The sequence below is a fragment of the Kitasatospora sp. NPDC001660 genome (assembly GCF_053596725.1).
In genome coordinates, this window is record NZ_JBSFGU010000009.1 from 111003 (window position 1) to 168283 (window position 57281).

The window sequence follows — 57281 nt, forward strand, 5'->3', positions numbered from 1 at the left end:
CCGCCCGGTGCGTCTCCTCGCCCACCTGCACACCAGTGACCCGGCCTGGGCCGCCCCGCGCAAAGGCGAGGGCGTGCACCCGGCAGCCCCGCCGTACCTCGACGGTGGGTTCCCGCCGCACGGCCGCGGTCAGGGCGGCTTCCAGCACGATGCGGCGGGTGCGCAGGGTCACCAGGTCGTCGTCGCCGGTCCGGTGCGGCGGATGCTCGCCGAACCAGTCGAAGTCGTGGTACTCCCGGGCTCCGCGTGCCAGCAGGTCCGCGTAGACGTCGGGGGCCTCGGTGCGCAACACGGTGCGCACGGGCGCGAGGAAGGAGTGGGGCTGGACGGCCTGCGGGACCCGGGGCCTGTCCCAGTGGAAGAAGTCCCGGTGCAGGTCCTCGCCGGCCTCCCGCGCGTCCTGCTCGAACAACGTGACCGGGTGGCCCCGCCGACCGAGCATGAGCGCTGTCCCCAGCCCGCTGATACCCCCACCGATCACCGCAACCCGCGCCACAGAAAGCTCCCCTTCGCGTCGTGTTGCGGAACGATTTTACTGCCCGGCGATCTTGGAACGGCAACCGGGGTCGTCCGCCGTCGCGGAGCTGTGGACCGCAGGTGTCCGTTCTCAATGGACATGGCGATCTGGCGAACCTGTGAGCTGTGGTTCGCCAGATCGGATGGGGCGGGCTGGACGGTGATGGTGCAGAGGCGCTTGGTGGCCCGGGTCAGGGCTACGTACAAGTCCCTTTTCCCCACCGGGGCGGGCCGTGGCGACGCCTCATCGGGGCCGCGAGAAAAACAAGCATGCATGATTGCTTTTTTCTCCGCCCGGTGCCACGCTGCTGCCCGGCGGTGACCGTCGGGTGGCCGTCAACTCACCGGCAGGGGAGGCGCATTGGTGCGCGCGCGTGCGGGTTTGCGGATCGGGAACGCCTCGGGGTTCTACGGCGACCGGTTCGCGGCGGTCCGGGAGATGCTCACCGGCGGGCCGCTGGACGTGCTGACCGGGGACTACCTGGCAGAGCTGACGATGCTCATCCTGGCCAGGGACCGGCTGAAGGAGCCGTCGCTGGGGTACGCGAGGACGTTCCTGCGGCAGATGGAGGAGTGCCTGGGCCTCGCCCGTGAACGCGGGGTGCGGATCGTGGTGAACGCGGGCGGGCTCAACCCGGCCAGGCTCGCCGCCGAACTGCGGAAGCTGGCCCAGCGGTACGGCATCGCCGCCGCCGTGGCCCACGTCGAGGGCGACGACCTGCTCCCGCGCGCACAGGAACTCGGTTTTCCCGACGGCCTGTTGGCGGCCAACGCCTACCTCGGCGCGTTCGGCGTCGCCGCCTGCCTGGCCGAGGGCGCCGACATCGTCGTGACCGGCCGGATCACCGACGCCGCCCTGGTGGCCGGCCCGGCGATCGCCCACTTCGGCTGGACCCCGGCCGACCTCGACGCCCTCGCCGGGGCCGTCGTCGCCGGCCACGTCCTGGAGTGCGGCGCGCAGGCCACCGGTGGGAACTACGCGTTCTTCCGGGAGCACGACGTGACCAGGCCCGGCTTTCCGATCGCCGAGCTGCACGCCGACGGCTCCAGCGTGATCACCAAGCACCCGGGCACCGGCGGCGCCGTCACCACCGGTACCGTCACGGCCCAACTGCTCTACGAGACGACGGGATCGCGCTACCTCGGCCCGGACGTCACGGCCCGCCTCGACACCGTCCGCCTCACCCAGGACGGCCCGGACCGGGTCCGCATCGACGGCGTGCGCGGCGAGGCGCCGCCCGCCGCGCTCAAGGTGGGCCTGAACCGCCTCGGCGGCCACCGCAACGAGGTCGTCTTCGTCCTCACCGGGCTCGACATCGAGGCCAAAGCCGCCCTCGTGCAACGGCAGTTGGAGGACGCCCTCCCGCCCGGTCGGCGCCCGGCCGAGCTCGCCTGGACCCTCGCCCGCACCGACCACCCCGACGCGTTCACCGAGGAGAGCGCCTCCGCCCTGCTGCGGCTGACCGCCCGCGACCCCGACCCGGCCAAGGTCGGGCGCGAACTCGGCAAGGCGGCCGTGGAGTTGGGCCTGGCCGGCTACCCGGGCTTCCACCTCACCGCGCCCCCCGGCCCGGGGGCTCCGTACGGGGTGTTCACCGCCGCGTACGTCGACGCGAAGGTTGTCGAACACACCGCCGTCCTCCCCGACGGCCGCCACCTGAGCATTCCCCCCGTGCCGGACACCGCCCAACCACCCCACGCGGACGAGCCGTTGGAGCTCCCCGTCCCCCTGCCCGCCGGCTCCACCCGCCGTGCCCCGCTCGGCCTGGTGGCGGGCGCCCGCAGCGGCGACAAGGGCGGCGATGCCAACCTCGGGGTCTGGGCCCGCGACGACGAGGGCTGGCGCTGGCTCGCGCACACCCTCACCGTCGACCTCCTGCGTGAACTCCTGCCCGAAACACGGGACCTGCCAATCACCCGGCACGTGCTCCCGAACCTCCGCGCGGTCAACTTCGTCATCACCGGCCTGCTCGGCGAGGGCGTCGCCGCCCAGCACCGCTTCGACCCGCAGGCCAAGGCCCTGGGGGAGTGGCTGCGCTCCCGCCACCTCGACATCCCCGAAACCCTCCTCGCCGGATCGGAGCCACCGCTGTGACCGTCCTGCCCACCCGCGTCGACCCGGCTGCGCCCGACCACGCCGAGCACCGCGCCGCGATGCTCGACAAGCTCGCCGCCCTCGACGCCGAGCACGCCAAGGCGCTGGCCGGCGGCGGCCCCAAGTACGTCGAACGCCACCGCGCCCGCGGCAAGTTGCTCCCGCGTGAGCGGATCGAGCTGCTGATCGACGAGGACGCTCCCTTCCTGGAGCTCTCTCCGCTCGCCGCCTGGGGCAGCGACTACCCGGTGGGCGCCGCGCTCGTCACCGGCATCGGCGTGATCGAGGGCGTCGAGTGCGTGATCACCGCCAACGACCCGACGGTGCGCGGCGGCGCCAGCAACCCGTGGACGCTCCGCAAGGCCCTGCGCGCCAACGAGATCGCGCTCGGCAACCGCCTCCCGCTGGTCAACCTGGTCGAGTCCGGCGGCGCCGACCTCCCCAGCCAGAAGGAGATATTCATCCCCGGCGGCGCCCTCTTCCGCGACCTCACGCGCCTGTCCGCCGCCGGGATCCCCACCGTCGCCGTGGTGTTCGGCAACTCGACGGCCGGCGGCGCCTACGTGCCGGGCATGTCCGACCACACCGTGCTGGTCAAGGAACGCGCCAAGGTGTTCCTCGGCGGCCCGCCGCTCGTGAAGATGGCCACCGGCGAGGAGGCCGACGACGAGTCGCTGGGCGGCGCCGAGATGCACGCCCGCGTCTCCGGCCTGGCCGACCACTTCGCCGCCGACGAAACGGACGCGCTGCGCCTCGCCCGCCGGATCGTCGCCCGGCTCGACCACCGCAAGCCGGGCCCGGATCCGGACGTGCTCGCCGAGCCGCCGAGGTACGACGAGGAGGAGCTGCTCGGCATCGTCCCGGGCGACCTCAAGGTGCCGTTCGACCCGCGCGAGGTGATCGCCCGGATCGTCGACGGCTCCGACTTCGACGAGTTCAAGCCGCTGTACGGCACGAGCCTCGCCACCGGCTGGGCCCGCCTGCACGGCTACCCGGTCGGCATCCTGGCGAACGCACAGGGCGTGCTGTTCAGCGCGGAGTCCCAGAAGGCCGCCCAGTTCATCCAGTTGGCGAACCAGCGCAACACCCCGCTGCTGTTCCTGCACAACACCACCGGCTACATGGTGGGCAGGGACTACGAACAGGGCGGCATCATCAAGCACGGCGCGATGATGATCAACGCGGTCTCGAACTCCACCGTCCCGCACATCTCGGTGCTGATGGGCGCCTCCTACGGCGCGGGCCACTACGGCATGTGCGGGCGGGCGTACGAGCCGCGGTTCCTGTTCGCCTGGCCGAGCGCCAAGTCCGCGGTGATGGGCCCGCAGCAGCTCGCCGGGGTGCTGTCCATCGTCGCCCGCCAGTCGGCCGCCGCGAAGGGGCAGCCGTACGACGAGGACGCGGACGCGGCGATCCGCGCGATGGTCGAGCAGCAGGTCGAGGCGGAGTCCCTGCCGGTGTTCCTGTCCGGCCGGCTCTACGACGACGGCGTGATCGACCCGCGCGACACCCGGACGGTGCTCGGCCTCTGCCTGTCCGCGATCCACAACGCGCCGGTCGAGGGCGCGCGCGGCTACGGCGTCTTCCGGATGTGAAGGGGACTGGAATGATCACCAACCTGCTGGTCGCCAACCGCGGCGAGATCGCCCGTCGGGTCTTCCGCACCTGCCGCGCGCTCGGCATCGCGACCACCGCCGTCCACTCCGACCCGGACGCGCACGCCCCGCACGTCCGCGAGGCCGACGCCGCCGTCCGGCTGCCCGGCGCCGCGCCCGCCGACACCTACCTGCGCGGAGACCTGGTCGTCCGGGCCGCGCTCGACGCGGGCGCCGACGCCGTCCACCCCGGGTACGGATTCCTGTCCGAGAACGCCGAGTTCGCACAGGCGGTGCTCGACGCGGGCCTCACGTGGATCGGGCCGCCGCCGGCCGCGATCGCCGCGATGGGCTCCAAGACGGCCGCCAAGCGGCTGATGGCGCAGGCCGGCGTGCCCGTCCTCGACGCCCTGGCCGATCCCACCGAGGCCGACCTGCCGCTCCTGGTCAAGGCGGCGGCGGGCGGCGGCGGGCGCGGCATGCGGGTCGTCCGCTCGCTCAAGGACCTCCCGGACGAACTGGCCGCAGCCCGTGCCGAGGCCGCCAAGGCCTTCGGCTCCGCCGAGGTGTTCTGCGAGCGCTACCTGCCCACCGGCCGCCACGTCGAGGTCCAGTTGCTGGCCGACGCGCACGGCACGGTCTGGGCGGTCGGCGACCGCGACTGCTCGCTGCAACGGCGGCACCAGAAGGTGATCGAGGAGGCTCCGGCACCCGGGATCCCCGATGACGTGCGCGCCGCGCTGCACGAGGCGGCCGTCACCGCCGCCCGCACGATCGGCTACGTCGGCGCGGGCACCGCCGAGTTCCTCCTCGCCGGGGACGGCCGTTTCCACTTCCTGGAGATGAACACCCGCCTCCAGGTCGAGCACCCGGTCACCGAGGCCGTCACCGGACTCGACCTGGTCGCGCTCCAACTCGCCGTCGCCGAAGGCGAGAAGCTGCCCGCGACGCCCCCGCCGGCCAACGGCTGCGCGATCGAGGCCCGCCTCTACGCCGAGGACCCGGCGCACGACCACCGGCCCGCCACCGGCACCCTGCACCACTTCGAACTCACCGTCCCGCACGAGGAGTTCAGCGGCACCCTGCGCCTCGACTCCGGCGTCGAGGGCGGCAGCACCATCACCCCGCACTACGACGCGATGCTCGCCAAGGTGATCGCCTGGGCCCCGACCCGCCCGGCCGCCGCCCGCCGCCTGGCCGACGCGCTCGCCCGCGCCCGCCTCCACGGGCCCACCACCAACCGGGAGCTGCTCGTCCGCGCGCTGCGCCACCCGGCGTTCCGAACCGGCCTCCTGCACACCGGCTTCCTCGCCGAACACGCGGCCGACCTCACCGCCCCGGACGACAAGGGCGCCGCCCGCGCGGCCCTGGCCGCCGCCCTCGCGGACACCGCCGCGCGCCGCACCCCGCTGCCGTCCGGCTGGCGCAACCTGCCGTCCCAGCCGCAGGTCAAGCGCTACAGCACCGCGGACGGAGGCGAGTTGGAGGTCCGCTACCGCCTCACCAGGGACGGCCTGCGGGCCGACGACCACCCGGACACGTCCCTCGTCGAGCACGAGCCGGACGCCGTCACCCTGCGCCACGGCACCATCCGCCGCACCTACCGCGTCGCCCGCTACGGCGACGACATCTTCGTCGAGACCTCCGGCGGCTCGACCACCCTCACCGCCGTCCCCCGCTTCCCCGACCCCACCGCACACATCGACGTGGGCGCCCTGCTCGCCCCGATGCCCGGCACCGTCATCCGCACTGTCGCCGCCGTCGGCGACACCGTCACCGCCGGACAGCCGCTGCTGTTCCTGGAGGCGATGAAGATGGAGCACCGCGTCACCGCCCCCGTCGACGGCACGCTCGTCGAACTCCGCGCCACCCCCGGCCGGCAGGTCGAACTCGGCACCCTGCTCGCCGTCGTCAAATCCGCCCGAGAGGCCTGAGGAAGGACCCCGCATGTCCGCCATCGGCAGTCAGCTCCTCGAAACCCCCGAACGCCGGGCCCTGCGCCGGGCCGTCGGCGACCTCGGCCGCCGCTACGGCTCCGCGTACTACCTCGCCAAGGCCCGCGCCGGCGAACCCGCCGACGAACTGTGGGCCGAGGCCGGCAAGGCCGGCTACCTGGGCGTCAACCTGCCCGCCGAGTACGGCGGCGGGGGCGGCGGCATCACCGACCTCGCCATCGTCCTGGAGGAACTCGGCACCGCCGGTTGCCCGTTGCTGCTGCTCATCGTCTCCCCGGCGATCTGCGGCACGGTCATAGCCCGCTACGGCACCGACGAGCAGAAGAGCCGCTGGCTGCCCGGGCTGGCCGACGGCACCCGCAGGATGGCCTTCGGCATCACCGAGCCGGACGCCGGCTCCAACTCCCACCGGATCTCCACCGTCGCCCGCCGCGACGGCGAGGACTGGCTGCTCACCGGCCGCAAGGTGTTCGTCTCCGGCATCGACCACTCGGACGACGTGCTGTTCGTCGCCCGCACGGAAGACGCGCGCACCGGCCGGCTCAAGCCCTGCCTGTTCGTCGTCCCGCGCGACACCCCCGGCTTCGAGTACCGGGCGATCCCGATGGAACTCGTCGCTCCCGAGAAGCAGTTCCAGGTCTTCCTGGACGACGTCCGGCTGCCCGCCGACGCGCTGGTCGGCGACGAGGACGCGGGTCTGCTCCAGCTCTTCGCCGGCCTCAACCCCGAGCGCATCCTCACCGCCGCGTTCTCGCTCGGCCTCGCCCGCCAGGCCCTCGGCAAGGCCGTCGAGTACGCGAGGACGAGGACGGTCTGGTCGACCCCGATCGGCGCCCACCAGGGCCTGGCCCACCCGCTGGCCCAGTGCGCGGTGGAGATCGAGCTGGCCCGGCTGATGACCCAGAAGGCCGGGCTGCTCTACGACGCGGGCGAGGACCTCGCCGCCGGCGAGGCCGCCAACATGGCCAAGTACGCGGCCGGCGAGGCCGCCGCCCGCACGGTCGACCAGGCGGTGCAGACGCTCGGCGGCAACGGCCTCACCCAGGAGTACGGGCTGGGCGCGCTGCTCGCCGCCACCCGGGTCGGCCGGGTCGCGCCGGTCAGCCGCGAGATGGTGCTCAACTTCGTCGCCCAGCACACCCTCGGCCTGCCGAAGTCGTACTGACGCGGGCTCACCTGACACCGGTCAGGTGGGCGAAGACCACCGTGTTGGACTCGTACCCGGTCTTGTGGTCGAACCTCCCGCCGCACGTGATCACCCGCAGCTCGGCCCGGTCGGTGGCGCCGTACACCAGGGCGTCCGGGAAGTCCTTCTTCGGGAACACCCGGACGGAGTCGATCGTGAACACCGCCGTGCGCCGGTCCTTGCGGGCCACCTCGACCGTGTCGCCCGGGTGCAGCAGCCCGAGCCGGTAGAACACGGCCGGCCCGGTGCGGCTGTCCGCGTGCCCGACGGTGATCGCGTTGCCGGCCGCCCCCGGAGTGGTGCCGTCCCGGTACCAGCCGGCCAGGTTGCGCTGCTCCATCGGCGGGGTGTTCAGCTGCTGGGAGGCGTCGAGCCCGAGGCCGACGACCGGGGCGTCGACCTTGATCGCGGGGATCCGGATCCTGGTCGGCACCGAGGCGGGCAGCGGCGGGTGGGCGGGCACCGGCGAGGGCGCGGCGTGCGGCGACCGGCCGGGACCGGTCGCCGGCCCGGCCGCGGACGGCGCCGGGGCCGGCAGCGGCGGCCCGTCCCGGCCGTCGGTGCCGTCGTGGACGAGCCAGATGCCGCCCGCCGTGAGCGCCAGGGCGACGACCCCGGCCGTGAGCGGGCCGGGGCCGCCGCGCGGCGCGCGGAAGGGGCGGTCAGGACTCGGCATTGGTCCCGGGGCGGCGGCGCATCGCGCGGATGGTGATGCCGCCGGCGCCGACGAGCAGTGCGACGCCGCCGATCACCTCGGCGGTGTCGGCCCCGGAGGTGCCGCCGCCACCGGTGTTGACGCCGCCGTGCGGCGGGCCGCTGGGGGAGTGGCTGTGCGACGGGCTGTGGGATGTGTCGGACGACGGGGAGTGGCTGTGCGACGGGCGGTGGGATTCGTCGGACGACAGGGACGGACGGTGGGATTCGTCGGACGACACGGACGGACGGTGGGAATCGTCGGACGACAGGGTGGGACCGGGTGACGGGCTGTGGGAGCCACTGGGCGAGGGCGATGAGGTCGCGCACGACACGTCGAAGACCTTCTGCCTCGCCGCCCCGTTCTCACCCGCGAACGTCCATTCGAGCTTGTAGTGCCCGTCCGGCAGGGTGAAGTTGCCCGTGGTCCCGGTGCCGTTGGTGAGTGTGATCGACCCGGCGCGCACCTGGGCGGTGCCGGCCGGCAGCTGCCGCTCGATCGTCCAGCTCACCTGCGGGACGGTGCCGAAGTTGGAGGCGTCCAGATGGAACACGCAGACTTTGGACTCGTCCCGCTGCTCGCTGACCGCGGCCGAGCTGTCGTGGATCTTGATGTCGCCGCTGTCGCCGGGCGCGGCCAGCGCGAGCGGGGCGAGCGTCGCGCTGCCGAGGGTGAGTGCGGCGGCAGCGGTGGTGACGGCGAGCAGGCGGCGGGCGGTCGGCAGGGGAAGGGAGGTGCTTCTCACGGTAGGGGTGCTCCAGGATCCGGGGCCGCTCCCGGGGGCGGGCGGCCGTGGTGCACACCGTCCGACCGGGCGCCCCCCGGCGGCAACTGTGCCACGCGCGCTCCGCCCTTCGTTCCCCACAATGGCCCAGCTTCCCTCTGCTGTCCGTATGCTCCTGAACGCGCCCCGGGCCGGCCCCGCCCCGAGACCCTTCGCCGGCCCCCCGGATCCACCTCAACTTCCTTAGCGGAGGCTTACCTTGGTGTACCTCAGTGACTTCCCCGACGTGCCGGTGGTCGACCTCCCGATCCACGACGCGGTGCTCGGCGGCGCGGCGCGGTACGGCGACCGGCCGGCCCTGATCGACGGCGTCAGCGGACGGACCGTCAGCCACGCCGAACTCGCCGCGTCCGTGCTCAGGGTCGCCGCCGGGCTGGCCGACGCGGGCGTGCGCAAGGGCGACGTGGTGGCGCTGTTCAGCCCCAACACGATCGCCTACCCGACGGCCTTCTACGGCGCGACCCGGGCAGGGGCCACCGTCACCACCGTCTCCTCCCTCGCGACCCCGAACGAACTCGCCGGCCAGCTGCGCGACAGCGGCGCCCGCTGGCTCGTCACCGTCTCCCCCTTCCTGCCCACCGCTGGGAAGGCCGCCGAGCTGCTCGCCGCCGAGGGCCGCCCGCTGGCCGAGATCGTCGTGCTGGACGGCGCCGAGGGCCACCGCTCGCTCGCCGACCTGCTCGGCTCCACCGCCCCGGTGCCCGAGGTGGCGATCGACCCCGGCGAGGACGTCGCCGTACTGCCGTACTCCAGCGGCACCACCGGCCTGCCCAAGGGCGTCATGCTCACCCACCGCTCGATCGCCACCAACCTCGCCCAGGTCGACGCCCTCTACCGCCCCTCGCCGGGCGAACGCGTGCTCGCCGTCCTGCCGTTCTTCCACATCTACGGCCTGGCCGCGCTGCTCAACCAGCCGCTGCGCTGCGGCGCCACGGTCGTCGTGCTGCCCCGCTTCGACCTGGAGCAGTTCTGTCGCGCGATCGAGGAGCACAAGGTCCAGGCGCTCATCGTGGCCCCGCCGATCGCGCTCGCCCTCGCCAAACACCCGCTGGTGGAACGCTTCGACCTGTCCTCCGTCGCGTACATGCTCTGCGCCGCCGCCCCGCTCGACACCGAGCTCGCCACCGCCTGCGCCCGCCGCCTCGGCCTGCCGCACCTCCTCCAGGGCTACGGCATGACCGAGCTGTCCCCGGTCACCCACGTCGTCTCGCCGCACGACACCGACCCCTCGCCCGGGGCGGTCGGCCGGATGGTCCCCTCCACCGAGCTGCGGGTCACCGCCCTGGACGGCACCCGGACGGACCTCGGGCCCGGCGAGTCCGGCGAACTGCTCATCCGCGGCCCGCAGGTGATGAAGGGCTACTTCGGCCGCCCCTCCGACACCGCCGCCGTGATCGACGACGAGGGCTGGCTGCACACCGGCGACATCGGCTACGTCGACCACCGCGGCTACCTGCACATCGTCGACCGGGTCAAGGAGCTGATCAAGTACAAGGGCTACCAGGTCGCCCCCGCCGAGCTGGAGGCCGTCCTGCTCAGCCACCCGCAGATCGCCGACGCCGCCGTCATCGGCGTGCCGGACGCCGACGGCACCGAGTGCCCCAAGGCCTTCGTCGTCCGCGTCCCCGGCAGCGGGCTCGGCGCCGACGACGTCACCTCCTTCGTCGCCGCCCGGGTCGCCCCCTACAAGAAGGTCCGCGCGGTCGAGTTCGTCGAGGCCGTCCCCAAGTCGGCCGCCGGCAAGATCCTCCGCCGCGAACTGCGCGCCCGCGAGGCGGCCCGCTGAGCGAGCCCGTCGACGGGAGCCCGGCGACGGGCCCGCCAGGGCGCATCTGTGAGGATCGACCCGCCGAGCCCCCACCGGAACAGGAACCGTCAGCACCCATGACCAGCCACCCCGCCGCCCGCACCCCCCAGCAGGACCGCAGCCGCGCCACCCGCGCAAGGCTGCTCGCGGCGGCCGTGGACTGCCTGGCCGAACGCGGCTGGCACGGCTCCACCGTCGCCGTGGTCGCCGAGCGCGCCGGGGTCTCCCGGGGCGCCGCCCAGCACCACTTCCCGACCCGCGAGGACCTGTTCACCGCGGCCGTCGAGCACGTCACCGCCGAGCGGCTGGCGGCCGTCCGCGCCAACGCGGACGAGCTGCCGGCCGCCGGCCCCGACCGCACCGGGGCAGTCGTCGACATGATCGTCCGCCTCTACACCGGCCCGCTGTTCCGCGCCGCCCTCCACCTGTGGACGGCCGCCGCCACCGAGGAGCCGCTGCGCGAGCGGATCATCGCCCTGGAGGGCCACGTCGGCCGCGAGGCCCACCGGGCCGCCGTCGAGTTCCTGGACGCCGACGAGAGCCACCCCGGCGTGCGCGAATCCGTGCAGGCCACCCTGGACCTCGCCCGCGGCCTCGGCCTCGCCAATCTGCTCACGGACGACAGCGTCCGACGAACCGGAGTGATCCGGCAGTGGGCGGGCCTCCTGGAGAGTACGCTGCGCCCGGTACGCCCATGACGCCCGTACGACCGGAGCGACCGGAACGGCCCCCTCCAAGGGGTCGCCGGGCGGCCGATGTCCGTGCAGTCTGGAGAAGAATCCCGGCCGGCACGGACCGCGAGGCCCACCCGGCCGGGCACGAGCCGAACCGGGGTGCTGCCTGATCATGCACGGACACGAGTGGGACGCGACCGACGCCGCCGGCCCCGTACCGGACGCCACCCCCGCACGTCCCGAGGGCCACCGGCTGGTCCCGCTCGCCACGGTCCTGCTCCAGGGCGACGGCCTGATCCTGCACTGGAGCGACGACGCCGAGGCCCTGCTCGGCTACACCGCCGACGAGGCCATCGGCAGCTACGCCGCCCGGCTGCTCACCAACGAGACCGACCGCGCCGACGTGCTCGCGATCTTCCGGCGGATCATGGCCGGCACCGACACCTCCTTCGTCTTCCCGGTCCTCCACCGCGACGGCCACCGGGTCGAGCTGGAGTTCCGCACCTACCCCATCGCCGGCCCGGCCGGCACCCTCCTGCTGCTCGCCACCGCCTCCGACACCGGGGCCATCCACGAGATCGAGGCCGACCTCGCCGTCCTCGACGGCATCTTCGGCCGCTCGCCGATCGGCATGGCCGTGTACGACTCCCAGCTGCGCTTCGTCCGGATCAACGAGGCACTCGCCCGGATGAACGGCGTCTCCGCCGCCGGCCACCTCGGCCGCCGGATATCCGCCGTGCTGCCCGGCATCAACACCGCCGAGATCGAGCAGATCATGAGACAGGTGCTCAGGACCGGCAAGCCCGTCGTGGACGCCCGCTCGCACGGCCGCGTCCCGGGGGACCCGCGGCGCGACCACGCGTGGTCCGCCTCCTACTTCCGGCTGGAGGACTCCACCGGCAAGGTCTTCGGCGTCGCCTCCTCGATCATCGACGTCACCGAGCGCTTCCAGGCCGAGGCCCGCGCCGCCCGCGCGCAGGAACGTCTCGCCACCATCGCCGAGGCCACCGCCCGCATCGGCACCACACTCGACCTCCAGCGCACCGCCGAGGAGCTGATCGAGGCCGTCGTCCCCCGCTTCGCCGACTTCGCCACCGTCGACCTCCTGGAGCCGGTGCTGCGCGGCGCCGAGCCCACCGCCATCCCCGCCGACCGCCCCATCATCCTGCGGGCCGTCGCCGTCGGAGAGTCCTACGAATCCGGCCTCGCGCACGCCGTGGACGCCGTCGGCGAGACCTCCGAGTACGCCCCCCACCGCAGCTACACCCAGTGCCTGCGCAGCGGGAGGCCGCTGCTGCGCGCCCACGTGGACGACGAGGTGCTGCGCGGCCTGGTCGCGAGCGAGGAGCGCGTGGCCCCCGGCATCGCGGCGGGCATCCACTCGTACCTGATGGTGCCGATCTCGGCCCGCGGCATGGTCCTCGGCGGCTCCGAGTTCATCCGGATGCGCAACCCCGAGCCGTTCACCGACGCCGACGTCGCCCTCGCCGAGGAGCTCGTCGCCCGCACCGCGCTGGCGCTCGACAACGCCCGGCTCTACCGGCGCGAGCGCGAGACCGCGCTCACCCTCCAGCGCAGCCTCCTGCCGCAGGAGATCCACCGCACGCTCGGCCTGGAGATCGCCTACCGCTACCTGCCCAGCAGCGTCGTCAGCGAGGTCGGCGGCGACTGGTTCGACGTCGTGCCGCTGTCCTGCGGCCGGGTGGCCCTGGTGGTCGGCGACGTGATGGGCCACGGCATCCGGGCCGCCGCCACGATGGGCCAGCTGCGCACCGTCGCCCGCACCCTCGCCACCCTCGACATGCCGCCCGAGCAGGTCCTCACCCGGCTGGACGAGACCGCCCACGGAATCGGCGAGGGCCAGTTCGCCACCTGCATCTGCGCGGTCTACGACCCGCTGGAGCACACCGTCCAGGTCGCCTCGGCCGGCCACCTGCCGCCCGTGTGGGTCGGCCCCGACGGCCTCGCCCGCCGGGTCGACCTCCCGCCCGGCGTGCCGCTCGGCGTCGGCGGGGTGGCCTTCGAGTCGATCGAGTTCACCATCCCCGAGGGCGGTCTGGTCGCCCTCTACACCGACGGCCTGGTCGAGCGCCGCGGTCAGGACATCGACAAGGGCATCGACCTGCTCGCCCGCACCCTCGCCGAGCCCGGCCGCACCCTGGAGCAGACCTGCGACGCCGTGCTCGGCGCCCTCGTCACCGACGGCACCGACGACGACATCGCGATGATCATCGCCCGGGTGCTGCCGCTGCCCGCCGACCGGATCGCCGTCCTCCCGCTCACCGGCGGCGGCCGCCTGCCCGGCCGGGCCCGCCGCTTCACCCGCTCGACCCTGGAACGCTGGGGTCTGACCGCGCTCGCCGACTACGCCGAGCTGCTCGTCAGCGAGCTCGTCACGAACGCCCTCCTGCACGCCGAGGCCCCGCGCCGGCTGCGGCTGTTCCGCGACCGCGTGCTCACCGTCGAGGTCTCCGACGCCGGCGGCCAGACCCCGCAGCTGCGCCCCTTCGCCGAGCAGGACGAGGGCGGGCGCGGCATGTTCCTGGTCAGCGAGCTCGCCCAGCGCTGGGGCAGCAGGCTGACCCGGGACGGCAAGGTGGTCTGGGCCGAGCTGGAGCTGCCGTTCGGTACGGGCCACTGACGGCCGCGGCCCCGCACCCTCCTCGGTGCGGGGCCGCGGACGGCTTACGCGTCCACCTTTTCGGGCGTCTGCCGGACCTCCGGCGGCTCGGACGGTTTCGACGACTCCGACGGCTCCGTCGGTTCGGCGGCCGGGGCGGAGAGCCCGCGCAGCAGGCGCCAGGCCATCACCGCGGCGCCGACCAGCAGCACGCCCGCGAGCACGCCGGCGACGTTCACGCCGTGGACGAAGGCGTGCTTCGCGCCGGCCAGCAGCGGCTCGCCGATCGCCTGCGGCAGTCCGTGCGCCGTCTCGACGGCACCGCCCAGCGACTCGCCCGCGCGGGCGGCGGCGGCAGGGTCCGTGCCCTGCGGGACGGACAGCCCGCTCGCGTAGAGCGAGCCGACCACCGAGCCGACCAGCGCTATGCCGAGCGCGGTGCCCAGCTCGTACGCGGTCTCCGACACGGCGGAGGCGGCCCCCGCCTTCTCGGCCGGCGCGGCGCTCAGCACCAGGTCGGCGCCGAGCGTGTAGGCCACACCCTCGGCCGTGCCGATCAGCAGGAACGAGGCGGCCGGCAGCAGGTAGGCGGAGTCCTGCCGGAGCCAGCCGAGCAGACCGACGCCGATGCCCATCGCCAGCAGGCAGCAGGTCAGCGCCGCCCGGGCGCCGGTGCGCCGGACCAGCTGCGCGGTCAGCAGGCCGCCGACCACCGCGCCGACGAAGGCCGGCAGTTCCGCCAGACCCGCCCGGAGCGGCTCGTAACCGCGGACCAGCTGGAGGTACTGCGAGGTCACGAAGACCACGCCGGACAGGCCGACCAGCGCGATCAGCGAGGACAGCACGGCCGCGGTGAACCGGCGGTCGCGGAACAGCCGGACGTCCAGCAGCGGGGTGTCCAGCCGCAGCTGGCGGCGGACGAAGACGGTCAGCGCGGTGGCGCCCACGAGGGCCGCGACCGGCACGTCCCAGCGCGCCACGCCGTGCGCGGCGGCCTCCTTGATCGCGTACACGACGCCGATCACACCGGCCATCGACAGGGCGACGCCCAGCACGTCCCAGCGGCCCGGCTCCGGGTCCCTGGACTCGGGCAGCAGCCAGGTGCCGAGGCCCAGCAGCAGGAGCAGCACCGGGATGTTGAGCAGGAACACCGAGCCCCACCAGAAGTGCTCCAGCAGCACGCCGCCGACCACCGGTCCGAGCGCGGCGCCCGCGGTCGCGGCGGCGCCCCAGATGCCGATCGCGGTGGCCCGCTCCCGGTCGTCCGGGAAGAGGCCGCGGATCAGCGAGAGGGTGGACGGCATGATGGTCGCCCCGGCCACGCCGAGCAGCGCGCGGGCCAGGATCAGCCAGCCGGGCCCGGGCGCGTACGCGGCGAGCAGCGAGGCGGCGCCGAACGCGGTGGAGCCGGCCAGCAGCAGCTTCTTGCGGCCGATCCGGTCGCTCAGCGAGCCCATGCTGACCAGCAGGCCGGCCAGGACGAAGGAGTAGGCGTCGCCGATCCAGAGCAGCTGCGTGCCGTCGGGCCGCAGCGTCTCGCTGATGGAGGGGATGGCGAGGGAGAGGACGGTCGCGTCAACGGCGACCAGGGTGACGGCGAGGACGAGGACGGCGAGGCCGCTCCAGCGGCGGTTCGGGTTCGTCGGGCTCGGGGCGGTACTGCTCATGGTTTATCGGTTTTCGTGCTGCGGCCCGAGGGAGGGGTGGGGGACGGGGGTCGGCGCAGGGCGCCGCCGAGGAAGAGCTCGGTGATCGAGAACGCGGCGTCGCGCGGGGCGAGCCGGCCGTCCTGGATGGCCCAGCCGACGCCGGCGACGAGGTCGAAGAAGGCCTCGCTGAGCCAGGCGGCGGACAGCTCGATGCGGAAGACGCCCTGCTGCTGGCCGAGCAGGAACAGCGCGTGCAGCCGTTCGGTCTGGCTCTCCCAGAGCTCGTTGATGTGCTCGTCGTCGTAGAGCTGGTTCTCGCCGGCCAGGAAGGCGCAGAGCATCGCGTCGGGGACGGCGACCTCGACCAGGCGGCGTACCGCGGCCTCGGCGTCGCCCTCTCCGGCGGTGGCGGTGTCCAGGGCGGCGGCGAAGCGCTGCAGGCCGAGCAGGCCGACCTCGCGGATCAGGGCCTCGCGGCCGGGGAACAGCCGGTGCAGGGTGGCACGGCTGATGCCGGCGGCGCGCGCGATCTCGTCCAGGTGGGCGGTCGGGCGGCGGGAGAGCACGCTGACGGCGGCTTCGAGGACGGTGTCGCGATCGGTGGCCATTCCCCGAGTGTAGCTCAGATGAGACGTGGATGTCTCAGAATGAGGTTAGATGCCTCAGGCGAGTCTCGTGGGTCCGGTGGGACGGCAGCAAAAAACCGGGGACGGCGGTTGCCGTCCCCGGTCGGGGCCGCTGGGCCCGGTGTTCCGGGCCGGTCGGTCAGAGCTTCCGGTCCGAACTCCGGTCGGAGCTCGGCGTCGGTCGTGTCTCAGCTCTGGTTGTAGAAGCCGGTGTCGTCGAGCGGGCGGTCGATCACCATGACCTCGACGTCGGCCGGGGTCAGCAGGAAGACCCGGCGGGCGATCCGTTCGATGCCGCCCTGGGTGCCGAAGATCAGCCCGGAGGCGAAGTCGACCATCCGCTTGGCCTCGGCCTCCTCCATCTCGGTGAGGTCCATGACCACCGGGGTGCTGGCCCGGATGTGCTCGCCGACGGTGCGGGCGGCCTCGAAGCCGGTCGGCCGCAGCGAGACGATCTTGGCCGGCGACGGCATGGCCGGCACGGTGTCCCGTTCGCTCCACTCGTCGTCGTACACGGCGGCCGGGTAGTTGCCCGTGGGCATCAGCCACCCGTTGTGGTGCTCGTCGCGAAGTGCTCCCATTGCCGCGCCTCCCTGCCTCGTCCCGGCCGCTCCCCCGGGTGCGCGTGTCGTTTTTGACACGTCATCCACTCGTCGGAACCGTCCGAGTATCGCACTGTTCGCCGGTCCCGTGCCCGCTCGCGCTCTCCGTACGAGTCGTGCCGTGCCGGAAACCCGGGCGGACCCGGGCAACATCATCGACGCGGGGGGCTGGCGTACGGTTGCGCGCGTAGACCTTATCGGTCGCGGCCGCTGAGCAATTGACCTTCTGTCAACAATGCGGAAACGATTTCACTCGCCGGTGCTGCCGTCCACCAGTTCGCGCAGAAAATCCGCGTGCCCGTTGTGCCGCGCGTACTCCTCGATCATGTGGACGAGGATCCAGCGGAGCGTCACGTCCTCGCCGCGGCGCTGCCGTTTGCCGACCGTGTCGAGCGGCAGGCCGACGCACGCGCGGCGGGCGGCGTCGATCTCGGCGTGCCAGGTGGCGAAGTCGGCCGCGACGTCGGCGGTGCCGACGTGGTCGAAGTCGCCGTCCGGATCCTCCTCGGTCCAGTAGTGGCCGGCGGTGATCTCCGCGCCGAGCAGGACGCCCTGGAACCAGTACTGCTCGACCTCGGCCATGTGCCGCACGAGACCGAGCAGCGAGAGCGCGGACGGCGGGACGGAGCGCGTGCGCAGCTGGTCGTCGGTGAGGCCCTCGCACTTGAGGGCGAGGGTGCTGCGGTGGTAGTCGAGCCAGGCCGTCAGCATCGCGGTCTCGTCGGCGGACATGGGCGGGTCGGCCCGCGGGGTGAGGTTCGTCATGGCCGACATGGTGGTGCCGGGCGGGGGTGGATCGCGAGCGAATTCCCGAGTGGTGCCGTCGAGCGACCCGCTCAGGCAGCGGCGGCGCGGCGGCGGGCGACGGCGGCCCGCCAGAGCGAGACCAGGGTCACCAGGCCGAACGCCGCGATCACGCCCGCCGAGAGCAGGAAGGACGCCGAGCCGGGTTCGCGCGCGCTGGCCGCGGCCGTCACGTACACGGCGGTCGTCGGCACCACGCCGATGGCGGTGGCCAGGACGTACGGCACGAAGCGCGTGCCGGAGAAGGCCGCGCCGTAGTTCCCGGCCTGGAACGGCAGGCCGGGCAGCAGGCGCAGCAGCAGCACGCTGCGGAAGCTCTGCTCGGTGAAGCGGCGGTCCAGGGCGGTCAGCATCTTCCCGCGCAGGAAGGGGCGCAGCGCGTCCCGCCCGAGGGCCCGGCCGAGGCCGAACGCCGCCGCCGCGCCGAGAGTGGTGCCGAGGACGGCGAGCAGGGTGCCCTGCTGGATGCCGAGCAGCAGCCCGGCGGCGGCGTTGAGGGCCGGGCGGGGCAGGAACGCGAGCGTGCCGAGGGCGTACACCGTGACGAACGCGGGTGCGAGCCAGTACCCGGGCACCCCGGCGGGCAGCCCTCCGCGCAGGAACGCCGTCGGGCTCCACAGCAGCAGCGACCCGGCGGCGGCGCCGAGGATCAGGACGAACAGCGCGAACCGCCACCACGGCGAACGCGGTGCGGGCTCGGGCGGTGCGGGGGCTGCTTCGGGTGCGGGCACCGCCCGAGCCTAACCGGACTAGCTGTACGGGTCCTTTGCGGGGTTGTAGTGCCAGAACTGGTTGGTCCCGGAGTGGAAGCTCCACTGGATCACCGGGGTGCCGTTCGCGATCGCGCCGCCGGCGACGTCGAGGACGAGTCGGCTGTAGCCGTTGATGATGCGGCGGGGGGTGCCGGCGTGGCTGACGGGCGGGTCCGTCCAGGCCTGGTTGGCGCCGCCGTTGCAGGTCCACTGGCTCGCCCGGGTGCCGGGGGTGGTGCTGAAGGCGGCGATCTCCAGGCACTTGCCGCTGTGCAGGTTGATCCAGCCCTTGGCCGTCTGGGTCCACTTCTGGTTGTCGCCGCCGGTGCAGGTCCAGATCCGGACCGGGGCGCCGTTGTCGGTGCGCCAGTCGGCGACCTCCAGGCACAGGTCGGACGGCCCCGGGTACCCCCCGGTGCGGATCTCCGCGGGCCCGAAGTCGGCGGTCGTCGTGGCGGTGGCGGCCCCGGCGGACGGTGCGGCGAGCACCGATCCGGTAGCGAGGGCGAGGACGGCGGTGGCCGTCGCGAGTCTTGTGCGATGCGTCATGAGGTCGCTTTCCGTGTGTGGGTTCAGTGCGGCCCGGCGAGGAAGCCGAGCAGACGGTGCCAGGCGTCCCGGGCCGCGTCGGAGTGTTCGACCGCGCCGAGTTCGAAAAAGTTGTGCGGTGCCCGCGGGTATGTGACGAATTCGTGTGGGCACCCGGCGGCGGTGAGGGCGGCGTCGAGGCCCTCCGGGGTCAGGGCGAGCAGGTGCGGGAGGAGGTTCGGGAACTCGCCGAATTCCGCCGGGTGGCCGTCCGGGTCGGAGCCGGCGGTGCGGCCGTAGTAGTCGAGGACGAGCCCGGATGTCCCTGTTCGGCGAGCCGGGCGGCGGTGTGCGGTAGAAGCCGGAAAGGCCCTTGTTGTCCGGCAGCAGCAGGACGGCGGGTCCGGTGGCGAATTCCGGGCGGGCCGGGAACGCGGCGAACTCGGTGCCGTCCGCCGAGGTCGGGGTGAGCGGCGCGACCTCGGCCAGGGCCCGGAGGGCCGGCGTGAAGGCGGGTGGGGCGGCGTCGGCGTCGTAGCACACGGGGAATTTCCCTTCACGGTCGCGAAACTGCCGGGCGCGGGGTGCGCCCGGCAGTCGGTGATATCAGCGAAGAATTTCCCGAATTTTTCCCGTCATGGCGTAGTGAGATTGTTTTCGGAAGAATTTGTCGGTGACATTGTGGTTGCATTTTCCGGCGCGTCGTCTGCGGAATTCCGTTCGCCCCGGCGCAGCGCGGCGGCGCTCGGCACGAGGGCGAAGGCGAGCGCGGTGACGAGGGCGAAGGAGACGGTCAGCGAGGTGGCCTGGGCGAGCCCGCCGACGACGGCCGGGGCGATCAGGCCCGAGGTGTACGTGACGGTGGCGACGCCCGCGATGGCCTGGCTGGGGTTGGGGCCGCTGCGCCCGGCCGCCGCGAACGCCAGCGGGACGATGACCGCGATGCCGACGCCGATCAGCGCGAAGCCCGGGATCGCCAGCGCCGGCTCGTCGGCCAGCACCACGAGCACGCCGCCCGCGGTCGCGGTCGCGCCGCCGAGGCGGGTCGCCCGGACGGCGCCGAGGCGGCGGATCGCCGCGTCCCCGGCCAGCCGGCTGAGCGCCATGGTGAGCGCGAACGCGGTGTAGGACGCGGCGGCGACGGTGGCCGACGCGCCGGTGACGTCCCGCAGGTAGACGCCGCTCCAGTCCATCGAGGCGCCCTCGGCGAACACGGCGCAGAACCCGACCAGCCCGATCGCCAGCGAACTGCGCGGCGGCAGCGCGAACCGCGGCGGCGCCTGCGCCTCCTCCGGCGCCCGCAGGTCGGGCAGGCCCCGGCAGACCGGCTGCGCGAGGGCGAGCAGCGCCAGGGCGGTGGCGGCCAGCTGGAGCCGGGCGTCGAGGTCGAGGTGGGCGGCGAGGATGCCGAAGCCGGAGGCCAGCAGCCCGCCCGCGCTCCACATCCCGTGCAGGCCGGACATGATCGAGCGGCCGACGCGCTCCTCGATCTCCACGCCCTGCGCGTTCATCGCGACGTCCGACATTCCGGACGTCGCACCGTAGGCGAGCAGGGCCAGGCACAGGACGGGCGGCGACGGCGCGAGTGCCGGCAGGGCCAGCGCCAGGCACCAGAGCGAGAGGAGCCCGCGCACCGCGGCCCGTCCGCCGTGGCGGTGGACGAACCGGCCGGCCAGCGGCATGGCGAAGAACGAGCCGATGGCCGGCATCACCAGGGCGAGCCCGAGCTGGCCGGGGGAGAGGTCGAGGCGGTGCTGGATCCACGGGATCCGGCTCACGAAGCTGCCCGTGACGGCGCCGTGCACGGCGAACACCAGCGCGATGCTCGCCCTGGCCCGCCGGGGCGCGGGCAGCGGGTCCAGTGGTGCGGTCGTGGTCATGTGGGGTTCCCTCCCGGTCGCACGCGGCGGATCGGTCGTCCGGCGACGGGCGATAAATTATCAGGAAGGGACCCTGATAGAAACACTCTGGAAGGATGAGCGTCCATGACCACCGCGCGTACGGCCACGCCGAGCACCGCCCGGGCGATCAACGACCGGTTGGCGCTCAACCTGCTGCTCGAACAGGGCCCCCTCACGGCCACCGAGCTGCGCGACCTCACCGGCCTCTCCCGGCCCACCGTCGCCGACCTGCTGGACCGCCTCCAGCGCACCGGTCTGGTCGCCGTCGTCGGCGAGCGCGGCGAGCAGCGCCGCGGCCCCAACGCCCGGCTCTACGCGCTGGTCGCCTCGCGCGCCCACCTCGCCGCGTTCGACGTCCGCTCCGGCGGCGTCAGCCTCGTCGTCGCCGACCTGTCCGGCCGCGTCCTCGCCGCCGCCGAGGTGCCGGTCGAGGACGGCGGCGCCCCCGACACCGCCGACCGGATCGTCCGCACCCTGCTCGACCTCGCGCGCGGGGTCGGCGTCGAGCGGCTGCACACCGTCGCCGTCGGCGCGCCCGGCCTGGTCGACCCGGCCACCGGACGCCTCCAGAGCACCGGGGCGCTGCCCGCCTGGCACGGCGAACTCCTCGCCGCCCTGAGACAGTTGCCCGGCACCGAGGTGATCCTGGAGAACGAGGTCAACCTGGCCGGCCGGGCCGAGTACCGGGTCGGCGCCGCCCGCGACCGGGACACCTTCGTGCTGATGTGGCTCGGCCACAGCGTCGGCGCGGCCGTCATCCTGGACGGGCGGCTGCACCGCGGCCACTCCGGCGGCACGGGCGAGATCTGCTTCCTGCCGGTCCCCGGAACCGCCGGCCTGCCCAGCGCCGCCAGCTGCGAGGGCGGCTTCCACGGACTGGTCGGAAGCGCCGCGGTCTGCGAGCTCGCCCGCGGCCACGGCCTGCCCGCCGACCCGGCCGACGACGCGGCGGCCGCCGAGGCCGCCGTCCGTGCGGCGCTCGACACGCTGGACGGCCCGGGCAGGGCGTTCCTGGACGAGCTGGCCGAGCGGATCGCGCTCGGCGCGGCCGGCGTCTGCGTCGTCCTCGACCCGGGCTGCCTCGTCCTCGGCGGCGAGGTCGGCCGGGCCGGCGGCGCCGAACTCGCCAAGCGGGTCGAACACCGGCTCGCCGAGCTGTCCCCGCTGCGCACCGAGGTGCGGGCCGGGACGGCGGGGGGCGGCGCGGTGCTGGCCGGCGCCGTCCTCACGGCCGGGGACGCGGCCCGGCGGGACCTCTTCGGCGAGCCCTGACGCCGCCACCGCCGTGCCGCCGGACCCGCGCCGCTTCGCGGGCCGGGTCCCCGGTACGGCAGGATGACGGCGACGGCGCCCCGCGCGCCCGACCGTTCCCGAACCACCATCAGGAGTCGCACATGGGCCAGCCCGACGTGCCGGTCAACCCGTACCGCATCGGCGAGGCCGCGGCGCTGCTCGGCGTCAGCGCCGACACCATGCGGCGCTGGGTGGACGCCGGGCGGGTCGCCGCCGAGCGGGACGAGCACGGCCACCGGATCATCCCCGGCGCCGAACTGGCCGCCTTCGCCCGCGAGTTGGCCCGGCCGGAGAACGCCGAGGCGGAGGGCCGGCCGTCCTCCGCCCGCAACCGCTTCCCCGGGATCGTCACCGGCGTCGTGCTCGGCGACGTGGCCGCCCAGGTGGAGGTGCAGGCCGGGCCGTTCCGGGTGGTGTCGCTGATCAGCCGGGAGTCGGCGGAGGAACTGAACCTGGTACCCGGAGCGCCCGCCACGGCCGTCATCAAGTCGACCAACGTGATGATCGAACGCCGCTGAACCGTTTGCCGCAGAGCCGCAGTACGACTCGAATCGAACGAGAGGCCCCGCCCGGGATGTCCCACCCGCACCTGCCGCCCGCCGACCGCACGCCCGCCGACCACCGGCCGGTCCTCGCCGTCGCCCACCGCGGCGACCCGTACCGCTTCCGCGAGAACACCCTCCCCTCCGTCGAGTCCGCGCTCGCCCGCGGCGCCGACGCCGTCGAGGTGGACGTCCAGCTCACCCGGGACAAGGTGCCCGTCCTCCTCCACGACCGCACCCTGGAACGCCTCTGGGGCGACCCCAGGGACATCGGGCGCGTCACCGTCGAGCAGCTCGACGAGCTGCGCCAAGGCGCCCTCGCGGTGCCGACGCTCGCCGAGGCGATCAAGGCCGTCGCCGCCGCGCCCGAGGGCCGCCGGCTGCTCGTCGACCTCGACGAGCCCGGGCCGGCCGCCGCCACCTGGTCCGTCGTCACCGGCCTCGGCGCCGAACGGCTCGTCGCCTTCTGCGGCCCCGCCACCGCGATGCTCGCCGTGCGCGCCATCGCCCCCGACGCCGAGCTCGCACTCACCTGGAAGCAGCCCCGGCTGCCCGTCCGCGCCCTGCTCGACGACCTGCGCCCGCGCTACCTCAACCCTCCGTTCGGCCTGGTCACCCCCGAGTTCACCGCCGCCGCGCGGGACGCCGGACTGGCCGTCTCCACCTGGACCGCCGACCTGCGCCGCACCATGCGCCGACTGCGCGACGCGGGCGTCGACTCGATCACCACCAACCGGATCGACGTCCTGCGCTCGGTGCTGGACGGCCGCCGGTGACGGTCCTCGGACGCGGAGTGCTCGGCCGCGCGCTGCTGGCCCGACAGCACCTGCTCGACCGCACCGGCCCGGCGCCCGCCGCGATGGTCCACCACCTCGGCGGGCTCCAGGCCCAGGCCGCTCCGCAGCCGCCCTACCTCGGGCTCCTCTCGCGGATCGACGGCTTCGCGACCGAGCAGCTCACCGCGCTGATCGAGGACCGTGCGGTGGTGCGGATCGCGCTCCAGCGCGGCACGATCCACCTCGTCACCGCCGACGACTGCCTGACGCTGCGCCCGCTCCTGCAGCCGGTGCTCGACCAGGCCCTGCGCGCCACCTACGGCAAGCGGCTGGCCGGAGTGGACCTCGCCGCGCTCGGCGCCGAGGCCAGGGACCTGGTCGAGGAGCGGCCGCGCACCTTCCAGGAGCTCGGCCGGCTGCTCGCCGCCACCCGCCCGGACCGCGACCCGGCCGCGCTCGCCCAGGCCGCCCGCTGCGTGCTGCCGCTCGTCCAGGTGCCGCCGCGCGGGGTCTGGGGCCGGAGCGGCGCCGCCGCCCACACCACCGCGGAGGCCTGGCTCGGGCGCCCGCTCGACCCCGCGCCCTCGCTCGACCGCCTCGCCCTGCGCTACCTCGCCGCCTTCGGCCCCGCCACCGCCGCCGACCTGCAGAAGTGGTGCGGGCTGAGCCGGCTCGGGCCGGTGCTCAAGCGGCTCGCGCCGCAGCTGTGGACCGCCCGGGACGAGCAGGGCCGCGTGCTTTACGACCTGCCCGACGCGCCCCGGCCGGACCCGGCCACGCCGGCGCCCGTCCGCCTGCTCGCGCCCTTCGACAACCTGCTGCTCTCCCACGCCGACCGCACCCGGGTGCTGCCCGAGGAACACCGGGGCCGGGTCATGACGCAGAACGGGCTCGTGCACCCCACCCTCCTGGTGGACGGCGCGGTCGCCGGGACGTGGCAGCTGATGACGGACCGGCAGGACGTCGTCGTCCGCCCGTTCGCGCCGCTTCGCCGTGCCGACCGGCTGGCCGCGGAGGCCGAGGCCGAGCGGGTGGTGGCCTTCGCGGGCGGCGCCGGGTCCGTCCGCTTCGAGGAGACCGAGTAGCGGATGGCGGGCACAAAACGGGCGAATTTCCTGACCGTCTGATGGGATGGGTCGGTTCGCGCCCATGTGACGATCCGGAGGTCCCGTGTCCGTGGAGCCCCCGTCCGGCGGTGCGCCGGACCGCCGCAGGCCGTACCTGATGCTGCCGCCGCCGGTGCGGCGGGCGGCGGCGTGGGCGGCAGCGGTCATCCTGCTGATCGCCGTCGCCTCGCTGGTGGTCTTCGCGCTGGTCGAGCTGCGGGCGGCCACCGTGCCGTTCGTGCTGGCGCTGCTCGGGGCCTCGCTGCTGTACCCGGCCGTGCCGTGGATGGTCCGGCACGGCGTCGGGCGCAGCCTGGCGGCCGGGCTGACCTGCGTCGTGCTGGTCGCCGCCGTGGGCGGGGTGATCGCGCTGCTGGTCAACTCGCTGGTGCACAGCGCTCCGCAGATCGCGTCGTCGCTCGAACATGCCGGACAGCGGATCGCGGACTGGCTCGGGCCGTTCGGCGAGAAGATCCGGCACGCGCTCAACAACGCGAAGGGCGAGACGAATTCGTTCGTGTCCACCCTCACCAGCGGGGTGCTCTCCGGGCTCGGGCTGCTCACCCAGCTGCTCACCGGCGGAGTGCTGGCGCTGGCCCTGGTGTTCTTCTTCCTCCGCGACGGCCACCGCACCGGTGACGCGATCCGCTCCTACCTGCCGGGGCGGGGCGGCGAGACCCTGATCGCCTGTGCGGAGCGGGCGTTCGACGCGATGGCGGGCTTCATGCGCGGCACGACGCTGATCGCGCTGATCGACGCGGGCTTCATCACGATCGGCCTGGTGGCCCTGGGGGTGCCCGGGGCGCCGGGGCTGGGTGCGCTGGTGTTCATGGGCGCCTACATCCCGTTCGTCGGGGCGTTCCTGTCCGGGACGGTGGCGGTGCTGGTCGCGCTCGCGGACGGTGGGCTCGGGACGGCGGTGTGGGCGCTCGGGGTGGTGCTCGCGGTGCAGATGATCGAGGGCAACATCCTCCAACCCGTCATCCAGAGCCGGACGGTGGAGCTGCACCCGGCCACCATCATGGTCGCGGTGGTGGCCGGCTCCGGGGTCGCCGGCATCCTCGGCGCGCTGCTCGCCGTCCCGCTCTGCGCGGCGGGCGCGGGCGTCGTCTCCGTCCTGCGCGGCGTTCCCGGCCCACGTGCGGCCCGTCGCGAGGGGGTCGGGGACGCCGCGCAGCAGTAGGCGGTGGGCCGTCCGGTGCGCAGGACGTGCTCGGCGGCACGGAGGAAGGCGGCGGTGCGGAAGGCGGTGTCGAGGTCATCCACCCCACCGTGTACCAACCGCGCATGCGGCGGCCGAACGTTCAAGGCTGACGGCGCAGCAGGTCCTCCAGGTCGGCGAGCAGGCCGAGGGCGGCGGTGCGGTCCGGGGCGGGCACCGGGGCCGGGGCGCGTTCGGTGAGCACGCGCAGGGCGGCGGCGGCCTGGCGGGCGAACAGGGCGAGGAGGTCCAGCTCGGGCAGGCTCGCGCGGGCCTGCGGGGCCGGGTCGAGCACCTCCAGGACGCCGAGCACCCGGCTGCCGTGCGTGAGCGGGGCCGCCATCAGCGCGTTCGGGACGTAGGCGGTGGACTCGGCGAAGGCCCGGTCGAAGGTCCGGTCGGCGGCCAGGTCGTCGACCACCATCGGCTCGCCGGAGGCGGCCACCCAGCCCGCGATCCCCGCGCCGGCCGGGAAGCGGCGGCCCACCAGGGACTCCTCGCCGCGGCCGGAGACGGCCTGGAACACCAGCTCGCCGGCCGCCTCGTCGAGCAGGCAGACCGAGCCGGCCTCGGCGCCGAAGATCGCGCGGGCCACGTCCACCACGGACTGCAGCAGCTCGCGGGCGAGCGGGTCGACGGCGGGGTCAGTGCTGAGTGTCATCGGGCGCCTCCGTGGTGGGGGTGGACGGGACGGGCCGGACGTTGGCCGCGGTGAGGTAGAGCGCGTTCTTCAGCTGGAAGGTGGTCAGCCGCGGGTGCCGGGACAGCAGCCGGGCGCACAGCCCGGCGACGTACGGGGTGGCGAAGCTGTTGCCGGTGGTGCGGATGGTCGCGCCGCCGAGCCACGGCACCCGGACGTTCTGGCCGGGGGCGAAGAACTCGACCGGCGGCGCCGGGTTGTACAGGTGCCGGGCCGGCTCGTCCTCCTGGTGGCTGCCGACCGAGATGACCGAGGAGAACCGCCAGGGGAAGCTCTCCACGGGGGTGTTGTGGGCTGAGGCGACGATCGCGGTGCGGGCGAAGTAGGCGTCGTCGGCGAGGGAGTGCAGCTCCTCCAGGAAGCGGGTCCGGGTGGTGGAGAGGCTGAGGTTGATGACGTCGAAGCCCTGTTCGACGGCCCAGCGCAGGCCGGTGAGCAGCATGTCGCCGGTGCCGGTGAAGCGTTCGCCGAGCACGCGGACGCTGTAGAGCTCGCAGTCCGGGGCGGTGCGGCGGATGATGCCGGCGCACGCGGTGCCGTGGCCGCAGGTGTCCCCGGTGCGGTCGGGGCGGACGGCGAGCTCGCGGGTGGCCGGGTCCCTGACGACCATCCAGGAGCCGTTCAGCGGGCCGACCAGGGGGTGGTCGGGCTCGACACCGGAGTCGACGACGCACACGCGCACGCCCTTGCCGGTGCCGCCGTACCCGTCGGGACCGGACTCGGCCTCGGTGGCGGCGGGGGTGCCCGGGTCGGCGAGGACCGGGAGGTCGGCGGCGCCCCGGCCGCGCAGGCTCCAGGTGAGGCCCGCGGCGCTCACCGCGCACCGCCGAGGCGCTCGGCCCGCCGGACGCCCGGCTGGTGGCCCTTGGCGGCGAAACGGTCCCGCGCGGTGGCCGCGGCGACGGCGGCCTCGGCGGGCCGGTCGAGCAGCAGCAGGGCGTGGGCGCGGTCGAGTGCGGTGTCGGCCTGGAGGAGCGGGGAGTCGGTGGTCTCGGCGGCGCGGACGGCGGCCGCGGTCAGGTCGAGCGCGGGGCCGCGTTCGCCGCGGATGGCGGCGAGCCGGCCGCGCAGCGCGTCCCGCTCGATCGCGAGGACGGGCGGCAGCGGGACCGTGTCGTCGAGGCCGTCGAGGTGGCGGGCGGCCGGCACCGGGCGCTCGGTGTCCAGGAGGAGGCGCGCGGTGTCGAGCGCCAGGCGCGGCAGTGCGCCGGGAGTGCCGAGGCGGCGGGCCGCCTCGGCGGCATCGGCGAGCAGGTCGAGGGCCTGGGCGCGCTGGCCGGTGGCCGCGGCGGCCCGGGCCGTCAGGGCGGGCAGCGAGACCGTCGCGTCGGCCAGCGAGAGCTCGCCCGCCAGGCCGTTGGCCTCGGCCAGCAGGAGCTCGGCCTCGCCGGGCCGGTCGCGCATGGCCAGCAGGACGGCGAGCGGGCCGCCCAGCGCGACCCGGACGCTCCGGCGGCCGGTGCCGTGCTCGAAGAGCAGGGCGCGCAGCCGGAAGACGCCGTTCGGGGCGGGCTCCGGGCCGGCCAGCAGGGCGGCCGCCAGGGCGCCGAGGACGGCGGCGCGGTCCAGCTCGGCGCCGGTGCGGGAGACGTGGCCGAGGGCCTCGTCGAGCAGCTGCTCGGCGGAGCCGGCCCGGCCGGCCAGCAGGCGCTCCTCGGCGAGCCGCAGCAGGGCGCGGGCTTGGCCGAGGTGGTCGCCCGCCTCGGTGAAGGCGGGCAGGACGGCGCGGGCGGTGGCGGCCGGCTGGTCCGGGCCGGACGGCAGGCCGCGGGCGGCCAGGGTGAGTCGGGCGTGGGCGGCGTCCAGCGGATCGGCGGCGCAGTCGCGGACCTGGGCCAGGACGGGCAGCGCCTCGTCGGCGCGGCCGGTGGCGAGGCGGGCCTCGCCGAGGCGGCGCAGCACCGGGCCCGCGGTGCGCTCGTTCGGGTAGTGCAGCCGGACGGAGCGCTCCAGCAGGTCGGTGGCGGCGGCGAGGTCGGCCCGGTCGAGGGCGCGGGCGCCCGCGGCGCCGAGCGTGGCGGCGGCCCGGGTGCGCAGGGTGTCGGTGCGGGCGTCGAGCAGGCCGAGTTCGAGCCGGAAGCGGTGGGCGCACTCCAGGTGGCCGCCGACGGCGGCGTCGCCCGCGGCGCGGACGCCGGGCAGGTCGGCGGCGCGCTCGTGGCGCTCGGCGCGGGCCCGCTTGGACATCGACTGGTAGACCGACTCCTGGACGAGGCCGCTGCCGAAGCGGTAGCCGCCGTCGGCCGGTTCGACCAGGCGGCGCTCGGCGAGGCGGGCGAGTGCGGCGTGCAGCCGGGGCGGGGTGTCCTCGCCGTCGGCGGGCAGGCCGGGCAGGCCGTCGATCGGGCCGGTGAAGACGTCGTCCTCGGGGTCGGCGAAGGCGTCCTGGTCGGCGCCGCCGCGGGCGAGTTCGGCGAGTTCGGCGGCGGTGAAGGCGCGGCCGAGGACGGCGCCGAGGTCCAGTGTGGTGCGCTCGTCGCGGTCCAGGTCGGCGATCTGGGCGCTGAGCAGAGCCCGCCCGGTGGGCGGGAGTTCGTCGGTGAGGGCGGGGCCCTCGGCCTCGGTGAGGGCGGCCAGCAGCTCCTCCAGGTGCAGCGGGTTGCCCTCGGCGCGTTCCAGCAGCCGGGTGGGGACGGTGTCCTGGTGGGCGGTGAGCTCGGTCAACTGGGCGGCCAGCAGCGCGGATTCGTCCCAGGACAGGCCGCCGAGCGCCAGGTCGGGCAACTCGGGCCGGGAGGCCGGGAGTTCGGGGCGGGCCAGGCAGAGCAGCAGGACCGGCGCCGGGCCGAGCGCGGCGACGAGCCGTTCGGCGGCGTCCAGCAGGGCCGGGCCGGCCCACTGGCAGTCGTCCAGGACGAGCACGGCCGGGCGCTCGACGGTGCGGCCGCGCAGGATCGCGGCGAGGCGGGCGCAGGCCTGCTCGGTGCCGAGCCCGGCGGCGGTGGCGTCGTCCAGCCGGGCGAGCGACTCGGCGGGCGCGTCGGCCCCCGGCTCGTCCAGCAGGGCGCGGACCGCCTCCGCGAGCGGGGCCAGCGTGCTCCGCTCGCCGTAGCTGCGGCAGCGGCCGGTGCCGCAGCGGGCGGTGCGCTGGCCCGTCCGCTCCACCCACTCGCGCACCAGGCGGGTCTTGCCGATCCCGGCCTCGCCGTGCACCACCAGCAGCTCGGCGCCCTCGCCGCCGGCCACCCGGGCCAACGCCGAGTCGAGACGGGCGAGTTCGCGGGTGCGGCCGACCAGTGGGACGTCGAAGCGGCGCAGCAGTTCCGGGTCGTCCTCGTCCAGACCGACCAGGCGGTAGGCGGTGACCGGCTCGGCCCTGCCCTTGAGCCGGAGCGGGCCGACCTCGTGCACCTGGGCGGCCGGGCCGGCCGCGCGCAGCGTCTGCGGGCCGATCAGCACCTGCCCGGGAGCGGCCCGGGTCTGCAGCCGGGCGGCGATGTTGACGGTCTCCCCGGAGATCAGCGCCTGGCGCGCGGAGGCGTCCGAACCGGCCACCACCTGGCCGGTGTTGACGCCGATCCGGACGTCCAGGCGGACGCCGAGGGTGGCGTCCAGCTCGGTGTTGAGGTCCGCCAGGTCCTCCAGCATGGCGAGCGCGGCGGCCAGCGCCCGGTGGGCGTCGTCCTCGCGGATCACCGGGACGCCGAAGACGGCCATCACCGCGTCGCCGATGAACTTCTCCACGGTGCCGCCGTGCGCCTCGATCTGGCGGTGCATCTGGTCGAAGTAGCGCAGGATCACCTCGCGCAGCGTCTCCGGGTCGAGGGCGCCGGAGAGGGCGGTGGAGTCGACCAGGTCGCAGAAGACCACCGTGACCAGCTTGCGCTCCTCACCGGCCAGGTCGAGGGCGGCGGCCCGCGGGGTGCCGCAGGAGGGGCAGAACTGGTCGTTGGTGGTGGCGAGTTGGGCGCAGAGTGGGCAGGGCATGGTGGCAGTCCTTCGCTGGTCCGTCGCTGGTCCTCGTCGGTCCGTCGCGACTGGTTTCGCGGCCGGCCGGCCGGTCGGCCGCCCGCGGTGCGGGGCCGGGCCGGGTGCGGGAACGGGTGCACGCTCAGGCTTTCGGGCGGGGCTTCGGGCCCGGTTCGGGGGCGCCTTGCGGGCGGTATGGCCGCAGGTGGGAAGGGGCACGGGTGGTGCGGCGGGCGTGCGCGAGGGGCCGCAGGGGCCGGCGGCGGGGCGCCGGGCTGCGGCCATACCGGTCGCATGCCGCTTCCCAGGCAGGCCCCAGGTGCGGGTGCCTACCGTCGGTGGCACGGCGGTGAACCGGCCGCCGGACAAGGTACTCGTTCCGAGAGAGGGGATCGGCCATGGCCGAGAACATCGAGCCGGTTGTCGGCGAGGACGGCTGGGACGGCGCCAAGGGTGCCGACTGGTCCGAGGGCGCCGACTGGGCCGGCGGCGCCGAGGTCGAGGCGCACGGAGAGGACGGTTGGGGCGGTGCCCGGGGCGCTGATCGGGCCGAGGGCGTCGACGGCGCGGACGGGGCCGAGGGCGCCGAGGTCGAGGCGCACGCCGCCAACGTCCTGGACCTCCAGGCGATGAAGATGCTGCACGAGGCCTCCGACGGGTCCTGCTTCAGCCTGATCAGCTACGTGCACGGCGCCGAGACCTCCGCCTGACCGCGCGGAGCCCGGCGGCGCCCGAGGCGGGGGCGGGCGCACCACCGCCCCCGGCCGGGCCGGGAACCCGAACCACCGCGCCCCGGAGGACGGCCATGGAGCCCACGTCACTCGCCGGCAACCGCGACTTCCGGCTACTCTGGATCGGCGGCCTGCTGGCCTCGCTCGGCGCCCAACTCGCCTCGATCGCACTGCCGTTGCTCGTGCTGCGGGAGACCGGCTCGGCCGCGCGGGCGGGCGCGATCGGCACCGTGTCCATCGGCGCGCTGCTGCTGAGCATGCTGCCCGGCGGCGTGCTCGCCGACCGGATCGAGCGGCGCCGGCTGATGCGGCTGTGCGACGTCGGCAGCCTGCTCGCCGTCACCGCCCTGGTGCTCGCCGTCCTGCGCGGGCACACCCCGCTGTCGCTGGTGCTGCTCGTCGCCGCCGCCGGGGCGCTCATCTCCAGCACGTACGGGCCCGCCGCCGGCGGTCTGTTGCGCGCGGTCGTCCCGCCCGAGCAGGCCCGCGCCGCCTCCTCCCGGATGCAGGCGCGCGGGGCCGCCGCCCGGCTGGTCGGGCCGCTCGTCGGCGGCGCGCTGTTCGCCTGGCACCCGGTGCTGCCGTTCGTCGCGGAGGGTGTCGGGCTGCTGCTGTCGACCGTCTGCGTGGCGCTCATGCGGACCAGGTCCCGCCCGGAGGCGAAGGCCGGATCACCCTTCAGCCGGGGCGAGTTGACCGTCGGGCTCGTCTTCATCTGGCGCCGGCCGTACCTGCGCACGCTGCTGCTCGTCTTCGGGCTGGGGATGAACTTCGCGTTCAGCGCGCTGATGTTCACCACGCTCGCCGTCGCCTCCGACGGTGGCCGCTCGGGCCTCGGCGGCGGCACGGTGGTCTCGTTCACCGCGGCCGGGTCCTTCGCCGGGGCGCTGCTCGCCCCGCGGCTGGACGGGCGGGCACGGGACGGCAGCCTGGTCGCGGTCAGCTGCTGGGCCGCCGCGCTGACCGCCGGGGTGCTGGTCGTCACGCGGGCGCCGGCGCTGATCGGCCTGCTCTGCGCGGCCTGCATGTGCCTGTCCACCGTCGCCAGCATCGGCTTCGTCTCCGGCATGCTGCTCGCCGCGCCGCGGGACCGGATCGGCCGGGTGCAGAGTGCGGCCGGCTTCCTCTCCACCCTCGTCCAGCCCTTCGGCCCGCCGGCCGGCGGCGCCCTGCTCGGCGCGCTCGGCGGCACCCGCGCCTTCGCGGTGCTGGCGCTCGCCATCGCGCTCTGCGCGGCCGTGGTGACCTGGGCGCCGCCGGTACGCCGCGGGCCGGAACCCGGGGCCTGTCCTCGAACTCCCGCCTGACGTATCCGACGAAGGAGCTGCGCCGTGGCCGGCGTCCAGGAGACCCAGCTGTACTGCCTCGCCGACCGGACGTACTACGACACCCCCGGGCGCCTGCGCGACCGCGCCACCCGCTACCGGCTCGCGGTCGGCGCGCCGCCCGCCGGGTGGCGCCGGGAGGAGCGCGGGCTCTGGACGGCGCTGCGCCCCGAGGGCGGGCGGCTGCCGGAGCAGGGCTGGAAGATCCACGTGTCGGCGGTGCCGGAAGAGGCGGAGGCGACACTCGCCGACGTGGCGCGGGTCTGCCTGGAGCGCCGGGTGGCGTTCAAGTTCCTGCGCAGTGCGGACGCGCTCCTGGTCGTCTCCGGAAAGTACATGGGACGGGGGAGCAGCGGGAAGTTCGTCACGGTGTATCCCCGCGATGACGACGAATTCATCGCGCTCGTAGAGGAGTTGGCCGAGCTGCTGGACGGGCGGCGCGGGCCGTACGTGCTCACCGACCTGCGGATCGGCACGGCGCCCGTGTTCGCGCGCTACGGCGCGTTCGTCGAGCTCTGGTGCCGCGACGGGAGCGGGCGGGCCGTCCCCGCGCTGCGCGACCCCTCCGGCGAGCTGGTGCCGGACCGGCGCGACCCGGTGTTCCGCGTGCCCGCGTGGGTCGCGGTGCCCGAGGAACTGCGCCCGCACCTGGCGGCGCGGGAGGCGGCCGGGGGCGCGTTCCCGTACGCCGTCCGGGAGGTGCTCCAGTTCTCCAACGCCGGCGGGATCTACCTGGCCGAGCACCGGGAGACCGGTGAGCGCGTGGTGCTGCGCGAGGCCCGTCCGCACGCCGGGCTGGACGCGGCCGGGGACGACGCCGTCGCCCGGCTGCGGCGCGAGCAGTGGGCGCTGGAGCGGCTGGCCGGGCTGGACTGCGTGCCCCGGCTGCGCGAGGTCCGGGAGGTGTGGGAGCACACGTTCCTGGTGCAGGAGCACGTCGAGGGTGTCCAGTTGTTCGGCGAGGTGATCCGGCGCTACCCGCTGGTGCACCAGGACTGCGGCCCCGGGGAGCGGGCGGCGTACGCGGCGTGGGTGGACGGCGTGGTGGCCGGGCTGGAGAAGGCGCTCGACGCGCTGCACGAGCGCGGCGTGCGGTTCGGCGACCTGCACCCGGCGAACGTCGTGCTGCGGCCGGACGGCTCGGTGGTGCTCGTCGACTTCGAGTACGCCGACGAGCTGGGGAGTTCGCGCGTGCCGCGGGCCGGGGCCGGCGGGCTGCACGCGCCCGCCGGGCTGGGCGGGGCCGACGCCGACCGGTACATGCTGTGGGCCACGTGGCTGTTCATGCTGATGCCGTTGACGGAGCTCGCCGACCTGGACCCGGGCAAGCTCGCCGGGCTGGAGCGGCGGGCGCGGGAGTGGTTCGGGCTCGGGGCGCAGGCCGGGCCGGTGCGGCCCGGTGCGGCTGTGACGGCGTCCGGGCGGGCGCGTGAGCTGTTCTCGGGGCCCGATCCGGGCGGCGCGGTGCGGGAGCTGATCGCCGGGATCCACGCCGGCGCGACGCCGGACCGCCCGGACCGGCTCTTCCCCGGCGACCCGGCCGGCTTCGCGGACGGCGGGACGGGCTTCGCGCACGGCGCGGCCGGGGTGCTGTACGCGCTGCACCGGGTTGGCGCCCCTTGTCCCGACGACTACGCGGACTGGCTGGTCGCGGCGCTGCGCCGGGTCGGGCGGCCGCGGGGCGGCGGGCTGTTCGACGGGCCGCTCGGCGCGGCGGCGGTGCTCGCGCGGGTCGGGCGGGCGGAGGCGGCCGCCGAGGTCGTCGAGCGGGTGCGCGGGCAGGAGCCGGCGCCGACCGTCGCGCTGTTCGGTGGGCGGGCCGGGGCGGCGCTCGCCCGGCTGCGGCTCGCGGACGCGCTGGGCGGCGCACGGGAGTTGGCGGACGCCGTCGAGGACGGGCGGGCGCTGGCGGCGGTGGTGCGGGGCGAGTACGTGCCGGGGCTGGCGGCGCCGACCGGGGCCGGGCTGCTGTACGGCTGGGCGGGCATCGCCTTCGTGCAGCTGAGGCTGTACCAACGGACGGGCGAGGACTGGCTGTTGGCGTCCGGGCGGGCGGCGCTGGCGCGGGCCGGGACGCGGTGCGTCACGGTGCCGGACGGGTCGGTGCAGGTGCTCGACGGCGGGCGGCACCTCGCGTACGTCGACCGGGGGAGCAGCGGGATCGCGCTCGTCGCGCGGGAGTACCAGGAGTGCGGGGCGCTCGGGGACGAGGGCTGGGACGGGTTCCTGGCGGACGTCCGGCGGGTGTGCGCGCCCGGGTTCGTCCGGGAGCCGGGGCTGTTCCGGGGGCGTGCGGGGCTGCTGCTGGCGCTGGACGCGCTGGGCGGGGCGGCCGTGCGGGAGGCGGTGCTCGGGCAGGTGCGGCACCTGGAGTGGCACCTGGTGGCACGGCCGGAGGGGCTGCTCGTGCCGGGGATGCGGCTGCGGCGCTTCTCGGCGGACCTCCACACGGGGGCGGCGGGGGTGCTGCTGGCGCTGCACGAGGTCGGCGGCAAGGGGCTGTTGGACGCGTTGACCGTGGGGTGATCGTCTGCGGGAGGCGGTCACGGCACTTCCGCGTCCGGGGCGCCGGTGCGCTCGCGGGCGTGGAGGTGGGTGAGGCGCGGCAGGCCGTACAGGGCGGCGTGGGCGGTCACTTCGCCCGTCGGGGTCGTCACGGCGCCCGTGTCGGCGAGCGCCTCCAGCGTGCGCAGCGCGACGCGTTCGGGGCGGCCGAGGGCGGTGGCGGCCTCGGGGAGGGTGAAGAGCAGGGACAGCGGGAGCGCGGCGAGCCGGCCGAGGGCGAGGCGGCCCTGGTCGGTGAGGTCGCGCCAGCCGGAGTCGAGGCGCGCGCGGACGGCGACGTCCCCGGCGACGAGCTCGTCGAGGGCGCCGGCCGGGTCGGCGAGGCGGGCCGCGTACTCGGCGAGCGGGAGGTGGCGCAGCACGGCCAGCCGGGTGCCGCTGACCCGGACGGCGAGCGGCAGCAGGCCGCAGGCCTCGACGATCCGGGCGGCGGCCGCGCGGTCGGTGCCGATCCGGCCGGGTCCGACGATGCGGCCGAGCAGGTCGAGGGCCTCGGCCGGGGCGAAGGACGGCACGGTGAAGCGGTGCACCGAGGCGAGTCCGGCGAGCTGGCTGCGCGAGGTGACGACGGTGGCGCTCGGCCCGAAGTCGGGTGCGAGCTCGCGGACGACGGCCTCGTTGGGGGCGTCGTCGAGGATCAGCAGCATCCTGCGGCCGGCCAGCGAGGCGCGCCACAGGGCGGCGGCCCGGGCGGGGTTGGCGAGGCCGTGACCGTGGCCGTGGCCGGGACCGGTGCCGGGACCGTGGTCGAGGTGGTCGGGGCCGGAGCGGCCGGTGAGGGCGCCGAGTTCGGCGAGGACGTCGGCGAGCGGGCGCGGGGTGCCGTCCGGGGTGCGCAGGCGGACGAGCAGACGGCCGTCCGGGAAGCGGTCGGCGAGCAGGTGGGCGGCGTGTACGGCGAGCGCGGTCTTGCCGGCGCCGGCCGGGCCGGAGAGCACCGCGACGCGTCCGCCGTCGCCGCCCAACGCGTCCAGCAGGCCGTGGAGTTCGCCGGTGCGCCCGGTGAAGTCGGCGGTGTCGGCGGGCAGCAGCGACGTTCCGGAGCCGGTGGGGGCGGCGGTTCTGGCACCGGCCGGGCGGGCGCGGCCGGTGGCGAGCAGGCGGCGGTAGAGGGTGGTCAGGGCAGGGCTCGGTTCGAGGCCCAACTCCCGTGCGAGCAGCTGCCGGTGGTGGTCGTAGACGGCGAGCGCCTCGGCCTGGCGGCCGGACAGGTGCAGGGCGTTCATCCGGGCGGCCTGGAGGCGCTCGCGCAGCGGGTGCCGCTCGGCGAGGTCGGCCAGTTCCTCGGCGACGGCGGCGGCGTTGCCGAGTTCCAGCTCCGTCTCCGCCCAGTCCTCGTGGACGCCGAGGCAGCGCGCCTCCAGCCGCCCGGCCTCGGCCTCGACAGCGGGGGAGCAGCGCAGGTCGGCGAGCGGCGGGCCCTGCCACAGGTCGAGGGCCTGGCGCAGCAGCCGGGCCGCCGGGGCGAGCGCGCCGCTGTCGGCGGCGGCCCGGCCGGCCCGGGCGAGGGCGCGGAAGCGCAGGACGTCGAGCTCGGGTTCGGCGACGCGCAGCAGGTAGCCGCCGGCCGAGTGGACGAGCCGGTCGGGGCCGTCGTCGCGGCCCAGCAGGGTGCGCAGGGTGCTGATGTAGACCTGGAGGTTCTTGCGGGCCGTGCGCGGCGGTTCGTCCGGCCAGACCGCCTCGGTGAGCAGGTCGACCGGGACGGCCGTGTTGGCGCGGCTCAGCAGGACGGCCAGCACGAGCCGCTGCTTGGGGGCGCCGAGGACGATGGGGCGGCCGGCGGCCTCGGCGGCGAGCGGGCCGAGCACGGAGAAGCGCAGCCGGGCGGGGCCGGCGGGCTGGGCCAGGGGCATCGGCGTACCTCCGGGAGGGTGGGGGCGGGGTGCTGAAGACCGTGCATCGTGGCTTGCTTCGCAGCGGGATGGTCCGTACGGGCGCAGGCTAGTGGAGGGGCGGTGGCGCCCGCAGGGCACCGGAAGGCCGGTCGGCGGCCAGCTTGTCTGCACGGCTCGACCACAAGGGGGAGCCGGGGTTCCGGTACGGCGGGTGGGAGGGCTGTCGAGGCAGGTCAGCCGACCGGATCTCCGGAGGGCGAAGCGGCTGCGGTGGCGGGGCCCGGGCGGTGAGGCCTCGGTGGGAGGCGGCCGCGCTCAGGCGGTTCTTGAGCGGGCGTCGGTGCGCGGGCGAGCGCGTTCCGAGGTCCGGGGCTCTGTCGGGATCGCGGACGGGCCGTGCGGGAGGTCCCGGGCGGTGGCCCGGAACGCGGGCCCAGGGACCCCGGGTGGCCGGGCCCAACGGCCCTAGGGGGAGCGGGTGGCGTGTTCCGATCATGGATCGCCATCCCATTCGCACGACGTTCCGAAGGAGCGCCTCCCTTGAGCGCCATCGAGGCACAGGGCGAGCCCACGCCGCCGCAGCCGCCGCCACCCGCCGTACGGGCAGCGGCAGTCGGGGCCGGGCGGCCCGGCTCGGCCGTGGTCCGGCTGCTGACCACCACCGACCACAAGACGATCGGCTCCATGTACCTGGTGTCGGCGTTCGGCTTCTTCCTGATCGGTGGCGTCCTCGCGCTGGTCATGCGCGCCGAACTCGCCCGGCCCGGAACGCAGATCCTCTCCAACGAGCAGTTCAACCAGGCGTTCACCATGCACGGTTCGGTGATGCTGCTGCTCTTCGCGATGCCGCTGTTCACCGGCTTCGCCAACTGGATCATGCCGCTGCAGATCGGCGCCCCGGACGTCGCCTTCCCCCGCCTGAACATGCTCGCCTACTGGCTGTTCATGTTCGGCTCGCTGATCGCCGCGGCCGGGTTCCTGACCCCGCAGGGCGCCGCCGACTTCGGCTGGTTCCTCTACGCGCCGCTGTCCGACGCCGTCCACTCCCCGGGCGTCGGCGCCGACATGTGGATCATGGGCGTGACGCTCTCCGGCTTCGGCAGCATCCTCGGCGCCGTCAACTTCATCACCACCATCATGTGCATGCGCGCGCCCGGCCTGACCATGTTCCGGATGTCCATATTCTGCTGGAACGTGCTGCTCACCTCGGTGCTCGTGCTGCTCGTCTTCCCCGTCCTCGCGGCGGCGCTGCTCGCGCTCGAATGCGACCGCAAGTTCGGCGCACACGTCTTCGACCCGGCCAACGGCGGCGCGATGCTGTGGCAGCACCTCTTCTGGTTCTTCGGGCATCCCGAGGTGTACATCCTCGCCCTGCCCTTCTTCGGGATCGTCTCCGAGATCATCCCGGTGTTCAGCCGCAAGCCGATGTTCGGCTACGCGGGCCTGATCGCGGCGACCGTCGCCATCGCCGGCCTCTCGGTGACGGTGTGGGCGCACCACATGTACGTCACCGGGCAGGTGCTGCTGCCGTTCTTCTCGTTCATGACCTTCCTGATCGCCGTCCCGACCGGGGTGAAGTTCTTCAACTGGGTCGGGACGATGTGGAAGGGGTCGCTGAGCTTCGAGACGCCGATGCTGTGGACGGTCGGCTTCCTGGTGACCTTCCTGTTCGGCGGTCTGACCGGCGTGCTGCTCGCGGCCCCGCCGATCGACTTCCACGTCTCCGACTCCTACTTCGTCGTCGCGCACTTCCACTACACGCTGTTCGGCACCGTCGTGTACGCGATGATGGCGGGCTTCCACTTCTGGTGGCCCAAGATGACCGGCAAGAAGCTCGACGAGCGGCTCGGGCGGATCTGCTTCTGGACCCTGACCGTCGGCTTCCACACGACGTTCCTGGTGCAGCACTGGCTCGGCGCCGAGGGCATGCCCCGGCGGTACGCCGACTACCTCGCCTCGGACGGCTTCACCACGCTCAACACCGTGTCGACGATCGGGTCGTTCCTGCTCGGGCTCTCCATCCTGCCGTTCCTCTACAACGTGTGGAAGACCGCCAAGTACGGCGAGCGCGTCACGGAGGACGACCCCTGGGGCTACGGGCGCTCGCTGGAGTGGGCCACCTCGTGCCCGCCGCCGCGGCACAACTTCGTCACCCTGCCCCGGATCCGCTCCGAATCGCCCGCCTTCGACCTGCACCACCCGGACATCGCGGCGCTGGACGTCCTCGAGAACACCGGCGAACCGGCCAAGCACCTGGCCGGCGTGACACCGGCGAAGTACGACGCGCCGCGCTCCTGAGGCCGCCGAGCCTCCCCCGACCGCCGTCCCCGCCCGCACCTCCGCCCTCGGTGGGGCGGGGACGGCACCTCCTGTCCTCGCCTAGGAAGGTCCGGCATGTCCCACACCGTCCTCGCCCTCGGTACGGCCGCCCTCACCGCGTGCGGCTGCGTCTGGTACCTGCCCGCCATCGCCGACCTCCAGGCCGGCCCCGACCGCCCCCGATCGGCACGGACCGCCGCCGCGGCCTGCGTGGTGTGGTGGGCCGGGCTCGCCCTCGCCGGCGGGGTGCTGCTCGCCCTGCCCGACTGGCGCCCCGGCGTCCAACTCGCGCTCGCGGGGCTGGTCGGCGGGGTGCTGCTGCGGGTGCGGGCGCTCTGGTACCGGCGGGAGGAGCAGCGGGAGTCGAGCGCACGGTGGGCGGCTCTCGACGCCGGCGAGCTCCCGGGCTCGCCGCGCCCGGCGGCGGTCGTCCTGGCCGGCTGGCTCGTGGTGGGCGCCGCGGTCGCCTCGCTCGGGGCGGCGTCCATCCTGCTGTCCAGCGGCGGGGCGATCGCCCCGCGCCTGGCGGTGGCGGGCGGCAGCGCGGCGGCGCTGGCGCTCGCCTTCCTGCTGATCGGGCTGGGGAGCGCACGGCGCCTGCGGCGGTGAGGGGAAGCGCCCCGGGGCCGAGGCGCCGCTCCGCGGCGCGGTGGAGAAACGGGGAAGGGGCGTGCTGTCGATCGAACGGATGCACGATCGAACTGGGGCCGTTCGGCCCTGGGGATTGCGTGGCGGCCGGGTGATGATGTCCCGGACCCTGCCGTTCGTGGGTGGGGGTGAGCAGAAGGTGGAGTCGCACGATGCCGGTTCGGGTGTTCCTGTTGGACGACCACGAGGTGGTGCGCCGCGGGGTGCACGACCTGTTGGACGGCGAGCCGGACCTGGAGGTGGTCGGCGAGGCGGCGACCGCCGAGCAGGCCCTGGTGCGGGTGCCCGCGCTGCGGCCCGACGTGGCGGTGCTCGACGTGCGGCTCGGCGACGGCGACGGGGTGTCCGTCTGTCGTGAGCTGCGCTCCCGCATGCCCGACCTGGCCTGCCTGATGCTCACCTCGTTCGATGACGAGGAGGCGCTGCTGGACGCCGTGATGGCGGGCGCCGCCGGCTACGTGCTGAAGCAGATCAGCGGCACGGACCTGGTGGCCGCCGTCCGGACCGTCGCCTCCGGCCGCTCGATGCTCGACCCGGGCGCGGCCACCCGGCTGCTCAACCGCCTGCGCAGCGACGCCGAGCCCGCCCGGCCTTCCACTCCCGGGCCGGAGTTGACGGCACGCGAGCGCGAGGTGCTGGCGCTGATCGGCGAAGGGCTGACGAACCGCCAGATCGGCGAACGGCTCTACCTCGCCGAGAAGACCGTCAAGAACCACGTCTCCCGTCTGCTCGCCAAGCTCGGCGTGGAGCGGCGAGTGCAGGCGGCGCTGATCGCCACCGAGCTGCGCCAGTCGTCCGCCGCCGCGGCACAGGCGCCGCACCACCGCAGCTGGGGCTGACAGGTAGGACGCGCACCAGGCGATCAGGACGACGGCGAGCACCCGGGAGATCCGCCGGACGGCGGGCAGGGTCAGCGCGTGGTGCGGCGGTCCTCGGCGTCGAACTCGGCCAGCGAGACGGCTCCGGGCCGGAGTGCGCGCTTCAGGCGGTGCACGAGGTCGTCGTCCAGGCCGCCCAGGGCTTCGGCGAGTTCCTCCGCGACGTCCTTGAGGATCTCCTCCGCGACGGCGTCCACGGGAGTGCGCGGCCCGAGCTTGCTCACCGCGCCGGCCGCGCGGGCGGGGGTGAGGAGGGCGGAGGCCTGGACGAGCAGCCACGCGGGCACGCCGGCGGCGCCCTCCGGCGGTGCGAGGTAGGGGCGCGAGCCGTCGTAGCGCTCGTCCTCGGCGAAGGCGCTGTGCTTCACCTTCGCGACGGGGCGGGGGCCCGTGCCCCGCCATTCGCCGGCGGGCTTGAGGACGTAGCCCTCGGCGAGGTCGTCCGCCAGCGCGGGCAGCCCGAGGAGCGCCGGGAGCCTGGTGGGGTAGGCGGACGGAAGGTCCTGGAGCACGTTCAGCGGGCCGTACCCGAGGACGGGGACGCAGGTGAGCCCGGCCGCTTCCGCCGCTTCCCGGACGGCGCGGTCGGCCAGCCACCACGGGCCCTCGGCCGTCTCGACGGTGGCGTCGAACGGCAGCCAGTGCAGGCCCGGGGCGTACCGGACGCCCGTCTGCACCGGCTCGACCCCGGCCACGGCCGGGACGTCCGGGTGCGGGTAACTCCCGCCCGCCAGCTCCCCGTACACCGTCACCACCGCGTCCGCGCCCCGGTCGGCGCGCACGGCGGAGGCGAAGCGGGCCGCCGCCACCGCGAGCTGCGGCCAGATCCGGCTCACCCCGAAGAACCCGTCCAGCGCGTCGTCCCCGAGAACCTCGCGCCGCTTCGCCGGCCGAACCCCGTCGCCGTCGCACACCACCGCGAAGTGCGCGCCGTGCACCTTCTCCAGCGCCACCCACTCCCGCACCCCGGGCACGGCGAGCGCCTGCTTCGCGGGGATCTTGGGGTAGGGCCGCAGCTCGGAGCTCGTGGAGTCGGACATGGAGGCGATCATCCCGGTGTGCGTGCCTCCCGGCAACGGGGATTCGCCGGACGAGCCGGTGGCGGAGGCGGTGGAGCGGACGCGGCCGGCCCCGCCGGCACCCTGGGTCGCCCGGTAGCCCCGTCAGGCGGGCCTTTCGTCCCGTCCCCGGGGGTCCTGCGGCCTCTGCCGCGCGGGCGGGCCGACCGGAGAGGCTGGGAGACGAGCGGACGGAACGCCGGCACACCCGCCGTCCGGCGACGGCCACCGAGGGAAGGACCAGTCATGACACCACCCGTACTCGCCGGGGTCGACGGCTCGACCGGGAGCACTGCCGCCGCCCGCTGGGCCGCCGGGGAGGCGGAGCGCCGCGGTGCCCCGCTGCGCCTGGTGCACGCCTGGCCGTGGCTCACCGACGGCCGCAGCGCCCTCGTCGAGCCCGACCACCTGCCGGACGCCGCCGAACGCGTCCTCGCCGACGCCGCGGCCGAGCTGCGCGCCGCCCACCCCGGCCTCGACGTGCGGACGGACGTCGTGCTCGACGCGCCCGTGGACGGACTGATCGCCGCCGCCGAGGACGCCGGCCTGCTCGTCGTCGGCTCGCGCGGGCTCGGCGGCTTCGCCGGGCTGCTGCTCGGCTCCGTCGGCATGGCCGTCGCCGCGCGCAGCAGCGTGCCGGTGGTCGTGGTGCGCGAGCGCGGGGAGGAGGGCGTGGCGGACGTCGTGGTCGGCGTCGACGCCCAGGAGCCGGACGAGGACGTGCTCGGCTTCGCGTTCGCGGAGGCCGCCCTGCGCAAGGCCCGGGTGCGGGCCGTGCACGGCTGGGACCTGCCGCCGGTGTTCGCGTACGCGGGCTGGGTGCCGCAGGCGGCGGAGATCACCCAACTGGAGGCGATGGAGGAGAAGATGCTCTCCCTCGCCCTGGCCGGGCAGCGGGAGCGGCACCCGGAGGTCGAGGTGGTCGAGGAGGTCCGCCTCGGCGCGGCCGGGGCGCTCGTCCGGGCCTCGGCGGGCGCCGCGCTGGTGGTCGTCGGCCGCAAGCGCCGGAGGGTCGAGCTCGGCCCGCGCCTCGGCCGGGTCGCGCACGCGGTGCTGCACCACGCCAAGGCGCCGGTGGCGGTCGTCCCGCACGGGTGATGCGCACGGGTGATGCGCACGGGGACGGTAGAGGGCGGCGGGCGCCGAACACGGGCCCGCCGCCCTCGTGGTCACGGCCGTGAACCCGGCGGCCGCACCTCGGCCTTCACCCGGAGCTCCGGACGGTGCCGGAACGTGAGCGTGAATTCCACCCACTGGCCCACCCTCAGCGGCGGCGGGGCGGCGATCATCAGGTCGGAGTCCTCCGGCGACATCACCAGCTCTCCGCGCCCCGGCACCGGCAGCGCCGCCACCGGCTCCCACCGCCCGGCGGCGCCCCGGTGCAGGTGCCGCTTCAGCGTGACCGGACCGCCGAACTCCCAGCGGGCGCCGGTCAGTTCCTCCGGTACGTCACCGGGGTTGCGGATCGTGAAGAACGCGGTCGTGGCCGGCGCCGCCCCCGCCGCCGGCAGCAGCACCCACCCCGGCCCGGCCGCCTCGACCGGCCGCGGCCGCCCGGCCCCGCCGACCGCCGTCCACCCGCTCAGCAGCACGAGCGCCAGCGCCGCAGCACCCACCGGCGGGCCGACCGCCTTCAACCGCTCGATCATCGCCGAGCCCCCTTCCCGGGGCGCAGCCGCAGGCTGTTGCCCGTTACGTCCACCGCTGCCGGGCCGCCTGCCCCCGGCCGCTCCGCCGCCTTCATCGCCGAGCCCCCTGCCGGGCGTTGCCACGTCCCGCGGTGCCGTGCCCTGCGTTGCCGCGCCCCGGCTGCCACGTGCGCAGCCGCAGGCTGTTGCCCACCACGAGCAGTGAGCTGAGTGACATCGCGACCGCCGCCAGCATCGGGTTCAGCAGACCGACGGCCGCCAGCGGGATGAGCACGACGTTGTAGCCGAACGCCCACAGCAGGTTCGCCCGGATCGTGCCGAGCGTGCGCCGGGCCAGCCGGACGGCATCCACCACCACCTCGATGTCGCCCCGCACCAGCGTGAGCCCGGCCGCGCCGATCGCGGCGTCGCTGCCCGAGGCCAGGGCGACGCCGAGGTCCGCCGAGGCCAGCGCCACCGCGTCGTTGACGCCGTCGCCGACCACCGCCGTCGTCCGCCCGGCGGCCTTCAGCTCGGCCACCACCTCGGCCTTGCGTTCCGGCGAGGCCGAGGCGTGCACCTGCCCGATGCCGAGCTCGTCCGCCACCGCCCTGGCCGCGCCCGGGCCGTCCCCGGTGAGCAGGACGGTCTCCAGGCCCATCCCGCGCAGCCGGTGCACTGCTCGCCAGCTGCCCGAGCGCAGCGTGTCGCCGACGGCGAGGACGGCCTCCGCCCGTCCGTCCAGCTCCACGACCACCGCCGTGCGGCCCGCCGCCCCGGCCGCCGCCACCGCCTCCGCGAGTGCGGGCGGCAGATCGACGATGTCCGGACGGACCACCCGCACCTCCCGCCCCTCGACCGTCCCGGACACCCCGACCCCGGCCGTGGCCCGGAAGCCGCCCACCGGAGGCAGCTCCCCGCACCGCTCCCGGGCCGCCGCCGCGACGGCCCGCCCGATCGGGTGCTCCGAGCGGTGCTCGACCGCGCCGGCCAGCCGCAGCGCCTCGTTTCCCGACGAGCCCCCGGACGAGCCGCCCGACGAGCCCTCGGACGCTTCCCCGGCCGCCTCCCCGGCCACCGTGATCGCCGCGAGCTCCATCCGCCCGGTGGTCAGCGTCCCGGTCTTGTCCAGCACCACGGTGTCGATCCGTCGCAGGCTCTCCAACACCTCCGGGCCGCGCACCAGCACCCCGAGCTCCGCGCCGCGCCCGGTCGCCGCGAGCAGTGCCGTCGGCGTCGCCAGTCCCAGCGCGCACGGACAGGCCACCACCAGCACCGCGACCGCCGCCGTCACCGCCGCCTGCGGGGCCCCGCCCGCGCCCAGCCAGAAGCCCAGCACGCTCACCGCGACCGCGAGCACGCACGGCACGAACACGCCGGCCACCGCGTCCGCGAGCCGCTGCGCCCGCGCCTTGCCCGCCTGGGCGTCCGCCACCAGGGCGGTGATCCGGGCGAGTTGGGTGTCCGCGCCGAGCGCCGTCGCCCGCACCACGAGTGCGCCGCCGACGTTCACCGTCGCGCCCGCCACCTTGTCCCCGGGGCCGACCTCCACCGGCACGCTCTCGCCGGTCAGCAGGCTCAGGTCGAGCGCCGAACCGCCCTCGACCACCACCCCGTCGGTGGCCACCCGCTCGCCCGGCCGCACCACGAACTCCTGCCCGGGCAGCAGCAGTTCGATCGGCATCAGCCGCTCCTCGCCGCTCCTCGCCTCCCGGACGCACACCTCCTTCGCGCCCAGCTCGGCCAGCGCCCGCTGCGCCGAACCGCTGCGCCGCCGCACCCGGCCCTCCAGCAGCCGCCCGGCCAGCACGAACAGCGGCACGCCGACGGCCGCCTCCAGGTACACGTGCGCCGCGCCGCCGCCGTCGGCCGTCAGCGAGAACGGCATCCGCATGCCGACCTCCCCGGCCCCGCCGAACAGCAGCGCGTACGCCGACCAGCCGAAGGACGCCAGCACACCGAGGCTCACCAGCGTGTCCATCGTCGCCGCCGCGTGCCGCAGCCCCTGCCACGCGCGCCGGTGGAAGCCCGCCGAACCCCACGTCACCACCGGCACGGCCAGCGCGAAGCACACCCACTGCCAGGCGGCGAACTGCAGCGAGGGCACCATCGACAGCACCAGGACCGGGACGGCCGCCAGCGCCGTCACGAGCAGCCGCCACCGAGCGTCCGGATCCTCCTCCGCCGGGCCGACGGCCGACCCGGAGGGCACCGGCTCGGCGGTGTAGCCCGCCCGTTCGACGGCCGCCACGAGCTCCTCGACGGCGACACCCGCCGGGTGCAGCACCCGCGCCCGGCCGGTCGCCAGGTTCACCCCGGCCGACACCCCGTCGATCTTCGCCAGCCGCTTCTCCACCCGGCCCACGCACGCCGCGCAGGTCATCCCGCCGACCGCCAGGTCGGTGCTCACCAGCGGCCCGGCGTCGGCCCCCGCGACCGGGCTCACCGCATCCCTCCCATGTCGTGCCCGGACGTGCCGGGCGAGCCCCCGCCCCCGACCCCGGGCGTCAGCCCCGGCGACACCGGCCCCGCCTGACGGCCCACGGCGTACGCCACCACGAACACCACCACCAGCAGCAGGGCGAACCCCGCCAGCACACTCAACGGCCGGACACCCGGCGACTTCGCACTCACCCCCCAGCAGTCGGACGGCGAACCGGAGTGGTTCCCGGTACACCTTCGGTGGCCTCGGCGACGCCGCGTTCGAGCTGATCCCGCTGCTGGAGCAGGGGGCGGCGGCCGACTGGCCGTGGGAGTAGCCCAGAGGTCCCCTCCACTCGAACGGGCGTGCAGGTCTCGCCGTCCCGCCGCCGCGCCCCGAAGCATGGGGTGCAGGACATGCCGAGCGAGAAGAGGCAACCTCCCGTGCGCGAACTCCACACCCACCCGAGCCCCCGCCGGCGGACGGCACCCCGCGTGGTCGCCCTGACCGCGATGCTGGCCGCCGGGGGCGTCCTGGCGGCGGCGTGCAGCAGCTCGTCGACCAACGCGTCGATCGTCCGCACCCCGGGCCCGTCGCCCACCGAGTCCGCCTCGGCCGCCGAGTCCGCTGCCGCCTCGCCCTCGCCGACCGGCTCGCCGTCCCCCGGCCCCGCGGCCGCCGCGTCGTCGGCCGCGGCGGCGGCGTCCTTCGCCGCCTCGGTCTCCGCCCGGCAGGCGATGGCCCACGACAAGGCCGTCTCCGCCCTGGCCCAGGTCCCCGACGGGGGCAACGCCCCCGGCTCCGTCACGATCACCGGCGTCCCGCTCGCGGACACCGGCGGCCTGCCGGCCGTCGTGGTGACCATCCGGAACGACGGCCTGGACACCGCCTCCTACGCCGTCCAGGTCGACTTCACCGACACCAACGGCATGACGGTCGAAAGCACCGTCGTGGGCGCCGAGGACGTCCCGCGCGGCGAGCAGGCGTCCCCCGTCGCGTTCAGCAGCCACACGGAACAGCGGCTGCTGCCGGTGGTGGTGAAGGCCGTCCGGTACTGACCGGCCGCGCGAACGGCGGCCCTATGGGGGCTGCCGGGTGGTGGGGTGCCCGGCGGCCCCCGGGCGTGCGGGCGGTCACGGGATGGTCCCGACCGGTCTCAGGGTCGTACGGACCGCGGCCCGGTGACGTCGGCGCCGAGTGCGCCGACCCGGGTCCGCAGCTCGCGGTCGGCGGTGACGACCAGGCAGTCCCGGTCCGGCTGTTCGGCCTTGGCCGCCCGGACGACCTCGACGATCAGGTCGTCGCCGCTCCCGGTGGCGGCGACCACCCGGACCCCGGGCACCTCCGCCGCACCGCGCGCCGCGCCCTCGACCACCAGCACCACGTCCAGCGGCCCGTCCCGCCCCGGCAACCCCCGCTCGGCGACGGCGACCAGCGCATCGCGCAGCCGCTCGGCGGCCCCGCGCCGGTCCCGCCACCACCCGTCGGGCACCGACCCGACGACGTTCGCGCCGTCCACGACCAGCAGCGGCAGTGTGTTCTCTCCCATGAGCGGCAAGCCTGCCACGGCCGGAGGGGGCGGGGCCGGGGCCGGCTCGGGGAGGGATAGTGGGGCGGGTGTGCGGCGAGGGGGAGGGGAGTGCGGCAAGTCCGCGACGGTCGGAAGGCTTCGGCGGGCCCGGGGTGTCGTTCGAGCCTAGTCGGTGAGCGTGATCCGGATCCCGACCGTGCCGCTGTTGCCGCGCCGCACCCGGCTGCCGAGGAGGGTGAGCACACCGAGCAGGCCGTACTTCTGTCGAAGCAGGGTGCGGTAGGCGGCGGTCCGCTCGGGGCCGAGGATCTCGGCGGTGGCGGGGTACTGCTCGCCGGTGGGGCGGCCCTTGACGTCGCAGGGGCCGACGAGGACGTCCGCGCGGTTGCGGATCCGCTTGACCTTCCAGGAGTCCGTGACGGTCCAGACGCCGAGCGCGTCTCCGTCCCGGACCACCCAGACCGGGGTCGGCACGGCGGTGCCGTCCCTCTTGTAGGTGGTGACGAGCAGGTAGCTCCCGGCCGAGAGACGGACGATCTTTTCGAGCCGTTCCGGCGAGGCGGGTTCGGGGGTGGTCATGGCCGGAAGTCTAGGACGCCGGACGGAACGGCGCTGGTCAGCCGCCGCCCGGCGGTCACCGGAACCGGGCCGGGGCGCGGCGGAGGCCGTACGGCAACGTCGGCAGGAGGATCACCAGCGCGCCGCCGACGATCAACGCCGGGGGCAGCACCGGCAGTTCGTCGCGGCTCGCGAGCCCGGCCTTCGGGGCCGGTCCGAGTCGACCGGCCGGAGGTCCGCGGCGACCGGCCGGTTCAGCGGCGGGAGCGGGCGCCCTGGACGAGGGAGCGGGCGCGGCGGGCCAGCCCGCGCCGGCCGGTTCCGGTCGAGCCGCCGGGGACGGATGCGTGGGCGGCGGCCAGTACGAGGCTCAGGCGGCGCGCCACCGTGCGGCCGACGGCCCACAGGGCGAGCGCCGCGCCGAGGGCGGTGGCCGCCAGGGCGGCGGGTCCGAAGCCGCGGCCGCCGTCCTGGGCGGCGCGCGGGCGCGGGTCGGCCGACGGCACGGAATCGACCGGTGCGGCCGGTGCGGCCACCGCGGCGGTGTCCTCCACGAGTTGGCCGACCGGCTGGACCTTGCCGGCCGCCTCGAAGCCCCAGTCGAGCAGGCTGGCCGCCTCGTCGTACACCTTGCCCTGGGCCTCGGGGTGCATGACCGTCACGAGGAGGGTCCGGCCGCCGCGCTCGGCGGCGCCGGTGAAGGTGGCACCCGCATTGGTGGTGTTGCCGTTCTTGACGCCGATCAGGCCGGGGTACTTGCCGAGCAGCCGGTCGGTGTTGGTTATCTCGTAGCTGGTGCGCTGCCCGGTGAGCGGGTCCAGCGCGCCGGGGAAGCGGGCGGTGCGGGTCGAGCAGTAGGAGCGGAAGTCGGCGTTGCGCAGCCCGGCGCGGGCGAACAGGGTGAGGTCGTAGGCGGAGGAGACCTGCCCTTTCATGTCGTACCCGTCGGGGGAGACCACCTTGGTGTCGAGGGCCTGGAGGGCGTTCGCTCGGGCCTGCATCTCGGTGACGGTCTGCGCGATGCCGCCGTTCATGTGGGCGAGGACGTGGACGGCGTCGTTGCCGGAGCGGAGGAAGACGCCCCGCCACAGGTCCTCGACGCGGTAGGGCAGGTTCTCCTTCACACCGACGAGGCTGCTGCCGGCGCCGAGCTCGGCCAGCTCGGCCGGGGCCACCTGGTGCTCGGTGGCGCGGTCGAACTTCGCCATGACGGTGTCCGCGAACAGCATCTTCAGGGTGCTGGCCGGGGGCAGCGGCAGGTGGGCCTCGCGGGCGGCGAGCACCTCACCGGTGCCGGCGTCGGCTATCAGCCAGGAGCGGCTGGTGATTTCGACGGGGAGCGGGGGAGCCCCGGCCAGTGGGGCGACCTGGACGTTGGGGCGGCCGAGCCGCTCACCGCCGACGACGGTGGTGGAGTCCTGCCCAGCCGCCACCGGGGCGGTCGCGACGAGCACGAGGACGGACACGGTGGAGGCCGCGGCCAGCCTGCCGAACTGCGGCGATATCTGTTGCACACGTCGAACGTACCTTCGACGCCGCCGGCCCGCCCTGCCTGCTGCTCCGTCCGGTGCCGCCGGATCCGAGCCGCCGTCCAGGCCCGGATCCGGTCGCCCCGATCCGCCTGCCGCGCGCCCGCCCGGATCCGGCCCGCCGCGACTTTTGGTGGGCCGAGGCCGCGCCGAAAGTCGGATTACCGGGGGCGGCCGGATTCCTAGGCTCGCGGTATGAAGACCCTGCTCGGCTATCTCGGCTTCGTCCTGATCCTCGGCGGCGCGTCCGGCCTGCTCTCCGACCACCTCGGGGGCTTTCGGCTGTTCGGCTTCGTCCGCTTCCTCGTCCCGGCCGGGCACGAGGCGGTCGGGTACGCGGCGCTGACGCTGCTGGGCGTGGTGCTGGCGATCCCGGCGGCGCGACGGGGCTGAGCGGGAAACGGTCAGCAGTCAGCACTCAGCAGTCAGCAGGACGCGGCGGCGGACGCCGCGATGCCGTCGAGGAGGACGGCGAGGCCGCTGCGGAAGCCCTCGCGGTCGCGTGCCGCCGGGTCGGGGTCGCTGCCGCTCTCCAGGGCGGTCAGGAGCGGGAAGCGTTGCGCGAAGTCGGGGGCAAGCTCGGTGAGTTGGGCCGAGCGGGCGGTCCACCAGTCCTCGTCGGCGACGCCGGTCGCGGCGGCGGCGTCGCGGGCCTCGGCGGCCACGCCGGCCATCCCGCGGACGTACTGCCACAGCGCGCCGACGGCCCCGCGCAGCCGCCCTGGCGGCAGTCCAGCCGGCTGCAGAGCGCGCAGCAGGGCCTCCATGGCGGCGAGTTCGGCCGGACCGAGGACGGGGCGGGCCTGCGAGACCTGGAGCACCCAGGGGTGGCGCAGGTAACAGGCGCGCAGCGCCTCGGCCCAGGCGGTGACGGCTGCCCGCCATTGCGTGAACCCGCCGAGTTCCGGCGGCATTTCGGCGAGCGCCCGGTCGTGCATCAGGTCGAGCAGCTCGGCCTTTCCGGGCACGTACGTGTAGAGGGCCATCGCGGTGCGGCCGAGTCGTTCGCCGACGGCGCGCATCGAGAGCGCGGCCATGCCGTCGGAATCGGCCACGGCGATTCCGGCCGACACGATCGCGTCCACGCTCAGGCCCGGCTTGGGGCCGCTGCGTCCGGCGCGCGGGGCGGGCTCGGCGCCGGGGGCGCGCCACAGCAGGGACAGGGAGCGGTGGGCGTCGCCCTGCCCGGCGTACACGACCATTCCGGCAACTCCTTATGGTGTAAGGTGACCTCGCCACAGCAACTCTTTATGCCGTAAGGTTATCAAGCCGCAAGGCTGGGAGGGCTTCCGTGTCGACACTGCCCGTCACCCTCGTCGAGGTCGCCGACGTCCGCCGGATCACGCCGCGCACCGCCCGGGTCACATTCGAGGCCGATGCCCTCGCGGACACCGTGGGCGGCGCGCCGGACCAGCAGGTGAAGCTCTGCTTCCCCCGCCCCGGCCAGGCCGAGCCCCGACTCCCCGCCCACAGCGACGACCCCATGGGCTGGTACCAGGCCTACCTGGCCATCCCCGAGGCGGAGCGTCCGCTGATGCGCAGTTTCACCGTCCGCCGCCGCGTGCCCGGCACCCGGCGGATCGAGATCGACTTCGTCCTGCACGGGGGCACCGGGCCCGCGTCCGCGTGGGCGCTCCGCGCCACGCCCGGGGACCGGCTCGGCATGGTCGGCCCGTCCGAGCTGTACGCCCGACCGGTCCCGCTCGCCGAGGCCGCGGTCGCGGCCGACTGGGTCCTGTTCGCCGGCGACGAGTCCGCCCTGCCCGCGATCGCGACGCTGGTCGGGGCCCTGCCGCGCGGGGTCGCGGCGCTCGCGTTCGTCGAGGTCGCGGACGAGGCCGAGCGGCAACCGCTGGACGGCCCCGCCGACCTGACCGTCCGCTGGCTGTACCGCGGCGACGCCCGCCCGGGCCGCCCGCTGACCGATGCGGTCCGGGGCGCGGAGCTGCCCGCGGGCACCCCGTTCGCGTGGCTGGCCGGCGAGGCGGGCGCCGTCCGGGCGCTGCGCCGGCACCTGGTGGAGGAGCGCGGGGTACCAAAGACATTTGTCGATTTCTCTGGTTACTGGCGTTACCGGCTCACCCAGGACGACGCGCCGACGGCGGAGGACCTGGCGGACGCTCAGGAAAAGTTCATGATGTCCTGATTCGATGAGGTCGGGGGCGTTTGTCCGAGGGTTCGGCCGCGAACACCCCTGGCCCCAACCGGCCCGGTTTGGCGTGGTGCTGACGGGGAAGAGGCACAGGCGGTCGGCAGCGCGGCCCGTTTTCAACCGGCGCCAGGTGGCGATTGTTCGCCAGTGTCCAAAGTTCGCCAGTGGGGTGAACAGGGCTGATCGGTCACTGCTTCGCAGGTCGGGGCGGGGTGAAGGGCTGCGATGGCCGGATTTCCGCCCCGCATTTTACTTTCTGATGGTCATTTTTACTTCCTGATGGGGAAATCCCCTCTTGTCGTGGTCGTGCCCGATGCGCTGGAATGCGTCCGCTGTCGGGACGCGCGGTCCGGAGCAACCACGCGACCGATCGGGATCCGCGTACGCTGGACCGTGCAACCTGACGTCTCATCAGACGAAAGGATGTCCATTGATCGGCTGGCGGAAATCCCAGCTAGCAGCCGCCGTCACGGTCACCGCCGCGTCCATGGTCCTCGGTTTCGGGACCACGGCGTTCGGCGCTCCGGTCCCCGACGCCACCAACGCCCCTGCGGCGTCGGCGGACGGGGCCCCGGTGCCGGTGATCGTGATCCTCAAGGACCAGATAGCGGACGCCCCGGCCGACCACGGCCACCTGGGCGACCGTCAGCAGAAGACCGAGCACGCGCAGGCTCCGCTTCTGGACAAGGTCAAGGCCAACGGTGGCACCAACGTCAAGAGCTTCGTGCTCGGCAACGCCTTCTCGGCCACGGTCAGCCCCGCCCTGAAGGCCCAGCTCCAGGCCGACCCGGCCGTCGCCTCCGTGGTGGCGGACACCCAGGTCGCCGTCACCCCCGCGGTCGCCGCCAAGGCGAAGGCTGCCGCGGACGCCGCCCAGGCGCCGAAGAGCGCCGCGGCCCCGGAGGCCGTTTCGGGCAGCAACGGCAGCCAGGCACCCGAGGAGAACGCGACCAACACGGTCTGCCCCTCCGACCCGAGCAAGCCGCTGCTGGAGCCCGAGGGTCTCTACTCGACCCGCGTGGCCACCGGCAACGGCCAGGCCGGCGCGGCCGACCTGGCCACCGGCAAGGGCGTCAAGGTCGCCTACATCGCGGACGGCCTCGACCCGAACAACCCGGACTTCATCCGGGCCGACGGCTCGCACGCCGTCGTCGACTACCAGGACTTCTCCGGCGACGGCTGGGCCGCGCCGACCGGTGGCGCGGAGGCCTTCGGCGACGCCTCGGCGGTCATCGCCCAGGGCCGCCAGGTCTACGACGTCTCGAAGTTCGTCAACCAGGCCGCGCACCCGCTCGCGGCCGGCTGCAACATCCGCGTGCGCGGCATCGCCCCGGACGCGGACCTGGTCGCCCTCAAGGCGGGCGGCGAGATGATGTCCAACTCGGCGATCCTGCAGGCGATCGACTACGCCGTGCGGGTTCAGCACGTCGACGTGCTGAACGAGTCCTTCGGTGGCAACCCCACCCCGGACTCCAGCGCCCACGACACCATCTCGCTCTTCAACGACGAGGCCGTCAAGGCCGGTGTCACGGTCTCCGTCTCCTCCGGCGACGCCGGTCTCAGCGGCACCGTCGGCTCCCCGGCCACCGACCCGAACGTCATCGCGGTCGGTGCCTCGACGGACAACCAGAACTACCAGCAGACCGGTTACGCGGCCGCCCAGTTCTCCAACAAGACCTGGAGCAACAACCGCATCTCCGCGCTGTCCTCGGGTGGCTTCACCCAGGCCGGCCGCTCGGTCGACCTGGTCGCCCCGGGCGAGTCGGACTGGGCCCTGTGCTCGCCCGACCTCACCAAGTTCACCGACTGCAAGGGCTTCGGCGGCACCGGCCAGGGCATCCAGTCCTTCGGTGGCACCAGCCAGGCCGCGCCGTTCGTCACCGGCGCCGCGGCCCTGGTCATCCAGGCCTACCGCGACACCCACGGCGGCGACTCGCCGTCCCCGGCCCTGGTGAAGAAGTTCATCACCGGCACCGCCAGCGACCTCGGCGTCCCGGCCGAGGAGCAGGGCGCCGGTCTGCTGAACGTCCGCGCCGCCGTCGAGGCCGCCCGCGGCTACGACGACGGTGACGGCACGCCCGGCAGCAACCAGGTCGTCGTGAACACCGGTCAGCTCGACATCGCCGGCGCCCCGGGCTCGACCCACACCGCCGACGTGAGCGTCACCAACACCAGCGACACCACCCAGACGGTCAGCGCCGCGACCCGCAGCTTCGCGCAGCTGGGCGACAGCAAGCAGACCGTCCAGCTGGACTCGGCCTCGACCGACACCTTCAAGTACGCCACCAACGGCGCGCCGTGGGTGCAGAAGCAGGTCAAGATCACCGTCCCGGCCGGCGCCGACCGCCTCGCGGCGTCGATCGCCTGGCAGGGTGCGGCCAACCCGACCGTCAACGGTCCGGTCGTCCGCATGACGCTGCTCGACCCAAACGGCCGGTTCGAGACCAACACCCGCCCGCAGGGCGGTGCCACCCCGGCCAACTACGGTCTGGTGGACGTCCCGCACCCGGTCGCCGGTGACTGGACCGCGATCGTCTACACCCCGCAGGGCAAGGGCGGCTACACCGGCCCGGTCCAGCTCGGCGCCACCTTCCAGCGCGCGGAGCCGGCCGGCACCGTGAGCCCGAACGTCGTGAACATCGAGCCGGGTGACACCAAGACCCTCAAGGTCCAGGTCACCACCCCGGCCACCAGCGGCGACTCCAGCGAGGCGGTCACCGTCTCCAGCTCCAACGGCTCCACCACCAGCGTCCCGGTGATCCTGCGCAGCCTCGTGCCGGTCACCAACGGCAACGGCTCCTTCGCCGGCACCATCACGGGTGGCAACGGCCGCAGCGGCTCGCCCACGCAGAGCTTCTCCTACGCGTTCGACGTGCCGAAGGGCCAGAAGGACCTGCGGGTCGGCGTCACCGTCAAGGACTCGAAGCTGCTCATGCAGGGCGCGCTCATCAGCCCGAACGGCACCCCGGTCGACATCGAGGGCAACGCGCTCCTCGACGCCCAGGGCAACCTGACCGGCACCGGCGCGGGCGTCTCGGCCACCACGGTCAACCCGGCCGAGGGCCGCTGGCGCTTCGTCCTGAACGTGATCGGCTCGACCAGCGGTCAGCAGCTCAGCCAGGACTTCGCCGGCACCATCGGCTTCAACAAGAACGTCGCCACGGCCGCCGGCCTGCCGACCGACGCGAAGACCAAGCTGGCCGCCGGCAAGCCGGTGACCGTCCAGGTCAACTACACCAACAACACGGTGGCGACCCAGCAGATCGCGGCCGACGGTCGTCTCGACCGCCGCACCGACGTGAACCTGGTCCCCCAGGGCGCCTCGGGGTCCGTCACCCTGCCGCTGTCGCTGACCTCCTCGGTCCCGTCGTTCCTGGTTCCGCCGGGCACCGACCAGCTCAAGGGCGTGGCCGCGTCCACGACCCCGGCCCAGCTGGAGCTCAGCGCCACCACCGCCTCGCCGGACCTGTTCGGCGACCTGAAGAAGGCCCAGAACGGCTCGACCATCTCGGTCGTGACGGACAACGGCACCGCCGCCCAGCCGGTCGTTCCCGGCCTGTGGGGCACCTTCCTCCAGCAGATCGGCCCGTTCAGCGACAAGGGCGCGCCGGCCGGCTCCGCCACCATCACCGCGACCGCGCACACCCAGGCGTTCGACCCGGCGCTGACCTCCAGCACCGGTGACTTCTACGCCGCCGCGGTCAACGCCACGGCCCCGGCCGCCACCCCGGTGACCGTCGCCCCCGGCGCCACCGGCTCGCTGCAGGTGACCCTCACCCCGACCGGCCCCAAGGGCAGCACCGTCCACGGTGTCCTGTACCTGGTTTCCGGCCCGACCGGTGTGGCCACCGCCAACAACAGCGTGAGCACCACCGGTGCGGTGCTGGCGGCCCTGCCGTACAGCTACACGGTGAACTGACCCACCGCGCACCACGCGCCGAGGCCGTCCCGGATCTCCGGGACGGCCTCGGCCGCGTTTCCGGGCCGCGTTTCCGGGCCGTACCGCTGGGCAGGGTCCGGTCCGACGGCCGTATCGGACACCCACACAGGGAGCGGGAGTTGAGCGACGCGATCAAGCACAGCCACGTCGAGGTGAACGGCGTGCGGCTGCACCTCGCCGAACAGGGCGAGGGCCCGCTGGTGCTGCTGCTGCACGGTTTTCCGGAGAGCTGGTACTCCTGGCGGCACCAGTTCGCGCCGCTGGCGGCGGCCGGCTACCGGGTGGTCGCTCCCGACCAGCGCGGCTTCGCGCGCAGTGAGCAGCCCGAGCGCGTGGACGCCTACACCCTGCTGCACCTCGTGGGCGACGTGACGGCGCTGATCGGCGCGCTCGGCGCCGAGCAGGCCGTGGTGGTCGGCCACGACTGGGGCGCGCCGGTCGCGTGGGCCACGGCGGCGCTGCGGCCCGACCTCGTGCGCGGCGTCGCCGGGCTCAGCGTGCCACCGCTGCCGAGCGGTCCGCGCCCGCTGCGGGAGACGCGCGAGCGCTTCGGCGACGGCTTCTACCAGAACTACTTCCAGGAGCCCGGCCGCGCCGACGCCGAGCTCGCCGCCGACCCGGCGTCCACCTTCCGCCGGATCCTCGGCAGCACCCACCCCGGCGGCGAGCCGCGCGTGTGGGTCGTCCCCGAGGGCCAGAAGCTGCTCGACAACGTCCCGGAGCCGGAGCGGCTGCCGGCCTGGCTCACCGAGGCGGACATCGAGGCCTTCGCGGCCGACTACGCGACCCACGGGGAGCGGGCGTTCACCGGCGGGCTCAACTGGTACCGCAACATCGACCTGAACAACGAGCTGATGGCGGCGTTCGCCGGCCGTCCGGTCGAGGCGCCCGCGCTGTTCGTGGTCGGCGAGCAGGACCTCGTCAACGCGATGGTCCCGCCGGACGTGCTGACGCTCCTCCTGGACACCTTCACGCCCCGCCTGTACCGGCACGTCCGGCTGCCGGAGACCGGCCACTGGACGCAGCAGGAGCGGCCGGAAGAGGTCACGGCGGCCCTGCTGGACTTCCTCGGGCACCTGGACGGCACGGCGGACGGTCCGTCAGACCGGTAGCAGGCGGGTGATCAGTTCGGCCAGCCGGCGGGCGTTGCGGCAGGAGTGCATGTCCACGACGCCCGCGTAGGCGAGCGCTGCGGAGTCGCCGGTCGGCCAGAGCGCGGGCTGCTCGGGGTTGAGCCAGTGGACCCGCCGCGCCCGGCCGGCGATCCGGCGCAGCGCGTCCAGGTTCGGGTCGCGGTGGTTGTTGCGGGCGTCGCCGAGGACCAGCACGCAGGTGCGCGGGCCGACCGCGTCCAGGTGCCGCTCGGCGAACTCGCCCAGCGCGGAGCCGTAGTCGCTGTTGCCGTGGTGGCCCATGACCTTGGCGTCGGTGAGGATGCGCGCGGCCAGCCGGGCCGGGTCGGCGTCGCCGCGCGCCAGCAGGCCGGTCACCTCGGCGGTGCGGTTGACGAACGCGAACACCCGGACCTTGCTGAACTGTTCGCTCATCGCCTGGACCAGCAGCATGGTGAAGTCGGCGAACCCGGCCACCGAGCCGGACACGTCGCACAGCAGCACCAGCTCGGGCCGGGCCGGGCGGCGCAGCCGGTACGCCGGGCGCAGCGGCACCCCGCCGGTGGTCAGCGAGCGGCGCAGCGTGCGGCGCAGGTCGATCTGCCCGCGCGCGGCGCGGCGGCGCCGGGCGGCCAGGCGGGTGGCCAGCTTGCGGGCCAACGGGTGGACGGTGCGCCGGAGTTCGGCGAGCTGGTCGCGGCCGGCGGCGAGGAAGTCGATCCGGTCGGCGGT

General features: G+C 74.8%; 47 protein-coding genes (2 of these 47 cut by a window edge). 24 read left to right on the forward strand and 23 right to left on the reverse strand.

Annotated features, from left to right (window positions below; translation table 11 throughout):
* Nucleotides 1-496: the 5' end (the start) of an FAD-dependent oxidoreductase gene (locus ACWCXH_RS12895; RefSeq protein ID WP_449801450.1), read on the reverse strand. 878 nt of this gene lie to the left of the window's left edge; only the first 496 of its 1374 coding nucleotides appear in the window; its start codon is at nucleotides 494-496; the stop codon falls past the left edge of the window.
* A gap of 384 nt (nucleotides 497-880) precedes the next feature.
* Between ACWCXH_RS12895 and ACWCXH_RS12900 the strand changes: the two genes are divergently transcribed.
* Genes ACWCXH_RS12900 through ACWCXH_RS12915 form a run of 4 tightly spaced genes read left to right on the forward strand, consistent with a single transcriptional unit; the run spans nucleotide 881 to nucleotide 7326 of the window.
* Complete coding sequence (locus ACWCXH_RS12900; RefSeq protein WP_449801451.1) at nucleotides 881-2611, forward strand: acyclic terpene utilization AtuA family protein; 1731 nt, start codon at nucleotides 881-883, stop codon at nucleotides 2609-2611.
* Entirely contained in the window at nucleotides 2608-4206 is a 1599-nt protein-coding gene (locus tag ACWCXH_RS12905; protein ID WP_449801452.1) for an acyl-CoA carboxylase subunit beta, read from the forward strand. The genes ACWCXH_RS12900 and ACWCXH_RS12905 overlap by 4 nt, the downstream gene beginning before the upstream one ends.
* A gap of 11 nt (nucleotides 4207-4217) precedes the next feature.
* The gene (locus ACWCXH_RS12910) at nucleotides 4218-6140 is read left to right on the forward strand and encodes an ATP-binding protein (protein ID WP_449801453.1); all 1923 of its coding nucleotides are present in this window, start codon (nucleotides 4218-4220) and stop codon (nucleotides 6138-6140) included.
* A 13-nt stretch (nucleotides 6141-6153) separates the two neighbouring features.
* A complete protein-coding gene (locus ACWCXH_RS12915) occupies nucleotides 6154-7326 on the forward strand; it encodes an acyl-CoA dehydrogenase family protein (RefSeq protein WP_449801454.1) in 1173 nt (390 codons plus the stop codon).
* 7 nt (nucleotides 7327-7333) lie between these two features.
* On the opposite strand, the gene ACWCXH_RS12920 is transcribed toward ACWCXH_RS12915, so the two are convergent.
* On the reverse strand, nucleotides 7334-8023 hold the full coding sequence (locus ACWCXH_RS12920) for a class F sortase (RefSeq protein WP_449801455.1): 690 nt from the start codon (nucleotides 8021-8023) through the stop codon (nucleotides 7334-7336).
* Nucleotides 8010-8786, reverse strand: coding sequence for a hypothetical protein (locus ACWCXH_RS12925; protein WP_449801456.1), 777 nt, complete (start codon nucleotides 8784-8786; stop codon nucleotides 8010-8012). Before ACWCXH_RS12925 ends, ACWCXH_RS12920 begins: the two co-directional genes overlap by 14 nt.
* A gap of 238 nt (nucleotides 8787-9024) precedes the next feature.
* Here ACWCXH_RS12925 and ACWCXH_RS12930 point away from each other — a divergent pair, with 238 nt between their 5' ends.
* From ACWCXH_RS12930 to ACWCXH_RS12940, 3 genes are all read left to right on the forward strand, one after another.
* Nucleotides 9025-10611, forward strand: a complete 1587-nt coding sequence (locus tag ACWCXH_RS12930; RefSeq protein WP_449801457.1) for a 4-coumarate--CoA ligase family protein — start codon at nucleotides 9025-9027, stop codon at nucleotides 10609-10611.
* A gap of 98 nt (nucleotides 10612-10709) precedes the next feature.
* Nucleotides 10710-11330: a TetR/AcrR family transcriptional regulator gene (locus ACWCXH_RS12935; RefSeq protein ID WP_449801458.1), complete on the forward strand. Its 621-nt coding sequence runs from the start codon at nucleotides 10710-10712 to the stop codon at nucleotides 11328-11330.
* Nucleotides 11331-11478: 148 nt separating this feature from the next.
* Nucleotides 11479-13947, forward strand: a complete 2469-nt coding sequence (locus tag ACWCXH_RS12940; RefSeq protein ID WP_449801459.1) for a SpoIIE family protein phosphatase — start codon at nucleotides 11479-11481, stop codon at nucleotides 13945-13947.
* 44 nt (nucleotides 13948-13991) lie between these two features.
* Here ACWCXH_RS12940 and ACWCXH_RS12945 read toward each other — a convergent pair whose 3' ends face one another.
* From ACWCXH_RS12945 to ACWCXH_RS12975, 7 genes are all read right to left on the reverse strand, one after another.
* The gene (locus ACWCXH_RS12945; protein WP_449801460.1) at nucleotides 13992-15593 is read right to left on the reverse strand and encodes an MFS transporter; all 1602 of its coding nucleotides are present in this window, start codon (nucleotides 15591-15593) and stop codon (nucleotides 13992-13994) included.
* On the reverse strand, nucleotides 15590-16183 hold the full coding sequence (locus tag ACWCXH_RS12950; protein ID WP_449801461.1) for a TetR/AcrR family transcriptional regulator: 594 nt from the start codon (nucleotides 16181-16183) through the stop codon (nucleotides 15590-15592). The genes ACWCXH_RS12945 and ACWCXH_RS12950 overlap by 4 nt, the downstream gene beginning before the upstream one ends.
* A 206-nt stretch (nucleotides 16184-16389) precedes the next feature.
* Complete coding sequence (locus ACWCXH_RS12955) at nucleotides 16390-16782, reverse strand: cell division protein SepF (protein ID WP_449801462.1); 393 nt, start codon at nucleotides 16780-16782, stop codon at nucleotides 16390-16392.
* 270 nt (nucleotides 16783-17052) lie between these two features.
* Entirely contained in the window at nucleotides 17053-17568 is a 516-nt protein-coding gene (locus ACWCXH_RS12960) for a DinB family protein (protein WP_449801463.1), read from the reverse strand.
* Between the two features lie 71 nt (nucleotides 17569-17639).
* On the reverse strand, nucleotides 17640-18338 hold the full coding sequence (locus ACWCXH_RS12965) for a TVP38/TMEM64 family protein (protein WP_449801464.1): 699 nt from the start codon (nucleotides 18336-18338) through the stop codon (nucleotides 17640-17642).
* 18 nt (nucleotides 18339-18356) lie between these two features.
* Nucleotides 18357-18908 (reverse strand): RICIN domain-containing protein, encoded by a 552-nt coding sequence (locus ACWCXH_RS12970; protein WP_449801465.1) that lies wholly within the window; start codon nucleotides 18906-18908, stop codon nucleotides 18357-18359.
* Nucleotides 18909-19522: 614 nt separating this feature from the next.
* Nucleotides 19523-20767, reverse strand: a complete 1245-nt coding sequence (locus ACWCXH_RS12975; RefSeq protein ID WP_449801466.1) for an MFS transporter — start codon at nucleotides 20765-20767, stop codon at nucleotides 19523-19525.
* A 105-nt stretch (nucleotides 20768-20872) separates the two neighbouring features.
* Between ACWCXH_RS12975 and ACWCXH_RS12980 the strand changes: the two genes are divergently transcribed.
* The 5 genes from ACWCXH_RS12980 to ACWCXH_RS13000 all read left to right on the forward strand — a co-directional run bounded on the left by ACWCXH_RS12980 (nucleotide 20873) and on the right by ACWCXH_RS13000 (nucleotide 25688).
* Complete coding sequence (locus ACWCXH_RS12980) at nucleotides 20873-22060, forward strand: ROK family transcriptional regulator (protein ID WP_449801467.1); 1188 nt, start codon at nucleotides 20873-20875, stop codon at nucleotides 22058-22060.
* Between the two features lie 122 nt (nucleotides 22061-22182).
* Nucleotides 22183-22599, forward strand: a complete 417-nt coding sequence (locus ACWCXH_RS12985) for a TOBE domain-containing protein (RefSeq protein ID WP_449801468.1) — start codon at nucleotides 22183-22185, stop codon at nucleotides 22597-22599.
* A 56-nt stretch (nucleotides 22600-22655) separates the two neighbouring features.
* Nucleotides 22656-23399: a glycerophosphodiester phosphodiesterase gene (locus tag ACWCXH_RS12990; protein ID WP_449801469.1), complete on the forward strand. Its 744-nt coding sequence runs from the start codon at nucleotides 22656-22658 to the stop codon at nucleotides 23397-23399.
* Nucleotides 23396-24484, forward strand: a complete 1089-nt coding sequence (locus ACWCXH_RS12995; protein WP_449801470.1) for a winged helix DNA-binding domain-containing protein — start codon at nucleotides 23396-23398, stop codon at nucleotides 24482-24484. The genes ACWCXH_RS12990 and ACWCXH_RS12995 overlap by 4 nt, the downstream gene beginning before the upstream one ends.
* Before the next feature lie 85 nt (nucleotides 24485-24569).
* A complete protein-coding gene (locus ACWCXH_RS13000; protein WP_449801471.1) occupies nucleotides 24570-25688 on the forward strand; it encodes an AI-2E family transporter in 1119 nt (372 codons plus the stop codon).
* Nucleotides 25689-25809: 121 nt separating this feature from the next.
* Here ACWCXH_RS13000 and ACWCXH_RS13005 read toward each other — a convergent pair whose 3' ends face one another.
* The 3 genes from ACWCXH_RS13005 to ACWCXH_RS13015 are packed head-to-tail and all read right to left on the reverse strand — an operon-like array spanning nucleotide 25810 to nucleotide 30333.
* Complete coding sequence (locus ACWCXH_RS13005) at nucleotides 25810-26367, reverse strand: GAF domain-containing protein (protein ID WP_449801472.1); 558 nt, start codon at nucleotides 26365-26367, stop codon at nucleotides 25810-25812.
* The gene (locus tag ACWCXH_RS13010) at nucleotides 26351-27223 is read right to left on the reverse strand and encodes a S8 family peptidase (RefSeq protein ID WP_449801473.1); all 873 of its coding nucleotides are present in this window, start codon (nucleotides 27221-27223) and stop codon (nucleotides 26351-26353) included. The genes ACWCXH_RS13005 and ACWCXH_RS13010 overlap by 17 nt, the downstream gene beginning before the upstream one ends.
* On the reverse strand, nucleotides 27220-30333 hold the full coding sequence (locus ACWCXH_RS13015) for an adenylate/guanylate cyclase domain-containing protein (RefSeq protein WP_449801474.1): 3114 nt from the start codon (nucleotides 30331-30333) through the stop codon (nucleotides 27220-27222). Before ACWCXH_RS13015 ends, ACWCXH_RS13010 begins: the two co-directional genes overlap by 4 nt.
* 380 nt (nucleotides 30334-30713) lie before the next feature.
* On the opposite strand from ACWCXH_RS13015, the gene ACWCXH_RS13020 reads away from it, so the two are divergent.
* From ACWCXH_RS13020 to lanKC, 3 genes are all read left to right on the forward strand, one after another.
* Nucleotides 30714-31025: a hypothetical protein gene (locus ACWCXH_RS13020; protein ID WP_449801475.1), complete on the forward strand. Its 312-nt coding sequence runs from the start codon at nucleotides 30714-30716 to the stop codon at nucleotides 31023-31025.
* 95 nt (nucleotides 31026-31120) lie between these two features.
* Complete coding sequence (locus ACWCXH_RS13025) at nucleotides 31121-32353, forward strand: MFS transporter (protein ID WP_449801476.1); 1233 nt, start codon at nucleotides 31121-31123, stop codon at nucleotides 32351-32353.
* Nucleotides 32354-32377: 24 nt separating this feature from the next.
* On the forward strand, nucleotides 32378-34897 hold the full coding sequence (lanKC, locus tag ACWCXH_RS13030; RefSeq protein ID WP_449801477.1) for a class III lanthionine synthetase LanKC: 2520 nt from the start codon (nucleotides 32378-32380) through the stop codon (nucleotides 34895-34897).
* Nucleotides 34898-34914: 17 nt separating this feature from the next.
* On the opposite strand, the gene ACWCXH_RS13035 is transcribed toward lanKC, so the two are convergent.
* Nucleotides 34915-36792 (reverse strand): BTAD domain-containing putative transcriptional regulator, encoded by a 1878-nt coding sequence (locus ACWCXH_RS13035; protein WP_449801478.1) that lies wholly within the window; start codon nucleotides 36790-36792, stop codon nucleotides 34915-34917.
* 522 nt (nucleotides 36793-37314) lie between these two features.
* Here ACWCXH_RS13035 and ctaD point away from each other — a divergent pair.
* The 3 genes from ctaD to ACWCXH_RS13050 all read left to right on the forward strand — a co-directional run bounded on the left by ctaD (nucleotide 37315) and on the right by ACWCXH_RS13050 (nucleotide 40580).
* A complete protein-coding gene (gene ctaD, locus ACWCXH_RS13040; protein WP_449801479.1) occupies nucleotides 37315-39072 on the forward strand; it encodes an aa3-type cytochrome oxidase subunit I in 1758 nt (585 codons plus the stop codon).
* 96 nt (nucleotides 39073-39168) lie between these two features.
* On the forward strand, nucleotides 39169-39702 hold the full coding sequence (locus ACWCXH_RS13045; protein WP_449801480.1) for a hypothetical protein: 534 nt from the start codon (nucleotides 39169-39171) through the stop codon (nucleotides 39700-39702).
* 191 nt (nucleotides 39703-39893) lie between these two features.
* Nucleotides 39894-40580: a response regulator gene (locus tag ACWCXH_RS13050; protein ID WP_449801481.1), complete on the forward strand. Its 687-nt coding sequence runs from the start codon at nucleotides 39894-39896 to the stop codon at nucleotides 40578-40580.
* 71 nt (nucleotides 40581-40651) lie between these two features.
* Here ACWCXH_RS13050 and ACWCXH_RS13055 read toward each other — a convergent pair whose 3' ends face one another.
* Nucleotides 40652-41659 carry an RNA ligase family protein gene (locus ACWCXH_RS13055; protein WP_449801482.1) on the reverse strand — a complete coding sequence of 336 codons (1008 nt, stop codon included), beginning with the start codon at nucleotides 41657-41659 and terminating at the stop codon, nucleotides 40652-40654.
* 264 nt (nucleotides 41660-41923) lie between these two features.
* On the opposite strand from ACWCXH_RS13055, the gene ACWCXH_RS13060 reads away from it, so the two are divergent.
* Nucleotides 41924-42775: a universal stress protein gene (locus ACWCXH_RS13060; protein ID WP_449801483.1), complete on the forward strand. Its 852-nt coding sequence runs from the start codon at nucleotides 41924-41926 to the stop codon at nucleotides 42773-42775.
* Nucleotides 42776-42846: 71 nt separating this feature from the next.
* Here the strand turns inward: ACWCXH_RS13060 and ACWCXH_RS13065 are convergent, their stop codons facing one another.
* The 3 genes from ACWCXH_RS13065 to ACWCXH_RS13075 form a co-directional block, all read right to left on the reverse strand.
* Complete coding sequence (locus tag ACWCXH_RS13065; protein ID WP_449801484.1) at nucleotides 42847-43326, reverse strand: copper chaperone PCu(A)C; 480 nt, start codon at nucleotides 43324-43326, stop codon at nucleotides 42847-42849.
* 91 nt (nucleotides 43327-43417) lie between these two features.
* A complete protein-coding gene (locus tag ACWCXH_RS13070) occupies nucleotides 43418-45751 on the reverse strand; it encodes a heavy metal translocating P-type ATPase (protein ID WP_449801485.1) in 2334 nt (777 codons plus the stop codon).
* Nucleotides 45748-45909, reverse strand: coding sequence for a hypothetical protein (locus ACWCXH_RS13075; protein WP_449801486.1), 162 nt, complete (start codon nucleotides 45907-45909; stop codon nucleotides 45748-45750). Before ACWCXH_RS13075 ends, ACWCXH_RS13070 begins: the two co-directional genes overlap by 4 nt.
* Before the next feature lie 234 nt (nucleotides 45910-46143).
* Here ACWCXH_RS13075 and ACWCXH_RS13080 point away from each other — a divergent pair, with 234 nt between their 5' ends.
* Nucleotides 46144-46785 (forward strand): hypothetical protein, encoded by a 642-nt coding sequence (locus ACWCXH_RS13080; protein ID WP_449801487.1) that lies wholly within the window; start codon nucleotides 46144-46146, stop codon nucleotides 46783-46785.
* Nucleotides 46786-46883: 98 nt separating this feature from the next.
* Here the strand turns inward: ACWCXH_RS13080 and ACWCXH_RS13085 are convergent, their stop codons facing one another.
* The 3 genes from ACWCXH_RS13085 to ACWCXH_RS13095 all read right to left on the reverse strand — a co-directional run bounded on the left by ACWCXH_RS13085 (nucleotide 46884) and on the right by ACWCXH_RS13095 (nucleotide 49321).
* The gene (locus ACWCXH_RS13085; protein ID WP_449801488.1) at nucleotides 46884-47276 is read right to left on the reverse strand and encodes an NTP pyrophosphohydrolase; all 393 of its coding nucleotides are present in this window, start codon (nucleotides 47274-47276) and stop codon (nucleotides 46884-46886) included.
* Between the two features lie 147 nt (nucleotides 47277-47423).
* Entirely contained in the window at nucleotides 47424-47837 is a 414-nt protein-coding gene (locus tag ACWCXH_RS13090; protein WP_449801489.1) for a PPOX class F420-dependent oxidoreductase, read from the reverse strand.
* A 233-nt stretch (nucleotides 47838-48070) separates the two neighbouring features.
* Complete coding sequence (locus ACWCXH_RS13095) at nucleotides 48071-49321, reverse strand: D-alanyl-D-alanine carboxypeptidase family protein (RefSeq protein ID WP_449801562.1); 1251 nt, start codon at nucleotides 49319-49321, stop codon at nucleotides 48071-48073.
* Between the two features lie 219 nt (nucleotides 49322-49540).
* Here ACWCXH_RS13095 and ACWCXH_RS13100 point away from each other — a divergent pair, with 219 nt between their 5' ends.
* Nucleotides 49541-49738, forward strand: a complete 198-nt coding sequence (locus ACWCXH_RS13100) for a hypothetical protein (RefSeq protein ID WP_449801490.1) — start codon at nucleotides 49541-49543, stop codon at nucleotides 49736-49738.
* A 32-nt stretch (nucleotides 49739-49770) separates the two neighbouring features.
* Here ACWCXH_RS13100 and ACWCXH_RS13105 read toward each other — a convergent pair whose 3' ends face one another.
* A complete protein-coding gene (locus tag ACWCXH_RS13105) occupies nucleotides 49771-50547 on the reverse strand; it encodes a TetR/AcrR family transcriptional regulator (protein WP_449801491.1) in 777 nt (258 codons plus the stop codon).
* Nucleotides 50548-50636: 89 nt separating this feature from the next.
* Between ACWCXH_RS13105 and ACWCXH_RS13110 the strand changes: the two genes are divergently transcribed.
* From ACWCXH_RS13110 to ACWCXH_RS13120, 3 genes are all read left to right on the forward strand, one after another.
* A complete protein-coding gene (locus tag ACWCXH_RS13110; RefSeq protein WP_449801492.1) occupies nucleotides 50637-51491 on the forward strand; it encodes a siderophore-interacting protein in 855 nt (284 codons plus the stop codon).
* Between the two features lie 436 nt (nucleotides 51492-51927).
* Nucleotides 51928-55416 carry a S8 family peptidase gene (locus ACWCXH_RS13115; RefSeq protein WP_449801493.1) on the forward strand — a complete coding sequence of 1163 codons (3489 nt, stop codon included), beginning with the start codon at nucleotides 51928-51930 and terminating at the stop codon, nucleotides 55414-55416.
* A 140-nt stretch (nucleotides 55417-55556) separates the two neighbouring features.
* Entirely contained in the window at nucleotides 55557-56549 is a 993-nt protein-coding gene (locus tag ACWCXH_RS13120; protein WP_449801494.1) for an alpha/beta fold hydrolase, read from the forward strand.
* On the opposite strand, the gene ACWCXH_RS13125 is transcribed toward ACWCXH_RS13120, so the two are convergent.
* Nucleotides 56538-57281 carry the 3' portion of a vWA domain-containing protein gene (locus ACWCXH_RS13125; RefSeq protein WP_449801495.1) on the reverse strand. Its footprint extends 717 nt past the window's final position, so the window shows 744 of its 1461 coding nt (coding positions 718-1461); the start codon falls outside the window, past its right edge; its stop codon occupies nucleotides 56538-56540. The genes ACWCXH_RS13120 and ACWCXH_RS13125 overlap by 12 nt on opposite strands.

Coding starts and splice junctions, on each gene's coding strand:
- ACWCXH_RS12980 (WP_449801467.1), top strand. CDS start 20,873: ATGACCACCGCGCGTACGGCCACGCCGAGCACCGCCCGGGCGATCAAC.
- ACWCXH_RS12960 (WP_449801463.1), bottom strand. CDS start 17,568: ATGACGAACCTCACCCCGCGGGCCGACCCGCCCATGTCCGCCGACGAG.
- ACWCXH_RS13100 (WP_449801490.1), top strand. CDS start 49,541: ATGAAGACCCTGCTCGGCTATCTCGGCTTCGTCCTGATCCTCGGCGGC.
- ACWCXH_RS12920 (WP_449801455.1), bottom strand. CDS start 8,023: ATGCCGAGTCCTGACCGCCCCTTCCGCGCGCCGCGCGGCGGCCCCGGC.
- ACWCXH_RS12945 (WP_449801460.1), bottom strand. CDS start 15,593: ATGAGCAGTACCGCCCCGAGCCCGACGAACCCGAACCGCCGCTGGAGC.
- ACWCXH_RS12950 (WP_449801461.1), bottom strand. CDS start 16,183: ATGGCCACCGATCGCGACACCGTCCTCGAAGCCGCCGTCAGCGTGCTC.
- ACWCXH_RS13080 (WP_449801487.1), top strand. CDS start 46,144: ATGCCGAGCGAGAAGAGGCAACCTCCCGTGCGCGAACTCCACACCCAC.
- ACWCXH_RS13015 (WP_449801474.1), bottom strand. CDS start 30,333: ATGCCCTGCCCACTCTGCGCCCAACTCGCCACCACCAACGACCAGTTC.
- ACWCXH_RS12970 (WP_449801465.1), bottom strand. CDS start 18,908: ATGACGCATCGCACAAGACTCGCGACGGCCACCGCCGTCCTCGCCCTC.
- ACWCXH_RS13035 (WP_449801478.1), bottom strand. CDS start 36,792: ATGCCCCTGGCCCAGCCCGCCGGCCCCGCCCGGCTGCGCTTCTCCGTG.
- ACWCXH_RS12985 (WP_449801468.1), top strand. CDS start 22,183: ATGGGCCAGCCCGACGTGCCGGTCAACCCGTACCGCATCGGCGAGGCC.
- ACWCXH_RS13020 (WP_449801475.1), top strand. CDS start 30,714: ATGGCCGAGAACATCGAGCCGGTTGTCGGCGAGGACGGCTGGGACGGC.
- ACWCXH_RS12990 (WP_449801469.1), top strand. CDS start 22,656: ATGTCCCACCCGCACCTGCCGCCCGCCGACCGCACGCCCGCCGACCAC.
- ACWCXH_RS12935 (WP_449801458.1), top strand. CDS start 10,710: ATGACCAGCCACCCCGCCGCCCGCACCCCCCAGCAGGACCGCAGCCGC.
- ACWCXH_RS13060 (WP_449801483.1), top strand. CDS start 41,924: ATGACACCACCCGTACTCGCCGGGGTCGACGGCTCGACCGGGAGCACT.
- ACWCXH_RS12940 (WP_449801459.1), top strand. CDS start 11,479: ATGCACGGACACGAGTGGGACGCGACCGACGCCGCCGGCCCCGTACCG.
- ACWCXH_RS13050 (WP_449801481.1), top strand. CDS start 39,894: ATGCCGGTTCGGGTGTTCCTGTTGGACGACCACGAGGTGGTGCGCCGC.
- ACWCXH_RS12975 (WP_449801466.1), bottom strand. CDS start 20,767: ATGACCACGACCGCACCACTGGACCCGCTGCCCGCGCCCCGGCGGGCC.
- ACWCXH_RS13090 (WP_449801489.1), bottom strand. CDS start 47,837: ATGACCACCCCCGAACCCGCCTCGCCGGAACGGCTCGAAAAGATCGTC.
- ACWCXH_RS12915 (WP_449801454.1), top strand. CDS start 6,154: ATGTCCGCCATCGGCAGTCAGCTCCTCGAAACCCCCGAACGCCGGGCC.
- ACWCXH_RS13045 (WP_449801480.1), top strand. CDS start 39,169: ATGTCCCACACCGTCCTCGCCCTCGGTACGGCCGCCCTCACCGCGTGC.
- ACWCXH_RS13025 (WP_449801476.1), top strand. CDS start 31,121: ATGGAGCCCACGTCACTCGCCGGCAACCGCGACTTCCGGCTACTCTGG.
- ACWCXH_RS13005 (WP_449801472.1), bottom strand. CDS start 26,367: ATGACACTCAGCACTGACCCCGCCGTCGACCCGCTCGCCCGCGAGCTG.
- ACWCXH_RS13065 (WP_449801484.1), bottom strand. CDS start 43,326: ATGATCGAGCGGTTGAAGGCGGTCGGCCCGCCGGTGGGTGCTGCGGCG.
- ACWCXH_RS13055 (WP_449801482.1), bottom strand. CDS start 41,659: ATGTCCGACTCCACGAGCTCCGAGCTGCGGCCCTACCCCAAGATCCCC.
- ACWCXH_RS12955 (WP_449801462.1), bottom strand. CDS start 16,782: ATGGGAGCACTTCGCGACGAGCACCACAACGGGTGGCTGATGCCCACG.
- ACWCXH_RS12910 (WP_449801453.1), top strand. CDS start 4,218: ATGATCACCAACCTGCTGGTCGCCAACCGCGGCGAGATCGCCCGTCGG.
- ACWCXH_RS13105 (WP_449801491.1), bottom strand. CDS start 50,547: ATGGTCGTGTACGCCGGGCAGGGCGACGCCCACCGCTCCCTGTCCCTG.
- ACWCXH_RS13085 (WP_449801488.1), bottom strand. CDS start 47,276: ATGGGAGAGAACACACTGCCGCTGCTGGTCGTGGACGGCGCGAACGTC.